42 protein-coding genes and 1 pseudogene (2 of these 43 running past the window's edge) are annotated in these 57,671 nt (G+C 61.8%); 26 read left to right on the top strand and 17 right to left on the bottom strand.

Annotated elements, in window-relative coordinates:
• From ACYU7Q_RS00630 to ACYU7Q_RS00570, 13 genes are all read left to right on the top strand, one after another.
• Positions 1–345 carry the 3' end of a transketolase gene (locus tag ACYU7Q_RS00630; protein ID WP_460607496.1) on the top strand. The gene continues 513 nt to the left of window position 1, outside the view, so 345 of the gene's 858 nt are visible here — the last part of the coding sequence; the start codon falls outside the window, past its left edge; it ends in the stop codon at positions 343–345.
• 74 nt (positions 346–419) lie between these two features.
• Positions 420–1,373, top strand: a complete 954-nt coding sequence (locus ACYU7Q_RS00625; RefSeq protein WP_460607495.1) for a transketolase family protein — start codon at positions 420–422, stop codon at positions 1,371–1,373.
• Positions 1,374–1,511: 138 nt separating this feature from the next.
• Positions 1,512–2,846 (top strand): PLP-dependent aminotransferase family protein, encoded by a 1,335-nt coding sequence (locus ACYU7Q_RS00620; protein ID WP_460607494.1) that lies wholly within the window; start codon positions 1,512–1,514, stop codon positions 2,844–2,846.
• Between the two features lie 5 nt (positions 2,847–2,851).
• A complete protein-coding gene (locus ACYU7Q_RS00615) occupies positions 2,852–3,658 on the top strand; it encodes a Rossmann-fold NAD(P)-binding domain-containing protein (RefSeq protein ID WP_460607493.1) in 807 nt (268 codons plus the stop codon).
• 96 nt (positions 3,659–3,754) lie between these two features.
• On the top strand, positions 3,755–4,645 hold the full coding sequence (locus tag ACYU7Q_RS00610; protein WP_460607492.1) for an N-acetylneuraminate synthase family protein: 891 nt from the start codon (positions 3,755–3,757) through the stop codon (positions 4,643–4,645).
• A 179-nt stretch (positions 4,646–4,824) separates the two neighbouring features.
• Complete coding sequence (locus ACYU7Q_RS00605) at positions 4,825–5,820, top strand: sterol desaturase family protein (protein ID WP_460607491.1); 996 nt, start codon at positions 4,825–4,827, stop codon at positions 5,818–5,820.
• Entirely contained in the window at positions 5,817–6,188 is a 372-nt protein-coding gene (locus ACYU7Q_RS00600) for a DMT family transporter (RefSeq protein ID WP_460607490.1), read from the top strand. The genes ACYU7Q_RS00605 and ACYU7Q_RS00600 overlap by 4 nt, the downstream gene beginning before the upstream one ends.
• A gap of 183 nt (positions 6,189–6,371) precedes the next feature.
• Positions 6,372–7,178, top strand: a complete 807-nt coding sequence (locus tag ACYU7Q_RS00595) for a polysaccharide deacetylase family protein (protein WP_460607489.1) — start codon at positions 6,372–6,374, stop codon at positions 7,176–7,178.
• Between the two features lie 27 nt (positions 7,179–7,205).
• Positions 7,206–8,429 (top strand): oligogalacturonate lyase family protein, encoded by a 1,224-nt coding sequence (locus ACYU7Q_RS00590; RefSeq protein ID WP_460607488.1) that lies wholly within the window; start codon positions 7,206–7,208, stop codon positions 8,427–8,429.
• 78 nt (positions 8,430–8,507) lie between these two features.
• The gene (locus tag ACYU7Q_RS00585; protein WP_460607487.1) at positions 8,508–9,641 is read left to right on the top strand and encodes a glycoside hydrolase family 88/105 protein; all 1,134 of its coding nucleotides are present in this window, start codon (positions 8,508–8,510) and stop codon (positions 9,639–9,641) included.
• 45 nt (positions 9,642–9,686) lie between these two features.
• Entirely contained in the window at positions 9,687–12,539 is a 2,853-nt protein-coding gene (locus ACYU7Q_RS00580; RefSeq protein ID WP_460607486.1) for a glycosyl hydrolase family 2 protein, read from the top strand.
• 12 nt (positions 12,540–12,551) lie between these two features.
• Positions 12,552–12,866 (top strand): L-rhamnose mutarotase, encoded by a 315-nt coding sequence (rhaM, locus tag ACYU7Q_RS00575; RefSeq protein ID WP_460607485.1) that lies wholly within the window; start codon positions 12,552–12,554, stop codon positions 12,864–12,866.
• Between the two features lie 389 nt (positions 12,867–13,255).
• Positions 13,256–13,723: a cupin domain-containing protein gene (locus tag ACYU7Q_RS00570; RefSeq protein WP_460607484.1), complete on the top strand. Its 468-nt coding sequence runs from the start codon at positions 13,256–13,258 to the stop codon at positions 13,721–13,723.
• A gap of 29 nt (positions 13,724–13,752) precedes the next feature.
• Here the strand turns inward: ACYU7Q_RS00570 and ACYU7Q_RS00565 are convergent, their stop codons facing one another.
• The 10 genes from ACYU7Q_RS00565 to ACYU7Q_RS00520 form a co-directional block, all read right to left on the bottom strand.
• Positions 13,753–14,823: a DUF6807 domain-containing protein gene (locus ACYU7Q_RS00565; protein ID WP_460607483.1), complete on the bottom strand. Its 1,071-nt coding sequence runs from the start codon at positions 14,821–14,823 to the stop codon at positions 13,753–13,755.
• 21 nt (positions 14,824–14,844) lie between these two features.
• Positions 14,845–16,215, bottom strand: a complete 1,371-nt coding sequence (locus tag ACYU7Q_RS00560; protein WP_460607482.1) for a Gfo/Idh/MocA family protein — start codon at positions 16,213–16,215, stop codon at positions 14,845–14,847.
• A gap of 27 nt (positions 16,216–16,242) precedes the next feature.
• Positions 16,243–17,625, bottom strand: a complete 1,383-nt coding sequence (locus tag ACYU7Q_RS00555; RefSeq protein WP_460607481.1) for a 3-keto-disaccharide hydrolase — start codon at positions 17,623–17,625, stop codon at positions 16,243–16,245.
• Positions 17,626–17,841: 216 nt separating this feature from the next.
• Entirely contained in the window at positions 17,842–18,411 is a 570-nt protein-coding gene (locus tag ACYU7Q_RS00550; protein WP_460607480.1) for a LutC/YkgG family protein, read from the bottom strand.
• Positions 18,408–19,808 carry a lactate utilization protein B gene (locus ACYU7Q_RS00545; protein ID WP_460607479.1) on the bottom strand — a complete coding sequence of 467 codons (1,401 nt, stop codon included), beginning with the start codon at positions 19,806–19,808 and terminating at the stop codon, positions 18,408–18,410. The genes ACYU7Q_RS00550 and ACYU7Q_RS00545 overlap by 4 nt, the downstream gene beginning before the upstream one ends.
• Entirely contained in the window at positions 19,805–20,545 is a 741-nt protein-coding gene (locus tag ACYU7Q_RS00540) for a (Fe-S)-binding protein (protein ID WP_460607478.1), read from the bottom strand. Before ACYU7Q_RS00540 ends, ACYU7Q_RS00545 begins: the two co-directional genes overlap by 4 nt.
• 127 nt (positions 20,546–20,672) lie before the next feature.
• On the bottom strand, positions 20,673–22,046 hold the full coding sequence (locus ACYU7Q_RS00535; RefSeq protein WP_460607477.1) for an FGGY-family carbohydrate kinase: 1,374 nt from the start codon (positions 22,044–22,046) through the stop codon (positions 20,673–20,675).
• An 8-nt stretch (positions 22,047–22,054) separates the two neighbouring features.
• The gene (locus ACYU7Q_RS00530) at positions 22,055–23,335 is read right to left on the bottom strand and encodes a TIM barrel protein (protein WP_460607476.1); all 1,281 of its coding nucleotides are present in this window, start codon (positions 23,333–23,335) and stop codon (positions 22,055–22,057) included.
• Between the two features lie 225 nt (positions 23,336–23,560).
• Positions 23,561–24,571 carry a GntR family transcriptional regulator gene (locus ACYU7Q_RS00525; RefSeq protein ID WP_460607475.1) on the bottom strand — a complete coding sequence of 337 codons (1,011 nt, stop codon included), beginning with the start codon at positions 24,569–24,571 and terminating at the stop codon, positions 23,561–23,563.
• Positions 24,572–24,864: 293 nt separating this feature from the next.
• Positions 24,865–26,973: a bifunctional aldolase/short-chain dehydrogenase gene (locus ACYU7Q_RS00520; RefSeq protein WP_460607474.1), complete on the bottom strand. Its 2,109-nt coding sequence runs from the start codon at positions 26,971–26,973 to the stop codon at positions 24,865–24,867.
• Positions 26,974–27,216: 243 nt separating this feature from the next.
• On the opposite strand from ACYU7Q_RS00520, the gene rhaT reads away from it, so the two are divergent.
• The 9 genes and pseudogenes from rhaT (at position 27,217) to ACYU7Q_RS00475 (ending at position 41,759) form a co-directional block, all read left to right on the top strand.
• Positions 27,217–28,305: an L-rhamnose/proton symporter RhaT gene (rhaT, locus tag ACYU7Q_RS00515; RefSeq protein WP_460607473.1), complete on the top strand. Its 1,089-nt coding sequence runs from the start codon at positions 27,217–27,219 to the stop codon at positions 28,303–28,305.
• 243 nt (positions 28,306–28,548) lie between these two features.
• Positions 28,549–30,639, top strand: a pseudogene (locus ACYU7Q_RS00510) (SusC/RagA family TonB-linked outer membrane protein); the annotation flags it as partial.
• A gap of 37 nt (positions 30,640–30,676) precedes the next feature.
• Positions 30,677–31,666 carry a hypothetical protein gene (locus ACYU7Q_RS00505; RefSeq protein ID WP_460607472.1) on the top strand — a complete coding sequence of 330 codons (990 nt, stop codon included), beginning with the start codon at positions 30,677–30,679 and terminating at the stop codon, positions 31,664–31,666.
• A 34-nt stretch (positions 31,667–31,700) separates the two neighbouring features.
• Complete coding sequence (locus ACYU7Q_RS00500) at positions 31,701–33,218, top strand: RagB/SusD family nutrient uptake outer membrane protein (RefSeq protein ID WP_460607471.1); 1,518 nt, start codon at positions 31,701–31,703, stop codon at positions 33,216–33,218.
• A gap of 96 nt (positions 33,219–33,314) precedes the next feature.
• Positions 33,315–35,243, top strand: coding sequence for a rhamnogalacturonan lyase (locus ACYU7Q_RS00495; RefSeq protein ID WP_460607470.1), 1,929 nt, complete (start codon positions 33,315–33,317; stop codon positions 35,241–35,243).
• A 143-nt stretch (positions 35,244–35,386) separates the two neighbouring features.
• On the top strand, positions 35,387–36,166 hold the full coding sequence (locus tag ACYU7Q_RS00490; protein ID WP_460607469.1) for a rhamnogalacturonan acetylesterase: 780 nt from the start codon (positions 35,387–35,389) through the stop codon (positions 36,164–36,166).
• Between the two features lie 7 nt (positions 36,167–36,173).
• On the top strand, positions 36,174–36,989 hold the full coding sequence (locus ACYU7Q_RS00485; protein ID WP_460607468.1) for a rhamnogalacturonan acetylesterase: 816 nt from the start codon (positions 36,174–36,176) through the stop codon (positions 36,987–36,989).
• 81 nt (positions 36,990–37,070) lie between these two features.
• Positions 37,071–38,816 (top strand): hypothetical protein, encoded by a 1,746-nt coding sequence (locus ACYU7Q_RS00480; protein WP_460607467.1) that lies wholly within the window; start codon positions 37,071–37,073, stop codon positions 38,814–38,816.
• A gap of 78 nt (positions 38,817–38,894) precedes the next feature.
• Positions 38,895–41,759: a glycoside hydrolase family 2 protein gene (locus ACYU7Q_RS00475; protein WP_460607466.1), complete on the top strand. Its 2,865-nt coding sequence runs from the start codon at positions 38,895–38,897 to the stop codon at positions 41,757–41,759.
• Positions 41,760–41,860: 101 nt separating this feature from the next.
• Here the strand turns inward: ACYU7Q_RS00475 and ACYU7Q_RS00470 are convergent, their stop codons facing one another.
• From ACYU7Q_RS00470 to ACYU7Q_RS00440, 7 genes are all read right to left on the bottom strand, one after another.
• A complete protein-coding gene (locus ACYU7Q_RS00470) occupies positions 41,861–42,592 on the bottom strand; it encodes an SDR family oxidoreductase (protein ID WP_460607465.1) in 732 nt (243 codons plus the stop codon).
• Between the two features lie 128 nt (positions 42,593–42,720).
• On the bottom strand, positions 42,721–43,974 hold the full coding sequence (gene fabF / locus ACYU7Q_RS00465; RefSeq protein WP_460607464.1) for a beta-ketoacyl-[acyl-carrier-protein] synthase family protein: 1,254 nt from the start codon (positions 43,972–43,974) through the stop codon (positions 42,721–42,723).
• Positions 43,975–44,090: 116 nt separating this feature from the next.
• Positions 44,091–45,653: an efflux MFS transporter permease gene (locus ACYU7Q_RS00460; RefSeq protein WP_460607463.1), complete on the bottom strand. Its 1,563-nt coding sequence runs from the start codon at positions 45,651–45,653 to the stop codon at positions 44,091–44,093.
• Positions 45,654–45,703: 50 nt separating this feature from the next.
• Positions 45,704–46,300: a TetR/AcrR family transcriptional regulator gene (locus ACYU7Q_RS00455; protein WP_460607462.1), complete on the bottom strand. Its 597-nt coding sequence runs from the start codon at positions 46,298–46,300 to the stop codon at positions 45,704–45,706.
• An 84-nt stretch (positions 46,301–46,384) separates the two neighbouring features.
• Positions 46,385–47,434 carry a glycosyl hydrolase gene (locus ACYU7Q_RS00450; RefSeq protein WP_460607461.1) on the bottom strand — a complete coding sequence of 350 codons (1,050 nt, stop codon included), beginning with the start codon at positions 47,432–47,434 and terminating at the stop codon, positions 46,385–46,387.
• A 15-nt stretch (positions 47,435–47,449) separates the two neighbouring features.
• On the bottom strand, positions 47,450–48,391 hold the full coding sequence (locus ACYU7Q_RS00445) for a glycoside hydrolase family 43 protein (RefSeq protein WP_460607460.1): 942 nt from the start codon (positions 48,389–48,391) through the stop codon (positions 47,450–47,452).
• Between the two features lie 36 nt (positions 48,392–48,427).
• Positions 48,428–49,756: a rhamnogalacturonan acetylesterase gene (locus ACYU7Q_RS00440; RefSeq protein ID WP_460607459.1), complete on the bottom strand. Its 1,329-nt coding sequence runs from the start codon at positions 49,754–49,756 to the stop codon at positions 48,428–48,430.
• Between the two features lie 155 nt (positions 49,757–49,911).
• On the opposite strand from ACYU7Q_RS00440, the gene ACYU7Q_RS00435 reads away from it, so the two are divergent.
• The 4 genes from ACYU7Q_RS00435 to ACYU7Q_RS00420 all read left to right on the top strand — a co-directional run.
• Positions 49,912–50,991 (top strand): glycoside hydrolase family protein, encoded by a 1,080-nt coding sequence (locus ACYU7Q_RS00435; protein ID WP_460607458.1) that lies wholly within the window; start codon positions 49,912–49,914, stop codon positions 50,989–50,991.
• 73 nt (positions 50,992–51,064) lie between these two features.
• Positions 51,065–52,579, top strand: coding sequence for a sialate O-acetylesterase family protein (locus tag ACYU7Q_RS00430; protein WP_460607457.1), 1,515 nt, complete (start codon positions 51,065–51,067; stop codon positions 52,577–52,579).
• Between the two features lie 421 nt (positions 52,580–53,000).
• Entirely contained in the window at positions 53,001–56,273 is a 3,273-nt protein-coding gene (locus ACYU7Q_RS00425) for a SusC/RagA family TonB-linked outer membrane protein (protein WP_460607456.1), read from the top strand.
• Positions 56,274–56,312: 39 nt separating this feature from the next.
• A protein-coding gene (locus tag ACYU7Q_RS00420; protein WP_460607455.1) for a RagB/SusD family nutrient uptake outer membrane protein crosses the window boundary here: on the top strand, positions 56,313–57,671 show its 5' portion. The gene runs 156 nt beyond the window's last position; the window shows 1,359 of its 1,515 coding nt (coding positions 1–1,359); it begins with the start codon at positions 56,313–56,315; its stop codon lies off the right edge, out of view.

Below are 57,671 nucleotides of genomic sequence, written 5' to 3'. Positions count from 1 at the left end.
CTGGTCGTCGACCGCAACCACTTCCAGGCCAACGTGGCCACCGAAGACCTGATTCCGCTGGAGCCGCTGGCCCCCAAGTTCGAGGCCTTCGGCTGCGAAGTGCGCCGCATTGATGGCCACGATTTCAAGCAGCTGGAAGACGCCTTTTCGGCCCTGCCCTTCTCTGATACCAAGCCCTCGGTCATCATCTGCGACACGGTGCGCGGGCGCGGCCTGCCCAGCATCGAAGCGCGGGCCGACCGCTGGTTCTGCAATTTTTCTGCGGAGGAAGTGGAGGAATTGTTGCGCGAGCTGCACAGTCAGGTAGCCACCACGCTCACCAGCGAGACGCTGACGGTACGGTAAAAACTGTAGCGTGGACTCTGCGAGTCCGCGCCTCACCCCATTCATATGCGGACTCGCAGAGTCCGCGCTACATTATGAACTACGAAGAACTTATCAAAGAAACCGCCCTCGCCGATGAGCGTCTGGTGGTGATGACGGCCGAAAACCGCGCCCTCATCCGCAACCTGCCGGCCGTGCTCGGTCCACGCTTCATCGATACCGGCATCACCGAGCAAACCCTCATCGGGGCGGCTGCCGGACTGGCCCTGCGCGGCCGTGTGCCGGTGGTGCACGCCCTGGCCACCTTCCTCACGCTGCGGGCGTTCGAATTCATCCGCACCGACGTGGGCATCGGTAAGCTGCCGGTGAAGCTGAGCGGCTTCGTGCCCGGCTTCCTCTCCGATGGCAACGGCCCTACCCACCAGGCCATCGAAGACGTGAGCCTGATGCGCGGCATTCCCGGCATGACCGTTTTCGCGCCCGCCGATGAAGCCGACATGCTGGCCATGCTACCCGCCATCTGGGCCTCACCCGCGCCGGCTTACGTGCGCATCAACACCCGCCCCGCCACTTACGAGCACGCCCCGTTCGAGATGGGCAAAGCCGAAATCGTGGCCGAAGGTACCGACATCACCATCCTCACCTACGGCATGCTCTTCGAGCAAACGCTGGTAGCCCGCGAGCTGCTACAGGCCCAGGGCAAATCCGTTGGCCTCATCAACCTGCGCAGCCTCAAGCCAATTGACGAGGCGGCCTTGCTCGACGTAGTGCGCCGCGGGTCGCTCATCGTCACGGTGGAGGACCATTTCATCACCGGAGGCTTGTATTCTATCCTCGCGGAAGTGCTGCTGCGCAACCAGCTCACCGCCCGCGTGCTGCCGCTGGCACTGGAGGAGCGGTGGTACCGCCCCGGCCGCCTCAGCGCCGTGCTGGAGTACGAAGGGTTCACCGGCCACCACATCGCGCGCCGCATCACGGAGTATCTGGGCGAGTCGGGGGCGGCCATTGCCGAAGGCCCGGCGGTGCTCGAGAACGAGTTTGCGGAGTAACAGAACGTCAATTTAATTGAACGTCATGCTGAGCGTAGCGAAGCATCTTTACCTCAATACTAATCTTAATGCTGACTGCAACGAAGCGGTAAAGATGCTTCGCTACGCTCTGCATGACGGTTTTTAACAATCCATCCCATGCCCAACACCGTTTCCTTCAACGAAAACTACCCCGACATCACGAAGTCGGACGAGCTGTACGCCCGCGCTCAGAAAATCATGACGCCGGTTACCCAGACCCTGGCAAAGGGCCCCGGCCAGTACACCAAAGGCGTGAGCCCCAAGTACGTGAAGCGCGCCAAAGGCTCCCACATATGGGACGTGGACGGCAACGAATACATTGATTTTCAGATGGGTATTGGCCCGATTTCGCTCGGCTACGCCTACGAGCGGGTTGACAACGCCATCAAAAAACAGCTCGAAGACGGCATCACCTTCTCCATGATGCACGAGCTGGAAGTAGAGCTGTCGGAGCTGATTCACGAGATTATTCCGAATGCCGAAAGCATCCGCATCAGCAAGACCGGCGCGGATGTGTGCTCGGCGGCCGTGCGGGTTTCACGCGCTTTCACCGGGCGCGACAACGTGTTGTGCTGCGGCTACCACGGCTGGCACGACTGGTACATCGGCACCACCAGCCGCGACAAGGGCATCCCGCAGGAAAGCAAGGACCTGGTAGCCGCATTCGAATACAATAACCTCGATTCGTTGAAGGCGCTGCTCGATGAAAACGTGGCCTGCGTAATTCTGGAGCCATTCATCTTTGATGCGCCCAAGGACAACTTCCTGCACGAAGTGGCCCGGCTGTGCAAGGAAAACGGCACGTTGCTGATTTTCGATGAGATGTGGACGGGCTTCCGCGTGGCCGTGGGCGGCGCGCAGGAGTATTTCGGCATCACGCCCGATTTGGCGGTGTATTCCAAAGCGTTTGCCAACGGCATGCCCATTGCCCTGCTCACCGGTCGGCGCGACGTGATGCAGCTGTTTGAACAGGACGTTTTCTTCTTCACCACCTTCGGGGGCGAGGCGCTGAGCCTGGCCGCTGCCGTGGCCACCATTTCCGAAATGCGGGAGAAGAACGTGCCCGCCCGCCTAGCCGAGCAAGGCAAAAAGCTCAAGGACGGCTACAACGAAATCGCCGCCGAGCTGGGCCTGAGCCAGTACACCAAATGCTACGGCTACGACTGCCGCACCATCGTCACCTTCGACCCCTCGGCCGGCAACGGCATGGAAATAAAGGCTTTCGTGCAGCAGGAGCTGTTCAAGCGCGGCATCATGTGGGGCGGTTTCCACAACATGTGCTTCTCGCACACCGATGCCGACGTGGCCCACACCCTGGCCGCCTACCGCGAGGTGCTGCCGCTGCTAAAGTCCGCCATCGAAGCGGGTGACGTAGCTACCCGCCTGCTGGGCGAGCCGGTAGAAGCTGTGTTCCGGAAGGTAACCAATGCTGCGCCGGTTAAAGCCAAGTAAGCCCGATGAATTTATTCGATTTAGCGGGCAAAACGGCCATCGTCACCGGCGCCTGCGGGCTCATCGGCCAGAAGCACTGTGCGGCTTTGGCTGAGGCCGGAGCCAACGTAGTAGTAGCCGACCTTAATGCCGAAGCCGCTGCGGCAGTGGCTTTTGGGTTGGGTGGCGGGCCGCATCTGTCGTTGGCCGTTGATGTCACCAGCCCTGATTCGCTGGCCGCCGCGCGCGACCAGATTCTGGCTCGCTTCGGCCACATCGACGTGCTGGTGAACAATGCCGCCATCAACGACATGTTTGAGAACCCCGCGCTGGCGGCCGATTTGAGCAAGTTCGAGAACTTCCCGCTCGCTACTTTTCAGAAAGTGCTGGAGGTGAACGTGACAGGCGTATTCCTGGCAGCCCAGGTATTCGGTACGTCCATGGCGCAGCAGGGCCACGGCAGCATCATCAACGTGGCCAGCACCTACGGCATTGTCGGCCCCGACCAGAGCATCTACCGCAACGAGGCCGGCGAGCAAACCTTCTATAAATCACCTTCGTACCCCATGACCAAGGGCGCGGTGGTGAATTTTACGCGCTACCTCGCGGCTTATTGGGGCGCAGCCGGCGTGCGCGTGAACACGCTCTCACCCGGCGGCGTGGAGAACAGCCAGGATGAATTTTTCATCAAGCAATACAGCGCCAAAACGCCACTCGGGCGCATGGCCACGCCGACTGATTATCAGGGTGCAGTCGTGTTCCTGGCTTCGGATGCGTCGGCATACATGACCGGGGCCAACCTGGTAGTAGATGGCGGCTGGACCGCAATCTAAGTTTCCGGAGCGCGCGGTTTGACGCGCGCACACACCACACGGGCACACACCGAAGCATGTGCAACAATCACCTTTTCACCTCTCAACCTTCGCCTCATGCAAGCTGTTGAAATTCGCAAAAACCGATTCATTGGCGCCGGCCACCCGGCCTATATCATTGCCGAAATCGGCATCAACCACAACGGCTCGCTCGACCTGGCCAAGCAGCTCATTTCCGAAGCCGCCAAGGCCGGTTGTGATGCCGTGAAATTTCAAAAGCGCACGCCCGAGCTGTGCGTGCCCAAAGACCAGTGGGAAAAGCAGCGCGATACGCCCTGGGGCCGCATGAGCTACATCGACTACAAACGCAAAACCGAGTTCGGCCAGGCCGAATACACCGCCATCGACGACTACTGCCGCGCCCTGGGCATCGACTGGTTTGCCTCGTGCTGGGACGAGCCGTCGGTGGATTTCATGGAGCAATTCGCGCCCGTGATGTACAAAATGGCCTCGGCCTCCCTCACCGACAAGCCGCTGCTGGACCGCGTGCGTGCCACCGGCCGGCCGCTGATGCTGAGCACCGGCATGAGCACGCTCGACGAAATCAACCAGGCCGTGAAATGGGTGGGCCTGGATAAGCTGATGATTGCGCACTCCACTTCGTCCTACCCCTGCCCGCCCGCCGAGCTGAACCTGCGCATGGTGCCCGTGCTGCAAGGCATGTTCCCGGGCACGCCCATCGGCTACTCGGGCCACGAAACCGGTTTGGCTACTACCGTGGCCGCCGTGACGCTGGGCGCCAGCTTCGTGGAGCGCCACTTCACCCTGGACCGCGCCATGTGGGGCTCCGACCACGCCGCCTCGGTGGAACCCGGCGGCATGGCCAAGCTCGTGCGCGACATCCGCGACGTGGAGGAAGGCCTTGGCGATGGCGTGAAGCGCGTGTACGACTCCGAATTGGAGCCTCGCGCCCGCCTGCGCCGCGAGCTGACGCCGAACCAGGAGTAGCCTGTTCGGGTTGAACTGAAAGGAATCCTCGGACGAATAAACAACGTCATGCAGAGCGTAGCGAAGCATATTGCCCGCCACCACTAATCCTAGTTAAGTGGATTGCGTTGCGAGGTAAAGATGCTTCGCTGCGCTGCTCTGCATGACGTTTTAATTTGCTCAATCCCTACCCTCACACCATGCATCACGTCGAACTCATCACCACGGCTATCCTGCTGATTTGGGTGGCCATCGTGATTACGCTGGAGCGCATCATTCCCTACCGCAAGGGGCTGCCGTTTTTCCGCGAGGGGTTCTGGACCGACCTCGTGCTCTACACCTTCGTGCAGAGCTACGCGCTGAAAATCATCATTTTCGATTACATCATTCAGCCGCTCGACCAGCATTTCGGCTTCTCGAAGCTGCATTTTGTGACGGGCTGGCCCATCTGGGTGCAGGTGCTGTTTTTCGTGATTACGCACGACTTCTACATCTACTGGTTTCACCGCTTCCAGCACAGCAGCCCGCTGTTCTGGCGCACCCACGAGGCGCACCACTCGGGCAAGCAGGTAGACTGGCTGGCCGGCTCCCGCTCGCACGCGCTCGAAATCATCATCAACCAAACCATTGAGTTTGCGCCCATCATCCTGCTCGGGGCCGACCCCATGGTGGTGCCCATCAAGGCCTGCATCGACGCCGTGTGGGGTATTTGGATTCACTGCAACGTGGACGTGCGCTCGGGCCGCCTGCAATACTTCATCAACGGCCCAGAAATGCACCTCTGGCACCACGCCGACCACGAGGAGGTTTTCTACGCCAACTTCTCCACCAAATTCGCTTTCTGGGATTGGATGTTCGGCACCGCCTACCGGCCCGACCACAAGCCGCTGAAATGGGGCCTGCCCTACGCTTTCCCGAAAGATTATTTCAGTCAGCACGTCTTTTCCGTGGTCCGTTTCGATGAAGCAGAGCTGGCCAACCGGTCCCGATTATTTCGCGCCTACCACGGCATCCGGGTGCGCCTGCTCACCAAGCTGACGGACCGCGTGCCGGCCCTAAAACCCTTACACGGCTGGCCCGTGCCCGAGCCGTACACCGAAACCATTCCGGCGCAGCGCCCGGGCGGTAATTTTGGCGCAACTCCGGCCCCGGCCACTCCCTCTCACTCCTCCACTGCTGCTGCTTCGTCCCGTTGATTAATCCCTGGTTTTCCCTGTTTTTGGCCTCGTTCATGGAGGTTTGCTGGACGTATAGCCTCAAGGCACTCAACATGCAGCGCATCAAGGAGGTAGCTTGGTTGCACAGCTTCACGCAGCCGGCGCTGTTGCTGCCGGTGCTGCCGCTGCTGGCCTACGTCGCCTTTGGGCTGGCCAACGTGCTGTTTCTATCGCAGGCCATGCGGGCCATTCCCACCGCCACGGCCTATTCGGCCTGGATGGCACTGGCCGTGGTCGGCATCAAGCTCGTGGATGTATTTTACCTCAAGCAGCCGTTTTCCTGGCAGAGCGTGTTTTATACCAGTCTGATTATCATTGGCGTGCTGGGGCTGCGACGCATCGAATAGCCCATAGCTTTCGCAATTTGCAAGCGGCTCTTTCTATTCAGAAAGAGCCGCTTTTTTGTGCTCTGGAATTGCTATGCGGCCCCGCAGGCCGCTCCAATACCGCCCCACCGAAGAGTACAGGAAGGTTGGCCGCGACGACGCGAAGTTCTTGCGGCATCTTTCACGCAATCCCTCCCGGTACCCGTGGCGCTTCCTGCTCGCTTTCGTCTGGCTTGCTTACTGACTCTGTTAGAGTTAGGCCTGGGGCATACTGCGCTGGCCCAGGTACTGCGGCGGCCGGTGCCGGACAAGCTGGTCGTCCTCACCTTCGACGATGCGGCCGTGAGCCACGCCACTTTCGTGGCCCCGCTGCTGAAGAAATACGGGTTCGGCGGCACGTTTTTCGTGTGCGAATTCCGGGAGCCGCCGTTTTCGGATAAGACCAAATACATGAGTTGGGCGCAGATTCAGGGCCTGCACCGGCAGGGCTTTGAGGTGGCCAGCCACACGCTAACGCACCAGCACGTCAACAAAATGACACGCCCGCAGCTGGGCGCTGAGTTGGATTCCATCGAAGCGCGCTGCCGCGCCTGGCGCATTCCCCGGCCCGTCACCTTCGCCTATCCCGGCTACGATACTGCGCCTACAGCCACGGCGCTGCTGCCCGAGCGCGGCTACCAATTTGCCCGCGCCGGCGGTGGCCGGGCCTACGACCCAACCCAGGACAACCCCATGCTGCTGCCCAGCTTCAGCATTTCGGGCACCGATACGGCCAAGGTATTCAACGCCATCCGGCAGGCGCATTCCGGCCGCATCGTGGTACTAACGGTGCATGGCGTGCCCGACGTGGCCCACGACTGGGTGACAACCCCACCCGCGCTGTTCGAGCAGTACCTGAAGTACCTGCACGACTACCACTACCACGTCATCGCCCTGCGCGACCTGGCCCGCTACGTGAACGTGCCCGAAGCCCTGCGCAACCTCCCGCCCCACTACGAAAACCTGAAATAAGCCCCACTCGCCTCCCAAATCCCACCCATGAAAACCAACTACTTACTCGCATTGAGTGGCTTGCTGCTGAGCTTCGGCGGCCATGCCCAGAGCAAACTGACCACCGGCAGCCAGAAGCCCATGCCTACTGCTGAGTGGATTGACGCCGATACGGGCCACAAGGTGGTGCGCCTCACCCAGCCCGACGGCGACAACGGCAGCTTCTATTTTCACAACAATCCGTTTTTGCAAGGGAAGGGCAGCGAGGGCGACCTGATGGTGATTTACCACACCGATGCCCAGGGCAAACAACTGCGCCTAGTGAACCTGAAAACCCATCATACCGAGCCGCTGACCCGCTATTTCAAGGAAGTGAAGGGCGAAATAGTGGGCCGCAAGCGCCGCGAGGTGTTTTACCAGGTGCAGGACACGGTGTATGCCACCAACGTGGACTCGAAGAAAACGCGCCGCGTGTTCGTGTTTCCGGCCGATTTCAAGGCCGATATTACCTCGCTGAATGCCGATGAAACCAAGCTCGGCGGGGCTTGGGGCAGCGACGCCGAAAAGGAAATTTACCGCCAGTACCCGGCCAAAAGCGACTTTTTCAACCGCATCTACGAGGCCAAGCTGCCGCGCACGCTCTTCGTGGTGAGCACCGACGGCGGCGGAAAGCTCACCAAGCTATTCACGGATAATGCCTGGCTGAACCACGTGCAATTTTCGCCCACCGACCCTGATTTGCTGATGTTCTGCCATGAGGGCCCCTGGGGCAAGGTGGACCGCATCTGGCATATCAACATCAAAACCAAAGCGGTGAAACTCGTGCATAAGCGCACGGTGGACGGCGAAATTGCGGGCCACGAATTCTTTAGCCCCGACGGCAAAACCATCTGGTACGACATGCAGAAGCCCCGCAGCGTGACCTTCTACCTGGGCGGCACCGACGTGAAAACCGGCCAGGAGCGCGCCTACCAGATGGAGCGCAACGACTGGTCCATCCACTTCAACATCTCGCCCGACCAGAAGCTCTTTGCTGGCGATGGCGGCGACGCGGGCCAGGTGGCCAAAGCCCCGGACGGCATGTGGATTAATCTGTTCCATCCCGAAGGCGACAAATTCCGCACCGAGCGCCTGGTGAACATGAAAACCCACGGCTACAAGCTGGAGCCCAACGTCCACTTCTCGCCCGATGGGAAATGGATAATCTTCCGCGCCAATTTTGAAGGCCAGGAGCAAGTGTACGCCGTGGAAATCGCCAAAACGGCGTCGTAGTTGCCACCCAAAGAATAAAGGCCGTCATGCTGAGCGCAGCCAAAGCATGACGTTCAAACAAGACAACACCCTTACCCAATGCACTTCAAAACCCTCCTTCACCCTGTCCTCTGCGCCGCACTACTGCTTACGCTGCCTGCTGCCGCCCAGAAGCTGCCGAAGAAAAAGGCCGTGCTCAAAAGCATGACGCGCGCCAACAACTACTTTATGCGGAAGTGGCCCGACCCGGGCAAGGAAATCGTGACCAACATTGCCCGGCCCAGCCACATCTGGACGCGCGGCGTGTACTACGAAGGCCTGATGGCCCTCTACCAGACCGACAAGCAGAAGCGCTACTACGACTACGCCGTGGACTGGGGCACCAAGCACCAGTGGGGCATCCGCAAGGGCATTACGGACCGCAACGCCGACGACCACTGCGCCGGCCAGACTTACATCGACCTCTACCAAATCGACCCCAAGCCGGAGCGTCTGCACGACATCAAGGCCAGCATCGACCTGATGGTGCAGAGCCCGAAAATTGACGACTGGAACTGGATTGACGCGCTGCAAATGGCCATGCCTGTGTATGCCAAACTGGGCGCCATGACGAAGGATACGGCCTACTACGAGAAGATGTACCGCATCTACAACTACTCGAAAACCCAGCACGGCGGCCATGGCCTCTACAACCCCGAGGATAAGCTGTGGTGGCGTGACAAGGATTTTGTGCCGCCTTACAAGGAGCCCAACGGCGAGGACTGCTACTGGAGCCGCGGCAACGGCTGGGTGGTGGCCGCCATGGTGCGCGTGCTCGACATCATGCCCAAAGATGCCCCCCACCGCGCCGAATACGAGCAGATGTACCTGGCCATGATGCAGGCCCTACCCACCCTGCAACGAACTGATGGCTACTGGAATGTGAGCCTGCACGACCCCACGCATTTCGGCGGCAAGGAGCTTTCGGGCACCGCGCTGTTTGTATACGGCATGGCCTGGGGCCTGAACCACGGGCTGCTCGACAAGCAGAAATACGAGCCCATCATCGCCAAAGCCTGGCAGGCCATGGCCACCGAATGCGTAACGCCCGATGGCTCGCTGGCCTACGTGCAGGGCACCGGCAAAGAGCCCAAAGACGGCCAGCCCGTCAGCTACACTTCCCGCCCCGATTTTGAGGATTACGGCCTGGGCTGCTTCCTGCTGGCCGGCAGCGAGGTGTATAAGTTGAAGTAAATCTCCCAAAGTCCGCCGTCTCCCCTCCCCGCCAGAACGCCCCATATGAAACGACTTCTCGCCCCTCTATTTCTAGCCACGCTGGGCCTCACCGCCCAGGCCCAAGCCCCCAAATGGCCGGCCATCACCCAGCAAACCAAGCCCTGGACGCGCTGGTGGTGGGAAGGCAGCGCCGTGAACAAAGCCGACCTCACCACCGTGCTCACCGAGTACCAGAAAGCCAACCTCGGCGGGCTGGAAATCACCACGATTTACGGCGTGAAGGGTGCGGAAAGCCAGTTCATCGACTTTCTCTCGCCGAAGTGGATGGACATGCTCTCGCACACGCTCACCGAGGCCGGGCGGCTGGGCCTGGGCATTGACATGGCGCAGGCGTCGGGCTGGCCCTTCGGCGGGCCATGGGTGGCCCCGGTGGATGCCTCGAAGTACGTGACCTACAAAACCTACGAGGTAAAAGGCGGCGCGGGCCTGAGTGAGCCGGTCAGCTTCATGCAGAAGCCCATTGCCACGGCCATTGGCCACAAGGTCGACATCAAGCAATTGGCTGACCCGGTGGCCAAAAACAAAAACATGCAAACCCTGGCCCTGGAACAGGTGCGCTTCGAGAAGCCGCTGCCGCTGCAGGCCCTGATGGCGTATTCGGACAAGGGCGAAACGTTGGATTTGACCAGCAAAGTGGGGACTGATGGCAAGCTGAGCTGGACGGCCCCTGCCGGCTCCACGTGGACGCTTTATGCGCTGTTTCAGGGCGGGCACGGCAAGCAGGTGGAGCGCGCCGGCCCCGGCGGCGAGGGCGACGTTATCGACCACTTCTCCAAAACGGCCACCGACCATTACCTGGCCTATTTCGACAAGGCTTTTGCGGGGCACGACGTGAAGCCCATCCGGGCGTTTTTTAACGATTCTTACGAGGTGGATGATGCCCAGGGCGAGGCCAACTGGACGCCCCAGATGTTTGCCGAGTTCCAGAAGCGGCGCGGCTACGACCTGCGCCAGCACCTGCCCGCGCTATTCAACAAGGCCAGCGAGGACGAAAATCAGCGCGTCCTCACCGATTACCGGCAGACGATTTCGGAGCTGCTGCTCGAGAATTACACCCAAACCTGGGGCGCCTGGGCCAAAACCCACGATGCACTGATTCGGAACCAGGCCCACGGCTCGCCGGCCAATATCCTGGATTTGTACGCCGCCACCGACATTCCCGAGACGGAAGGCGAGGATTTGACGCGCATCAAATTCGCATCGTCGGCCGCGCACGTCACGGGCAAGCCGCTGACCTCGGCCGAGACGGCGACCTGGGAGAATGACCATTTCCTGAGCAAGCTCAGCGACGTTAAGAAGGCCATCGACCGGATGCTGCTGGGCGGGGTAAACCACGTTTTCTACCACGGCACAGCCTATTCGCCGCCTTCGGCCAAGTGGCCCGGCTGGCTGTTCTACGCGGCGGTAGAGTTTAACCCACAGAACCCGTTCTGGACGGATTTCGGCAAGCTGAACCTGTACACGGCCCGCGCGCAGTCGTTCCTGCAGGCTGGCCAGCCCAGCAACGACGTGCTGCTGTACCTGCCCATTTCGGATGCCTACACCCGCCCCGGCAAGGTGCTGCTCCAGCACTTTGATGGCATCGAGCACGGCTTCAAAGGCCTGCCCATCGAGGCTACCAGCGAGCTGCTGCTGAGCAAAGGCTACGGCTACGATTTCATCTCCGACAAGCAGGTGCAGGCCATAAAAAATACCGGCAACGCCCTCACCACCAGCGGCGGCGCGGTCTACCAAACCCTGCTCGTGCCCGATGCCCACCTCATGCCCCTGCCCACGCTGGAAAGTCTGCTGAAGCTAGCCCAGAACGGCGCCACCATCGTGCTGCAAAACCAATTGCCCGCCGATGTGCCCGGCCTGGGCAACCTCGAAAACCGCCGCAGCAACTTCCGGAAGCTGCTGGCCCAGCTGAAATTCAAGGCCACTAGCCAGGCCGGCGTGCAACAGGCCAGCCTCGGCAAGGGCCGCGTGCTGCTGGGTAATGACGTGCCGCAGCTGCTGGCGCAGGCCGGCGTGCGCCGCGAAACCCTGGCCGACCAGGGCCTGCAGTTCACGCGCCGCCGCCACACCCAGGGGCATTACTACTTCCTGGCCAACTGGGCCGAAAAGCCCTTCGCCGGCTGGATAACCCTGCAAACGCCCGCCAAATCCGCTGCCTTCTACAACCCCATGACCGAGCAAACGGGCATGGCCCGTATTCGCGCCACGGCCAACGGGATGCCCGAAATCTACGTGCAGCTCAATCCTGGCGAAACCTGCATTCTCGACACCAACGAAGGCGAGCGCACCGGTCCTGCCTACCCCTACCTCACCGTGGCCGCCGCGCCCCAGCCCCTCACCGGCCCCTGGGACCTGAATTTCATCTCGGGTGGCCCCGAACTGCCCGCCAAGCTCCAAACCAAAGAGCTGACCTCCTGGACCACGCTGGCCGGCGACGCGGGCCGAAAGTTTTCGGGCACGGCCACCTACAGCACCACGTTCCCGCTGCCGCAAGGTTCCGCCGACGGTTTCCTGCTCGACCTCGGCCGGGTGGCCCAGAGCGCCCGCGTGCAGGTGAACGGCCAGCCCGCCACCACGCTTCTCGGCCCGGTGTACCAGGTGTATGTACCTAAATACCAGCTCAAAGCCACCAACACCCTCACCGTGACCGTGAGCAACCTGATGGCCAACCGCATCATCGACATGGACCGCAACCACGTCGACTGGAAGATTTTCTACAACACCAACATGCCCGCCAAGCTCAAGGAAAACCGGGGCGCCGACGGCCTGTTCACCACCGAAAATTGGTCGCCGCTGGAATCCGGCTTGCTCGGTCCGGTCACCCTCACGCCGGCCACCACGGGCGCGCCCGCTCAATAATTAATTGCAACCATGGAAGAAGTAGCTTTCACAATGCAGCTGCGGCCCGGCGTGGCCGCCGAATACCAGCGCCGCCACGACGAAATCTGGCCCGAACTGTCGGCTCTGCTGCACGAGGCCGGCATCCGGGATTATTCCATTTACCTCGATGCCGCCAGCGGCCGGCTGTTTGCGGTGCAAAAGCGCCTGCCCGGCCACACCACGGCTGCTTTACCGACCACCGAAATCATGCAGCGCTGGTGGGCCTACATGGGCGATTTGATGGAAACCAACCCGGACAACTCGCCCGTGGTGCAGCCGCTAACCCGGGTCTTCCATCTGGACTAACGCGCTTTTTTTCACGCCACTACAGGAGGGTGCGGGAAGGTTACTGCTGACTCAGTTCCCAGCTTTGTGGCGTGAGTGCAAACAACCTGACGGGCCCGTAGCCTGCCGGAGAAACGATGGGTGGGAGTCCTCTTTCCTCCATACGCCGCTACGGGTCACGTCAGAGTTGTGGCGCTACTTTGCGTGTTTCAACGGTTCGGTTTAATCACCACCATAACGGCCGCTGACGATGCCCCCGCGGCCGTACAAAACAGCCAGAATATCGAGTTTTAGATTTACAATGGACCCCAACGTTGAAGAGGCGGCTTCCTGTGGGGGCCGCTTCTTTTTTGTAGCTTATTGAATGGGCACCAACTAATTCGTTACTTCAAACGCTTATTCCCAATCCAATGCTGACGAAAAGAGAACTAAACTTGGTTGGCCTCACGGCCCTGCTCATGTGCATTCCGCTGGCCATTGTGGCCAGTCAGAACCAGCTGCCTGGCCCGTTGCCATCGTCGGTATTTGAGTGGAACGACTATAAGGCGGTGCCGACCAAAGTGGGCGAGCGGCGGCAGTTTTTCGACTCCCCTACCGAAACGCTCGACAACCTGGAAGTGCACGCCACCACCCTCAACCCCGGCGAATACGCCCACCCCGCCCACCAACACCCCGACGAGGAGCTGATGATAGTGCGCGAAGGCACCGTAGAAGCCCTGGTGAACGGCGAACTGAAACGCGTCGGCCCCGGCTCCCTCATCTTTCAGGCTCCCAACAAGATGCACAGCATCAAAAACGTGGGCATCTCCCGCGCCACCTACCACGTCCTGCGCTGGCGCACGGCCAAAACCGGCCCGGCCGTGGTCAGCAAGCCGTAATCAGAACGCCCATAAACAGAACAGGCAGGCTACTTGTTCAGGCTCGCACTCTTCTTCGCAAAATCAGCCGCCGCGTCATTGAGCTGCTTTGGGGTCGGGGTATGGCTGCCTTCGTCAATCAGCACGCGGTAGCGGAAGGTGACAGATTCACCTTTTTTCAGCTGTAAGTTTTTGGCCGATTTTCCGTTGGTGAAAATCTTTTCACCCAGCGGGTTGGCCGCAAACAGGCCGTAGCCGCGGGCGTGCCAGAAGGTGGGGTAATTGGGGTTTTTCGGGTGGTCGATGATGGCGATGCTGACAGAGTCTGCCCCCATTTTGCCGTAGGCCTTGCACCACACGCCGCGGGTGCTCCAGGCGTCGTTGCCGCGCTTGCCGGCGCTGGTGAGGTAGGTGCCGTTGGCGACGTGGTCGGTGCCGGCTTTCACCACCGTCACGATGCCCTTGCTGTCGGTGAATTTCTGGTCCTGGTCGGCGGGGATTTGCAGCTCGTGGGCCAGGCGCAGGCCCAGCAGGCCGTCTTTGGCATCGGTGAAGGTGACTTCGCGGGCCGCCGTGAGCGTGGTGACGCGGTCAATGGTCCGCGCCCGGGCGGTACCGCTGAACTCGAAGCGCGTGGTTTCTTCCAGCAGCACCTCATTTTGCTGGTTGGTCCAGTTGGCGTGGTAGGCCAGCACGCCGGTGGGGCCGCTGGTGGTGGCGAGAATCTTATCGGTTTTTATCCAGCCGTAGGAGGACTTTTTCTCCTTAGCAATGGCGTAGGAGTTGTTCCAAAAATCCAGCCCGTTCACGTTCTCGAAGTTGAACCACAGCCCGATGTGGTGCGGGTGGTCGGTGGGGTCGCCGGGCTGCGGGTTCAGCGGAAAGCCGCGCGTGACCACGGTGCCGTTGGCGGCGCGCAACGGGTACAGCACCGGCTTTTCCAGCGAATCGGGGTACAGAAAACTCGTAAACAGCTGCGAACCCACAAACACGTCAATCTTCCGGGCTGTGGCGTCTTTGGTCACGCGCACCGGCTCGGCCTTTTGAGCCGTGGCGTCGGAGGCGCAGCAGGCCAGCGCGAGCAGCAGCGCACCGCCACCGGAAAGGGCAGATTTATTCATCAGACTAAACGGAAAATCAGGTTAGTATTTGAATACTTTGCCGCCCACCATCACCTCCTGCGTTTTCTCGTCGAAGGTGGCTTTCATGCCCGAATGCACGGCGGCGTTGGTCATGATGGTGGCGATGGAATGGCTGTAGCCGGCCTCTACGGGGGCGTGGGGCTGCTGGCGGCTGCGCACGCACTCCATCCAGTTGCGCACGTGGTTCGAGGTCAGCTTGTCGCCGCCGGTATTGGCCGAGGCGATGACCGGCTCGACGGCCGACAGGCTCGACTCGGGCAGCAAAAACGGCTGCATGTGCATGTCGGCCGCGAACTTCTGGGTGAGGCCGCCGCGCGGCGACACCATGTTGGTGTTCAGGTTCAGCTCACCCCCGTTGGAGTAATAGATTTCGGACGGGTGCTCGTCGCCGTTGTCCATCCGCGAGCCGAAGGTGACCTGGAAGCCGTTGGTCGGGTCGTTCTGAGGGCCGTAGTCGAACACGGCCGTGAGCGTATCCCAGTTTTTGCGGCCGTCTTTCCACATGTAAATGCCGCCGTTGGCCACCACGCTGCGCGGGTGCTGCAGGCCCGTAAACCAGTGCACGGTGTCAATCTGGTGGCTCATCCACTGGCCCGGCAGGCCCGAAGAATACGGCCAGAACAAGCGGTATTCCAGGTATTTGCGGGCATCAAAAGCCTCGAAGGGCCGGTTCATGATGAAGCGTTTCCAGTCCGTATCGGCTTCTTTCAATTGCGGCACCAAATCCGGGCGGCGCCAGCGGCCGGGCTGGTTCACGTTCCAGGTCAACTCCACCATTTTGATGTCGCCAAACTTGCCCGATTTGATGTAGGCATCGGCGGCATGGTAGTTGGCCCCGCTGCGCCGCTGCGAGCCAATCTGCACAATCTGCTTCGAAGCCTTGATGGCCTTCAGCGCCGCCCGGTTGTCCTCCATCGTCTCAGCGAAGGGCTTTTCGCAATACACGTCGCAGCCGGCCCGCACGGCCTCGATGGCGTGCAGCGCGTGCTGGAAGTCGGCGGTGCTCACAAAAACGGCGTCCACGGCCTTCTTGTCGTACATCTCCTCGTTGTTGCGGTAGGCGGCCACGTCGTGCCCCAGCTTTTCTTTCCAGATGGCCGCGCCTTCCTCCCGCCGCTTTTTCCAGATATCCGACACGCCCACCACGTCGAAATTCAGCTCCTTGTAGTGGTTCAGGAAGCTGGGCAGGTGCGAGCTGCGGTGCCGGTCCGAGAAGCCGACCACGCCCACGCGCACCCGGTCGTTGGCCCCGATGATGCGCTTGTAGCTGCTGGCCGACCAGCCCACCACCGGCGACAGCAGCACCCCGGCGCTGGCTAGTGCCGTTTGCTTGAGAAACAGGCGGCGGGCATTGGATTCTTCGTGCGACATGGGAATTCTGATTGGAATGGAAAGAATTTACTTGAGTGTCTTGATTTTGATGCTGCGAAACGACACCTGATTGCCGTGGTCCTGCAAGAGAATGTGGCCCTGCGGTGCCATCCCGAAATTCGGCCACACCTTGTACTTGCTGAGGCCCACCAGCGCTTCGAACTCCTTCGAGCCGCGCGTGTATTCCAGCACTTTGCTGCCGTTGAGGAAGTGCTCCACGCGGTTGTCGGGGTGCGCCACCACACGGCCCACGTTCCACTCGCCGATGGGATGCACGAAGCGCGGGTTTTTATCGGCCCGAATCAGGTCGTAGAGCGAGGCAAGGGTGCGGTCACCGTCGCGGCCCAGCTTGGCGTCCGGGTGCAGGGCATCGTCGAGCACCTGGTACTCCAGGCCGATGGCCGAGCCCTCCGTTTTCTCGTCCAGCGTCACGAAGTATTTCACGCCGCTGTTGGCCCCCGGCGTCAGCTTGAACTCAAACGACAGGTCGAAGGCTTTGAACTCCTCGTTGGTCACGATGTCGCCGCCGTTGGCCGCCTCCTTGCCTTCGGAGGGCTGCACAGTCATGGTGCCATCGCCCACCTCCCAGCCCTTGGCCGGAAAGGCCGGGCCCTTGGCGCTACGCCAGCCGGCCGAGGTTTTGCCATCGAACAGCAGCCGCCAGCCGTGCGCCTTCTCATAGGCATTAAGGTAGTTAGGCACGAAATTCACCACGTAGATATCGGCCGGAAAAGCGCTGGGCTTCAGACTGGTGGTGTTGATGCGGATGTTTTTGAAGTAGACCTTTTTGCCCGCGTCATCCGGCTTGGTAATGCCGTGCACCTGCAGGCCGATGAAACCGCGCGGGTCTACGGGGTCCACCACGTAGGCCACGGGTAGGTTGTTCACCCAGGTCTTCATCTCGTTGCCGATGCACTCCACTTTGATGTGGTTGTACTGGCCAATTTTAAACGCTGATTTGGCCTGCGGGTGCAGGTCGAGCGGATACAGCCACTGCCGCCGCGCTTCGTCGTAAATCCCGCCCGACCAACTCCGCTCCGAGGGGTCAATCTCGACCTGCCGGCCGTACACTTTACCGGCATGGCCTTCGGTATCAAAATGGCTGCGCGTCTGAATGCCCGAATTGCTCGTCGGGCTGTCAATCATCACGTCCAGTTCCAGCACGAAGTCGCCGTATTCCTTCTCCGTGACTAGAAACGTATTGCCCGAATTCAGCACCGTAGTGCCCACAATCGCGCCGTTTTCCACCTTGTAATCGGCTGTGCCGGCCAGGCGCTTCCAGCCCGCCAGCGTCTTGCCATCGAACAGGTTTTGCCACGCGTTGGGGGCTTGCGCTGAAGCCGGATGGGGCTGCATCAGCGCCCCTATTGTAACTGCGGCACCAGCCGCTATCGACAGAATTTTCTTCAAGGTGGGATTTGGAAATAGAGGTGACTTATTAGAATCTCGACTAGCAAAGAAACGCGCACTCCTCCTTCCACCGCTCAACTACTTACGCGGCGGTAATCTCCAGAAAATAAAGTAGCTGTACAAGCATAAACTTCCGCCAACAGCATTTTTTTATCGATAATCGAATTAACAAAATAGCCGCGAAGCCCAAACGCAGGCAGGCGCAGTTGCATCCTGCTAATACAGCAGCACGACGAGGCTGCGGGCGCCGTGGGCGCCAATCACCAGCGACTGCTCGATGTCGGCCGTTTTGGAGGGGCCGGCCACGAACTTGCCGTAGCCGCCGGTGGTGGGCAGCTGGGCGTAGGCCTGGTGCATGGTGGCCACCAGGCGCCGCTGGTCGAGCACCAGGGCCAGGTGCTGGGTGACGGTGGGCAGCGCCCGGTGCAGCATGTTGGCCTCGGGCAGCCACACGGCCCCGTTCTCGGCCACGCCGATTTCACCCGGCAGCACCGCCAGGTCGATGGCGGCCAATACCGCCGTGGGCGTCTGCGCATCCACCGCCACGGAGGCGGCGAACAAGGGCGAGGCCGTGGCTTGGGCGTCGGGAAACAGCTGCCGGAGCGTGGGCACCAACTCAGCCAGCCCATTCAGGCGCACGACCGTGCCGCCGATGCCGGCCAGCACCGTGGTGAACCGTTCAACGGTGGCCTCGCCGCCGAAGTCGGGCACGGTGGGCAGGGGCAACTCGGCGGGTTTGTTGGCCCTGACGGCGGCTAAAATTCGGTCGCGGGATGCGGTGCTCATGCGGACGGTTTGGGTTGCGGGGGCTGGGCGGCGGGGGTGGGCTGCTGGGCGTACCACTCGCGGAAGCTGTGCTTCGGCGGCTCGGGCAGCTCGCGGGCCACGGCCCAGGCGTTGAAGCCTTTGGCGTGGGTCAGGCCGTGGGGCAGCAGGCGCAGGGCCCGGCGGGCAAACTGCCCGCCCAGGCCGTACACGCGGGTGCTGGCCAGCACGCGGCCCATAAACTTCAGGCCCCACTTCTTGGCGGCTGGAATTTCGTTGGCCTCGCCCAGCACCTGGCGCCACTTGTAGAGCTGGGTATGAATGTCGATTTTCACCGGGCACACGTCGGTGCACGAGCCGCAGAGCGTGCTGGCAAACGGCAGCGAGGCGTGCTTTTTCAGGTCGATGTTGGGCGAGAGGATGGCCCCAATCGGCCCGGGCACGGTGAAGTCGTAGCTGTGGCCGCCGCTGCGCCGGTACACGGGGCAGGTGTTCATGCAGGCCCCGCAGCGGATGCACTTGAGCGACGCGCGGAAATCGGGCCGGCCCAGTTGCTGGGTGCGGCCGTTGTCGACGATGACAACGTGCAGCTCCTTGCCCGCCGCCGGCTGGGCGAAGTGCGAGGTGTAGGTCGTAATCGGCTGGCCGGTGGCGCTCCGGGCCAGCAGCCGCGTGAACACGCCCAGGTCGCTCAGCCGCGGAATAATCTTCTCGATGCCCATGCAGGCGATGTGCACCCGGGCCAGGCTCACGCCCAAATCGGCGTTGCCCTCGTTGGTGCACACCACCACCGCGCCGGTTTCGGCCACGGCGAAGTTGACGCCCGTGATGGCCACCTGCCCGGCCAGGAACTTGCCGCGCAGGTGCTGGCGGGCGGCTTCGGTGAGGCGCTGCGGGTCGCTTTCGCCCTTCTCCGTGCCCAGGTGCGTATGAAAGGTAGCGCCCACGTCCTCCTTTTTCAGGTGGATGGCCGGCAGCACGATGTGGCTCGGCGGCTCGTCCCGGAACTGAATGATGCGCTCGCCCAAATCCGTGTCCACCACCTCAATGCCGTGCTGTATCAGGTAAGGATTCAGGTGACATTCCTCGGTGAGCATCGACTTGCTCTTGACGATGCGCGTAGCGCCCTGCTGCCGGATAATATCCAGAATAATGGCGTTGTGCTCGGCCGCGTCGGCGGCCCAGTGCACGTGCACGCCATTGGCCTTAGCGGCCGCTTCAAACGCCTGCAAATACCGGTCGAGCCGGCTCAGCGTGTGGTCCTTGATATCAGATGCCAGCGCGCGCAACTCTTGAAACTCGGGCACGGCGTACGCGGCGCGGTCGCGCTTCTCGCGCACGAACCACAGGGTTTCGTCGTGCCAGCTGGTGCGGTCGGCATCCAGCAGGAATTTATCGGCGCGGGTGGCGTGGTTCATGCGGTTAGTCCGTTAAGAATTTCGGCGGCGTGCATCACTTTGATGGGCAGCTGGGCGCGGCGCACGATGCCTTCCAGGTGCATCAGGCACGACATGTCGCTGCCGGTGAGCACCTGCGTGCCGTTGCGCACGTGGTCGGCCACGCGGTCCTGGCCCATGCGGGCCGAAATGCCGGCCTCGCTCACGCAGAACGTGCCGCCGAAGCCGCAGCACTCGTCGTTGCGGGTCAGCTGGGTCAATTCAATGCCATCGAGCGAAGCCAGCAGGCGGCGCAGTTGGCCGTCGCGCACCGGGGTCATTTCCGATTCATTAGCTTGGTGCAAGCCGCGCTGGCCGTGGCAGCTCAGGTGCAGGCCCACTTTGTGCGGGAAGGCGCCCGGTAGTTCGGTCACCTTCAGCACGGTACTGATGAAGTCAATCAGGTCGTAGGCCGCGCCGCGCACGTGCTGCACGTCGGCGGTCTGCTCGAGCTTATCGAAGTGCTTGCGCACGTGGTAGACGCAGCTGCCCGAGGGGGCCACCACGTAGTCGTAGTCGCGGAAGGTGTCGACGAAGTGCCGGTAGATGGGCAGGGCCTCGCGCTCGCAGCCGCTGTTGGCCAGCGGCTGGCCGCAGCAGGTTTGCCGGGCCGGGAAGTGCGCCCGCACCCCCAGCTTTTCCAGCAGCTGGAGCGCGGCAATGCCCACCTGCGGGTAGAACTGGTCAATGTAGCACGGGACAAATAGCGCAACTTTCATTCTTATTTTCTAGCGTGTGTAGCGTGGACTCTGCGAGTCCGCGCATATCCGAATTTCTTGAGCGAATTCTGTTTCGTTCATGCAGGCGCGGACTCGCAGAGTCCACGCTACAATTGCCCGGCTTCCGTTAGCTCGCCCGGCTCGGCACCGCCGCCAGCGGCATATCATCCTCATCGGTAAATAGTGGCTGGGTTTTCTTCAGTGCTTCACCCTGCTCCAAGTGCACCAAGGCACCCAGCGCCGTGGCCTGCGGCACTTCCAGCGTGCGGATTTCCGCCTTCGGGAAGTTCCAGCTCAGCGTTTGCATGAAGAGCGGATTGCGGGCAAAGCCACCGTCGACGAAGATGGTTTTTTCGCCCTGCCACACGAGGTGAATCGACTCCAGAAGAATGTTAATCAGCCCGTGCATGAGGTGCTGGTAGGCATCCGAAGCAGTGCGGAAGCCGCTCAGGTCCCACTCCTCGGCCGGCTGGTCGGGAAAGGGGCCGGTGCCAGCCATGCAGGCGGGGCGGAAGCCGGCTGATGCCTCATCATACGGCCGGGCCAGCACGATGGAGCGGTAAAAGTCGGGCTTGACGTGGAAGTGCGCGGCAATGCGCTCAACCTGAAAATCGTGCTCGCGGCCCAGGAAAACACGGGCGGCGCGGGTGGCCTCGCCCCGGGGCGTCATGAAGCTGAGGCAGTCGCGGCGCAGCAGTTCCGGCGTGAGCGGCTGGCTGTTGAACGGGTTGATGGTGACCGACCAGGTGCCCGTAGATACGAGCACGAATGGCTCCTCGTGCTCGGCCAGGTAAGGCATTACGGCCGACGTGCTGTCGTGCAAACCCACGCCTACAAGGATGCCATCGACCACGGAGGCGATGGAGTCGCGGGTGAGGGGCGCGAGTTTCTCATCAATGCCCTCGCGGCGCACCCATTCGTGGTAGTCGTTGCGCTTATAATCCCAAAGGGCCGTGTGGCAGCCGATGGACGTGAAATCGCTGAACTTCTCCCCCGAAATCAAATAGGAGAGATAATTCGGCAGGTGCAACGAGGTGTGAATCCGGGCGTACTGCTCGGGCTTGGCGTATTTCAGCCAATACAGCTGCAAGCCGGAATTGAGCAGGCCCAGACGCGGGGAGCAGGTATCGGCCGCAAATTCCTCCGGCGACTGGCCCAAATCGGCGTAGAACTTCGCCTCAATGTCAGCCGGCATCGGCTTGAGATAGTTGTAGAGCGGCAGCATGGGCTGACCATCGGCCCCGAGATGCACCCAGCTGGCGCCGTAGGCCGTGAAATTCACGCCCTTCACGGTATAGTGCGGGTGGTTGCGGAGCTGGCTCCAGTGCGCCTGCACCCACTCGGTGAGGCGCGGCAGGTGGTCGCAGGGGAAGCCGTCGTCGTCCAGCACGTCGGTGCAGATGTGCAGCTCCTCATCAATAATCTGCTGGTTCTCATCAAAGAGAATCAGCTTTTTATTGGTTTTGCCAATGTCAAAAACGGCGTAGACTGACTTTTTCATCGTCGTGCTCATAGCCCGGTGGATACGCTGTGCTTGCCGCGCTGCTGAATGAGTTTCTCGCGCACACCTTCGGCGCGGAAGGCGGCAAGGGGCCGGATAGCGCCGCCACTGCGCAGGTAGGCTTCCGACACCAGCGGGCGTACGTCGGTGAGGAAGGCGTCGCGCAGGATTTCCTCGGCGCGCACCACGTCGTTGGCGTCCTGGGCTTCGGCGAGGGCGTCGCGGTCCACCAGCAGGGCCTTGGCGTAGGCCGAAAGAATATTTTCGACCGATTGCAGGAGGTCTTCCAGCGGGTCTTTCACGTTGTGGCTGGCGTCAATCATGTAAGCCACGGCTTCAGCGGGTACCGATTTGTCGAGGGCGGCATCCACCAGCTCGTTGAAAATCAGGAACAGCTGGAAGGGCTTGATGCTGCCGGTGGTCAGGTCGTCGTCGCCGTACATCGAGCCGTTGAAGTGGAAGCCCCCGAGGCGGCCAAACTGCCGCAAACGGCCCACAATCTGCTCGATGTTGGTGTTGGGCAAGTGGTGGCCGAGGTCAACCAACACCTGCGCCTGCTGGCCCAGCGCCTGGCACAGCGCCAGCGAAGTGCCCCAGTCCGGAATCACCATCGAGTAGAAGTTGGGCTCGTAAGGCTTGTACTCCACCAGCATGGTCCAGTCGCTCGGCATGGCCTCGTAGATGGAAGCCAGCGACTCCTGCGTGCGCAGAAACGCGCGGCGCAGGTGCGACTGCCCGGGGAAGTTGGAGCCGTCGGCCAGCCACACGGTCAGCGTTTTGGCGTCGAGCTGCCGGCCGTAGCGCACGCAGTCGATGTTGTGCTGGATGGCCTGCTCGCGCACCGCTTTATCGGTGTGGCTGAGCGAGCCGAACTTGTAGGATTGCGGCTGGTCTTTCTGGTCCTGAAAGGTGTTGGAGTTTACCGAATCAATCACCAGACCTTTTTCCTTCAGCAGTTGCTGCAGGCCGGGAATGTCCTGCGGAATATCCCACGGAATGTGCAGCGAGATGGAGTTCGACGAGCGGTTGAGGGCTTGCAGAATGCCTACGTCGCCGATTTTGTCTTCCAGCGTCGCGGGCTCGCCGCCGGCCGCAAAGCGGCCGAAACGCGTGCCGCCCGTGCCCAGCGCCCAGCTCGGAATGGCAACCTGAAAGTCAATCAGCTTTTGCACCACGGCGGCCACATCGGCGTGGCGCAAGCGCGGCGACTCGGCCGTGTACTGAAACTGGGTTTGGTGCTCGGCCAGCAGCGGCTGGTTGAGTTCGGCGAGGCGTTGGTCGGAGAACATAGTTGGCGAGAGAATAATGTCCGGTATTGGTTGGGTAGAACAAATTACCCGTTTCCCTCGGCCGGAACTGTTCTGGGCTCTCCTGTTTTGCGTGGGAAAACCTGAGGCGGGATGTAGCGTGGACGCTACGAGTCCGCGTATGCTCGATACATCTGCTCGCGCCCCTACCCTTCCATTCCTGCCATCGTCCTGCTCCGGCGCGGACTCGCAGCGTCCACGCTACAGTTACAACGACCCTCTACGAATCGTATAGAACGGATTTTTCACCTTCACGCGCTGCTTTTCCAGCAGCAGGGTGGCGGCCGTCCGGCCCATCGCCTCGAAGTCGGTGGTAATCACCGTCATGTTCAGTAGCTCCTTCAGGGGCGTTTCGTTGAAGGAAATGATGCCCACTTCGCGGCCCAGCAGGTAGCTGGTCTGGCGGATTTTCTTCACCAGCTCCACCAGGTCGGTTTCGCGGATTACCACGTAGGCGGTGCCGGCCTGCACTACTTCGTTCATGGCGTTTTCGACCACCGAAAATTCCTTGTTGCGCATCAGGCAGAAGGACCGGAAGCCCCAGGGCAACTCTTCGGGATGGTTGGCGTCGGAGGGCAACACCAGCACGAGGCGGGAGTATTTTTCCAGCAGGTCCTCAGCGTTTTCCAGGGCGTTGAAAATGTCCTTATCAAAGTCTTGGAATACGCGCAGGCAGTCGTGGGTAAGCTCGGGAATGTCCTTGTCGAGCAGCACCAGTTCCTGGCTGGGAATGGTGTTGAGAATGGCCCGCGAAATGGCCTTGTCGGTGTCCAGCGTGAAGTGCGGCATCACCACGTAGTAGTTGTATTTGCCGAGATTCTTCTCGATGATTTCCTGAAACAGGTTCACGTTGTAGTGGTGAATCTGCAGGTCGACGGTGGCGCGGTCGCCGAGGGTTTCGAGGAAGGCGTAGTAGATGATTTTCTTGTAGGAGCTCAGCTTGTTGAACACCAGCAGGATTTTCAGCTTTGAGTTGTCGCTGGTTTCCACGTAATAGCCCTTGCCCTGCACCGACGTGATGAAGCCGCGCTCGCGCAGCTCGCGGTAGGCTTTTTCCACCGTGTCGCGGGCCAGGTAGTGCTCCACGCTCAGCTCGCTGATGCTGGGCAGGTGGTCACCATTTTTCAGCACGCCGCGCTCAATATCCATGATAACCGACTGCACAATCTGCTTGTACTTCGGCGTTTTATCGAGGGGCTTTAGTTGGAGTTGGTACATCCCGGATGGTGGGCAAATCAGGCGATTCCGGCCGCGCTACTCCAGGTAAACCCCGTTGGCGGCGGCAGAATTCAGCAAGGTGGAATAAGGGAGAAAAAAGGCGTTATTCAGGGGTCGTGCCCCAAATGTAGCCTTTTCGGCAATGCCAGTGACAACCGGGCTGGCAATAAAAAAGAACGTCATGCAGAGCGGAGCGAAGCATCTTTACCTCGATAGTAATCAGATTTACTTCCGAGGTAAAGATGCTTCGCTCCGCTCTGCATGACGTTCTACTCACGCGTCATGCGGTTTGGCTAACGCACAAAGGCCATGGCTACGCCACCGTCCACGTTGAGCACGTTGCCGGTCGATTTGCTTAGCGAGCCATCCACGAACACGCGGACTGCTTTGGCAATGTCTTCCGACAGCAGCTCCTCGCCCAGCAGGGTGCGCTTGGCGTAGTGCTGGGGCAGCTCCTCGACCGTGATGCCGTAGGCCTTGGCCCGGCCGGCGGCCCAGTCGCCTTCCCAGATTTTAGAGCCGCGCAGCACGGCGTCGGGGTTCACGGTGTTGACGCGGATTTTGTCGGCCCCGAGCTCGGCGGCCAGTAGGCGGCTCATGTGCAGCTGGGCCGCTTTGGCGGTGCCGTAGGCCACGTTGTTGGGGCCGGCCACGAGGCCGTTTTTGCTGGCGATGTTCACGATATCACCGCCCAGCGCCTGCTGGCGCAGGATGGTGACCGCGGCCTGGCTCACCAGGAACTGGCCTTTCACGAGCACGTCGTTCAGAATGTCCCAGTCGGCCTGGGTAGTGTCGGCCAGCGGCTTGGAAATCGACAGGCCCGCGCAGTTCACGATGATGTCCACGCCGCCGAATTGCAGCACGCCGGCTTTCAGCGACTCGGCAATGCTGTCCGCATTGGTCACTTCAATAGGTGCGGTGATGGTGCTGTCCTTGCCGAATTGCTTGCGCAGGTCGGCCTGGGTTTCTTCGAGGCGGTCACGGTCGACGGCCACCACGCAGGCACCGAATTTCAGCAGTTCCTCGCAGATGGCTTTGCCGATGCCGCCGGTGCCGCCCGTCACGTAGGCCACTTTGCCCGAGAGGGCTTTGGGCGGGGCCATGCGCTGCAGCTTGGCTTCTTCCAGCAGCCAGTACTCGATGTTGAAGGCTTCCTGCTCGGGCAGGCCCTGGTAGGTGCTCACGGCCTCGGCGCCGCGCATCACGTTGATGGCGTTGGTGTAGAACTCGGCGGCCACGCGGGCCGTCTGCTTGTCTTTCGAGAAGGAGAATAAGCCCACGCCGGGCCATAGGATGATGACCGGGTTCGCGTCGCGCATGGCGGGCGAGTTCGGGTGCTTGCTGCGCTCGTAGTAAGCGGCATAGTCGGCGCGGTAGGCCTCAAACTGGCTTTCCAGGTAGGTTTTTACGCTGGCCGCGTCGCCCTGCATCACGTCGGCGTCGAGCACGAGCGGGCGGATTTTGGTGCGCAGGAAGTGGTCGGGGCAGCTGGTGCCTTTGGCGGCGAGGCGGGCCAGGTCGTGCGAGTTCACGAATTCGAGCACGCGGGCGTCGTCGGTGTAGTGGCCCAGCATGCGGCGCTGGCTGCTGGCCAGGCCGCGCAGCACGGGCATCACGGCGGCAGCGGCGTTGCGGCGGCCGGCGGCATCCAAGGTTTGCTCGCGTTTCACCCCGCCGAAAACCGGGGCTTTCTTGCCGTAGTTGGCTTCGAGGTAAGTGGCAGCTTGCTCAATGACTTCGAGCGTATTGAGATACGACTCGTAGCTCGTGTCGCCCCAGGTGAACAGGCCGTGGCCGCCGAGGATGACGCCGCGCAGGCCGGGGTTATCGGCCACAATTTTTTCGAGCTGCAAGCCCAGGTCGAAGCCCGGTTTCTGCCAGGGCAGCCAGCCCATGGTGTCGCCCCAGATGTCGTGCATGATTTGCTCGCCGTCCTTGCTGGCGGCGATGGCAATCAGGGCGTCGGGGTGCAGGTGGTCAATGTGCTTGAAGGGCAGCAGGCCGTGCAGCGGAGTATCAATCGAAGGCGTGGCGCACTTGGGGTCGAAGAGGCAGTACTCGAACAAACCCACCATCTCATCTTCAAATTCGAGGCCACGGTAGCGGTTTTTCAACTGGTGCAGCTTCTCCACGTAGAGGTTGGCGCAGCCCGTGCGGGTCAGGGTGCCGATGTCGCCGCCCGAGCCTTTCACCCACATTACTTCGGCGGCTTCGCCGGTCACGGGGTTGGTTTCCTGGATTTTGCAGCTGGTGTTGCCGCCGGCGTAGTTGGTCAGGCGCAGGTCGGCCCCGAGCAGGTTGGAGCGGTAGAGGAAAAGGGCTACTTCGTCGCCGGCCAGTTCTGCGGCTTTGGCTTCGTCCCAGAGGTAGCTGACGTGCTGGAAAGTGAGGGTTTTTTCCATGAGATAGGTTGCAGATGCGTTAACCAGAATTCGAAATAGGTTTGCGATGGAACAAAGGTGCCGGAAGGGCTTAGGGCCAACATCCTGCACTCTCCTGCTTATGGGTAAAAAAATTATTACCCGCCCGGCCACGCCCCGAAAGGCGCGAGCGAGGCCGTTATTTCGCGTTCAGGAGAGCACAGGAGGGTTTGTCCTCACTTACCCGGCAGCTTTGCCGGAAACCTTACCATACCGTACGTAGCAATGGCTGTAATCTGGGGAGTTATCCTTCACGCGCTGGGCGGCTTTGCCTCCGGCAGTTTTTACCTGCCTTATAAGAAGGTGAACGGCTGGGCCTGGGAAAGCTACTGGCTGGTGGGCGGCATTGTTTCGTGGCTGGTGGCACCGTGGGTGCTGGGCTACCTCACGGTGCCGCATTTGTTCGACGTGCTGCATCAGGCCGATAATTCGACCATTGCGTGGGCGTATTTCTGGGGCATTTTGTGGGGCACGGGCGGACTCACGTTCGGGCTGGCCATGCGGTACCTGGGCCTGAGCCTGGGCATGGCCGTCACGCTGGGCCTGTGCGCGGTGTTCGGCACGCTGGTTCCTCCCATTTACGAAGGCAAGATGGGCGCGCTGCTGGCTACTTCCTCGGGCCGTTACATCATCCTGGGGCTGGGCGTATGTGTGCTGGGCATCTTGATTTGCGGCCGGGCGGGCTTGCTGAAGGAGAAAACCCTGACTCAAGAGCAAAAACAGGAATCCATCGCCGAATTCGACCTGAAAAAAGGGCTGATGGTAGCCGTATTCTCGGGCATCATGAGCGCCTGCTTCTCCTTTGGCCTCACGGCCGGACAGCCCATTGCCAAGCTGGCCGAGGCCAACGGCACCAATCCCCTGTTCGTCAACAACGCCATTCTGGTCATCATCCTGCTGGGCGGCCTCACCACCAACGCCATCTGGTGCCTCTACCTCAACGTTAAAAACAAGACCTACACCGACTACCTGAACCCCTCCTACCCGGCCCTGCGCAACATCATTTTCTGCGCGCTGGCCGGCACCACCTGGTACTTTCAGTTCTTCTTTTATGGCATGGGCGACAGCCAGATGGGCGCCTACCGCTTCTCGGGCTGGACGCTGCACATGGCCTTCATCATTGCCTTCAGCAGCATGTGGGGCCTCGTGCTGCACGAGTGGCGCGGGGCCAACCGCAACACCATGCGGACGGTGACGCTGGGCATTATTGCCGTGGTGCTGTCCACGGTGGTGGTGGGCTACGGCAATTATCTGGGTTCGCCGGAACACGCTCAAGCGGCGCAGGATACGGCCGCCGTCAGCGCTACCGAATAGCTGGCAAGCAACTCTGTACCGGACTGCAAAGCCCGGCTTCGTCAACTGACGGGGCCGGGCTTTTTGCCGCCCTCGTGCTTACGCTATGGTGGAGGTTAGCTAAAAAATAGCATCGATTTATGAAAATTCAGGAGACCACAGGTGAGTCTGCGCAATCGATAATTCTAATTTCAACCCTTGCAAGGTAAGCACTTACTCACGACCAGCTTTCCAAACCTTTCTAACCCACCAACCAGCTTCGCTATGAATAAATTGTACCACTTGGCTCGCCTGCTGCTCCTACTGGTGGCGGGCCTGTATGCACAGAGTGCCTGGGCTCAGACCCGCACCGTGAGCGGCAAGGTATCCACGGCCGACAGCAAGGAAACCCTGCCCGGCGTGACGGTGCTCCTGAAAGGCACCACCGTGGGCACCGGCACCGGCGCCGATGGCAGCTACTCGCTGCAGGTGCCGGCCAGCGGCGGCACCCTGGTGTTTTCCTTCGTGGGCTACGCCACCAAGGAGGTAGCCATTGGCAGCCAGTCGACCATCAACGTGGGCCTCGGCACCGATACCAAGGGCCTCGATGAGGTAGTGGTAGTGGGCTACGGCACCCAAAAGGCCAGCAACGTGACCGGCGCCATTGCCGGCGTCACGGCCCGCGAGATTGAGGAGCGGCCCGTCAACCGCATCGAAAACGCGCTGGCCGGCCAGATGCCGGGCGTTTCGGTACAAACCGTATCGGGCGAGCCGGGTGCGGACCTACAAATCCGGGTGCGCGGCACGGGCTCTATCAATGCCTCGACCGAGCCCTTGTATGTAGTAGACGGCGTGCCGGTGGACAACCTGCGCGGCCTCAACCCGGCCGATGTGGCCAGCCTGGACGTGCTGAAAGATGCCTCAGCCGCCGCCATCTATGGCTCGCGCGGCTCCAACGGGGTGGTGCTCATCACCACCAAGCGGGGCAAGATTGGTAAGGCCCAACTGCAGTTTTCGGGCTATACGGGCCTGCAGGAGCAGGAGCGCCGCATCAACGTGCAAAGCCCCGAGGAGTGGATTCAGATGCGCAAAGACGGTATTGACGAGGATTGGGTGAAGCAAAACGCCATCAACCGCGCCGACGACCCCATGAGTGTGCGTAAGGCCCGCCTGGGCGGCAGCGCCATCAGCTCCACCAACTACTACCGCTACCTCTACGACCCCAAGTGGGCGTACGGCACCGATAGCCTGGCCTACACCGACTGGCAGAAAGCGTTTTTCCGCAAGGCCCTGATGCAGCAGTACACGCTGGGCGTGTCGGGCGGCAGCGAGGATTTCAACTACAGCATCAACGGCTCGTACCTCAACCAGCAGGGCCTGGTGATAAACACGGGCCTGCAGCGCGGCACGCTGCGCGCCAACTTCGACGCCAAGGTGCGCAAGGGCATCCGCCTGAGCCTCACGCTGGCCCCGTCGCTGGAAGACTCGAACCTGGGCCGCGTGGACGGCAAGGACCAGCAGGCCCTCAACGCCATTCAGATGCCGCCCGTGGGGCCGCTGGCCGCCGGCGACCTTGTGGGCGCCAATCCCTACGCGGCCTACCCGTGGTCGGGCCGCTACATCAGCCCGGTGGCGGTGATGCAGCGCACCCAGAACAATACCACCCGCTTCCGCCTGAACACCAACCTGGGTCTGAACGTGGACATTGTGAAGGGCTTGCAACTGCAAACCCTGGCCGGAGTCGACAACCTCTACCTCTTCAACAATTCCTATACGCCCACCAACGCCTCGCGCGACTGGGCCACGGCCGCCAACGACGGCGCCCTGAGCACGGCCTCGCGCAACCAGCAGTACAGCACCCATTACCTGGGCCAGGCCCTGCTGAATTACACCCGGCAGTTTGGCAGCCACTCGCTGAACGTCATCGGCGGCACTTCGATAGAAACCACGCGCCTGGACAACAGCACCCAGGCCGCCAGCAAACTACCCAACGACTGGTCGGGCCTGTTCAACAGCGCCAACTCGGTGACCACCACGTTTACCTCGGTACCCTACAAAACGTCGCTGGTGTCGTTTTTTGGCCGGGCGCAGTACAGCTACAAAGACAAGTACCTGCTGTCGGGCAGCTTGCGCGAGGATGGCTCTTCGAAGTTTGGGGCCAACTCGCACTGGGGCCTGTTTCCGGCCGCTTCGGTGGGCTGGCGCGTGTCGGAAGAGCCGTTCTTGAAGGGCGTGACGGCCATCAGCGACCTGAAGCTGCGCGCCAGCTTCGGCGTGACGGGCAACAACCGCATCCCCGACAACGTGCAGTACGCCCTGCTCAATCCCTCGAACTATTCCTTCAACGGCGCGGCCGTGACCGGCTACTCGCCCGCCAACTTCGCCAACGTAAGACCTGCGCTGGGAACAAACCGTGAGCTACGACGCCGGCCTGGATTTTGGCCTGTTCGGCAACCGCCTGCTGGTGTCGGGCGACGTGTACACCCGCACCACCAACGACCTGCTGCTGAACGCCGTGCAGTCGGCCGTAACGGGCTTCAACAACAGCTACCAGAACGTGGGCAGCGTGCGCAACCGCGGCGTGGAGCTGGGCCTGAACTCGCGCAACATCGTGCATCCAAACCTTACCTGGAGCACGGCCTTCAACGTGAGCTACAACCAGAACGTGGTGCTGAAGCTGGGCGACGCCGACACCCCCATCCAGACGGGTTTCACCAACCTGACGTCCATCATCCAGGTGGGGCAGCCCATCAACTCGTTTCTGCTGTATGACGCCATTGGCGTGTATAAAACCGCCGACGCTGTGGCCGCCAGCCCGCACATGGCCAAGTCGCAGGCAGGCGACTCGCAGTACCGCGACGTGAACGGCGACGGCGTCATCGACAACAACGACCGCACCATCATGGGCAGCCCGCAGCCCAGCTTCGTGTACGGCATCACCAACACGGTCACGTTCAAGAAATTCGACCTAAGCTTGCTGCTGAATGCGCAGACCGGGGGCTACATCTACTCGCTGGTGGGCCGCTCCATCGACCGGCCCGGCATGGGCTACCTCTACAACCACCTCGACAACTGGAACAACCGCTGGCGCTCGGAAACCAACCCCGGCGACGGCATGACGCCGAGCATCAACGCCACCACCGGCGCCTACTACGACACGCGCTGGCTCTACAAGTCGGACTACCTGCGCATCAAGAACATCACGCTGGGCTACAACCTGCCCAATGTGCGCTTCTACAGCCGCGCCCGCGTGTACCTGGCCGTCGAAAATGCCTACCTCTTCACCTACTACAAGGGCGGCTTCACGCCGGAAGCCTCCAACGGTACCGGCCTGGGCAGCTACGACTACGGCGGATACCCGCCCGCCCGCGTCTACACGTTCGGCTTCAACATCACGCTGTAAGTCATTGCCTTCCCACCCGTCAATCCGCTTTTTTATGAATTTCTTCAACCCTTCCCGCTGCCTGGCCCTGCTGGGCCTGAGCGGGGCCCTGCTGCTCTCGGCCTGCGACAAGCAGCTCAACATTGCCCCCGAAGCCCACAACAGCGTAACCGACTTTTATAAGACGGAATCCGACTTCAACCAGGGCGTGGTGGGCGCCTACAACAGCCTGCTGGTTATCCCCGGCGACTCGTACTGGAACATGGCCGAGATGCGCAGCGACAACATCGTGGTGACCGTGGGCCTGAACGTGCAGCGCGACTACGCCGACATCAACGGCTTCGCGGCTACTTCGCAAACCGGCATCCTCGAAACCGTGTGGACGGACTATTACCAGACCATCTACCGGGCCAACGTGATACTTGGCCGCCTGCCGGCCATGTCGTTTGCCCGCGTGCCGCAGTTCACGGCCGAGGCCCGGTTCCTGCGCGCCATGGCCTATTTTGACTTGGTGCGTTACTGGGGCGCGGTGCCTCTCATCACCAAGGAAGTCACCATTTCGGAGGCCAAAAACCTGCCCCGCTCGCCCAGCACCGAAGTCTACAAGCAGATTATCGATGACCTGACCTTTGCCGCCGCCAACCTGCCCAACGCCTACGCCGCCGCCGACAAGGGCCGCGCCACCAAGTGGGCCGCCAAAGCCCTACTCGGCAAGGTGTACCTCACGATGTACGGCTACCCGCTGCGCCAGGCCGACAAGCTGCCGCTGGCCAAGCAGCAGTTCGCCGACCTCATTGCCCAGGAAGGCCAGCCCAACGGCGTGTCCGCCATTTCGCCCACCTACAAGGCCCAGTTCCAGACCATCAACGACAACAAGTACTGGCTGTTTGAGGTGCAGTACATTTCGGGCACGGGCGGCCTGGGCGGCACCGCGCCGTCGGACATGGGCTTTCAGTACCCCTCGCAGTGGGTGACGTATCAGCCCTTCGGCCCCGATGCCAGCGTGAACCCCAACCTGCTGGGCCCCGGCTGGCCCAAGGCAGATACCCGCAAAGCCGCCACCCTGGACTCGGGCTACGTCGACACCAAAACCAACTTCGCCTCGCCCCGCATTCAGTTCACCAAGTTCCTGGAGAAAGGCACCACTGCCCCCACCGGCAACCGCGACTACCCCAACAACTACCCCGTCCTCCGCTACGAAGATGTGCTACTGATGCAGGCCGAAGTGCTGAACGAGGAAGTGGCGGCCGGGGCCCAAGCGCCGACGCTGGCCCTGACGTACCTCAACAAAATCCGCACCCGCGCCGGGGTAGCCGCGCGGCCCGCCATGACTAAAGAGGCCTTCACGCTGGCTCTGGAGCAGGAGCGCCGCTGGGAATTTGCCGCCGAAGGCCAGCGCTGGCACGACCTGGTGCGCACCGGCCGCGCTCTGGCCGTGATGAACCAGTTCATCATCGACAACAAAGTGAAGCACCCCACCCCGCTCGACAACCACGACCTGCTGTTCCCGGTGCCCTTGCAGGAAATGCAAATCAACCCGGGCTTCTGGCAGCAGAACCCCGGCTATAACTAGGCCCTTGATTGGCATTAGCCCCTAAAGCCCGTCATGCTTCGACTACGTTCAGCATGACGGGCTTTTTTACAAAGTGCAGCCCTCACCTTTTTCGCAATGAAAACACGCATTCTGTTTTTAATTCCCGCAACCGTATTGCTAGGTGCTGGTTCATCAGCTGCGCCGCCCACAAGCCCGCAGGCGCAGCCCGAACGACTGGGACGGGGCGTGGTGGCCGTGGCGCAGCCCGATGGCAAGGTGCTGGTGAGTTGGCGGCTGCTGGTGAGTGATGCGTCCGGCGTGGGCTTCGATGTATTCCGGCAAACCGGCGCAACGGCGGTCAAGTTGAACAAACAGCCGCTCACGGCCGGCACCAACTGGCTGGATGAAACCGCTAAGAAGGGCCAGGCAACCACCTATTCCGTGCGAGTTGCCGGAGCTGCGAAAGCGGATGCCTCGGCCACCGCCAAAACCTGGGCCGACGGCTACCTGCGCCTGCCGCTGCAACCGCCACCCGGCGGCACGGTGAGCAGCGGCTCCGAAACCAGCCCGTACACCTACACCGCCAACGACGCCAGCGCGGCCGACCTCGACGGCGACGGCCAGTACGAAATCGTACTGAAGTGGGAGCCCACCAACGCCCGCGACAACGGCTCCAGCGGCATCACTGGCCCGGTCATCCTCGATGCCTATAAGCTGGATGGCACCCGTCTGTGGCGCATCAATCTGGGCCGCAACATCCGAGCCGGGGCGCACTACACGCAGTTCATGGTCTATGATTTGGATGGTGACGGCAAGGCCGAAGTGGCCTGCAAAACCGCCGATGGCACCGTGGACGGCGCGGGCAAAACCCTCGGCGAGGCCAGCAAGGACTACCGCTCCCTTACCGTGCCCACCGACGGCACCAGCGTGCCCGCGGCCCGCGACAGCAAGTACGGCCGCATCCTGGCCGGGCCGGAGTATTTCACGGTGTTCGATGGCCAAACCGGCGCGGCGCTGGCCTCCACGCCCTACCTGCCGGCGCGGGGCGAGCTGGGCGGCTGGGGTGGCATCGGGGGCAATGGCGGCAACGACCAGTACGGCAACCGCGTCGACCGTTTCCTGGCCGCCGTGGCTTACCTCGACGGCCAGCACCCCAGCGTGGTGATGTGCCGCGGCTACTACGGCCGCACCGTGCTCGCGGCCTGGGACTGGCGCGGCGGCAAGCTCACCTCGCGCTGGGTATTCGACTCGAAAGACGCCCAAAACCCCTTCTCCGGCATGGGCAACCACGGCCTGAGCGTGAACGATGTGGACGGCGACGGCCGCGACGAAATCGTATACGGCTCGATGGTGGTCGACGATAACGGCACGGGCCTCTTCAGCACCGGCCTGCGCCACGGCGATGCCCTCCACGTATCGGATTTCGACCCCAGCCTGCCCGGCCTTGAAGCCTGGGGCGTGCACGAGAACGAGGAGAAAGTGGCGGGCCACGAAAACGGCCCCGGCGCGGCCCTCTACGCCGCCGGTACCGGCAAGATTCTCTTCTCGAAGCTGCCCGGCGAGGACGTGGGCCGGGGCATGGCCGCCGACATCGACCCGCGCTACCCCGGCACCGAGTTGTGGGTGAGCAACCCCGAGCTGGGCCTGCTCAATTGCCAGGGCGAACGAATCGGCCCTTCGCCGCGCTCCGTCAACTTCGGCCTCTGGTGGGACGGCGACCTGCTGCGCGAGTTGCTCAACGACACCCGCGTGGAGAAATGGGATTACAAAGCCGGCCAGCTCAACCAGCTGCTCGAAGGCAAGGATTTTGGCGCGGCTTCCTGCAACGGCACCAAAGCCACTCCCTGCCTCAGCGCCGACCTGCTGGGCGACTGGCGCGAGGAAGTAGTGTGGCGCACCGCCGATAACTCGGCCCTGCTCATTTTCAGCACCCCCATTCCCACCACCCATCGCCTCGTCACGCTGATGCAGGACCGCGCCTACCGCCTCGGCGTGGCCCGCGAAAACGTGGGCTACAACCAGCCCCCGCACCCCGGTTTCTTTCTGGGCGAGGGAATGAAATAGGCCGGACGCGCGGCAAATAGTACTCCGGCGGCTCACGCGCTGGTGCCCCCGGTGTGCAGGTAGGTGCAGGATACCGCCGCCCGCATTTTATCCAACATTTGGCTATCGAATACCGCGCTGCTCCTTCTCCCCCAACCCCACCCGTGAAAAAGCCCCTGCTCCCCCGGCATCTGCTGGCCGCTGCCGCCCTGCTGTTGCTGGTTTGCGCCTTCGGCCGGCCTACGCCGCCGCCCACCCTCTACCTCATCGGCGACTCCACGGTGAACAACCCGAACCCGCCCCAGGCGGGCTGGGGCAACGTCATCGCCGCCTACTTCGACACCACCCGCCTCAAGGTGCGCAACAACGCCAAAGCCGGCCGCAGCACCCGCACCTTCATCACCGAAGGCCGCTGGGACAAAACCGTCGCCGCCATCAAGCCCGGCGATTTTCTGCTGATGCAGTTCGGCCACAACGAGGGCAGCCCGCCCGATACCACCAAGGCCGGCCGGCGCGGCGTGCTGCGTGGCACCGGCGAGGAAACCAAGAGCCTCGTGTGGCCCGACGGCCATCCCGAAACGGTGAACACCTACGGTTGGTACCTGCGCAAATTCATCCGCGAAGCCCGCGCCAAAGGGGCCACGCCGGTGGTCTGCTCCATGATTCCGCGCAACGAGTGGAAGGACGGCAAGGTCATCCGGGCCAGCAGTGATTTCGGCAAGTGGGCGCAGGAAGTGGCGCAGCAGGAAGGCGTGGCCTTCATTGATTTGAACGACATCACGGCCCTGAAATACGAGAAACTAGGCCCGGTGGAAGTGAAGAAGTTCTTCCCCGGCGACCATACCCACACCAACGAAGCCGGGGCGATTTTGAATGCTGAATCCGTGGTCGACGGCATCAAAGCCAATAAGAATCTGGCGCTGAACAAGTACCTGAAGAAGTAACCGGCTTATGAAATCCACCAAACCCAACCTGACTCTGCGCGCCAGCCTGGGCTATGGCCTGCTGCTGGTGGCGCTGCTGCTGGCCAGCTTCACGCACCCGCTTGCTAAGCGCAAGCCCACGCTCTTTCTCATTGGCGACTCCACCGTGAAAAACGGCAAGGGCAAGGGCGACGGCGGCCTCTGGGGCTGGGGCAACTTCCTGCCCGCGCACTTCGACACCACCCGCATCCGCATCGAGAACGACGCGCTGGGCGGCACCAGCAGCCGCACCTTCCAAACCAAGGGCCTGTGGGAAGCCGTGCGGGCCAAGCTCCAGCCCGGCGATTTCGTCATCATGCAGTTCGGCCACAACGACGACGGCCCGCTGGCCGACACCGCCCGCGCCCGCGGCACCATCAAAAGCAACGGCGACGAAAGCCAGGACGTCTACAACCCCATCACCAAGCAGCAGGAAGTGGTGCACAGCTACGGCTGGTATTTGCGCAAAGTCATCAGCGAAACCAAGGCCAAAGGGGCCACGCCGGTGGTCTGCTCCCTCATCCCGCGCAACGTGTGGAAGGACGGCAAAGTGAACCGTGCCACCGGTACCTATACCCAATGGGCCGCCGAAGCCGCCAAACAAGGCGGGGCCTATTTTATCGATTTGAACCGGCTGGTGGCCGATAAATACGACCGCGAAGGCGAGGCCAGAGTGGGCACCGTGTATTTCACGTCGAAAGACCACACCCACACCATTGAAGCCGGCGCCATCCTGAACGCGGCCACCGTGGCAGAAGGCATTCGGGCTACCAAGGGGCTGGCCCTGAGCAAGTATTTAAAGTAACGCGGACTTTTAGTCCGCGAGTTGCCCATTTAGAACGCGTTTACGCGCGGACCAAAAGTCCGCGTTACTGCCCTTTCCCGCATGAAAAAACTTGCCGTTGTAGTTATGGCTTGGGGTTGCTTCAGCAGCTTGAGTAGCGCGGCCCAGCCACTCGCCGCCCGGCCCGCGCCGCTACCGGGCACCGTCATCATCCCCGCTTCCGACTTCATCCAGGAAATTCCCAAAGGCGACATCATCGCCGATGCCAACGCCCTGCACGCACCCTGGATTTTTAACAACACCGCGCTGGTGCTGAAGTCCAAAACCAACATGCAGGTGCGCGTGCAGGTGCCGGAAGCGGGCACCTACACGCTGTTTGTGCGCAGCCAGGGCGAAAAAAACACCAGCTTCAAAGTTGCCATCAACGACCAGGTGACGGCCGCCACCTTCGGCCGTGGGCCGCTGAGCTGGCAGGCCGGCGGCACGTTTGAGCTGCCCGCCGGCCTGGCTTACGTGAAGCTCACGCGCATCGAAATGGGCGCAGCCGTGGACGTGCTGGTGCTGAGCAAAAACGCCAACCTGAAAGAGGAAGACGTGCGGCCCTACCAGCTGCCGGAGGAGGTGGCGCTGTTGAAGCAATACACCATTCCACTATCCAACGCCGTGAAATTCGGCGATGTGAACAACGACGGCAAAACCGATTTCATGGTGCTGGAGCCGGACTTTTCGGCCCACGTTTTCGATAATTCCGGCAAGGAATTATGGGCCTACCAAGCGCCTGCCGAGTACGTGAAGGAACGGTCGGAATTTGAAGCGCCCGGCGTGCTCTGGGATTTCGACCACGACGGCCGCGCCGAAGTCGTGCACTGGCGCTTCATCGAGGGCAAGGAGTGGCTGGTGGTGGCCGACGGTCGCACCGGCCGCATTCTGCGCAAAACGCCCTGGCCCACGCAGCCGCTGCCGCACGCCTACAACAACTTCCGGCTGGCCATCGCGCACCTGCACGCCGGCCCGGCCAACGACCTGGTGGCCTACACCGACATGGGCGGCACCGAAAACGTGACCGCCTACAGCGCTGACTTGAAACAGCTCTGGCAGCACACCGAACACCGCAAAAAGGACAACCTCGGCCACTACATCTACCCCACCGACCTCAACAACGACGGCCTCGACGAAGTCCTCGTCGGCTCCCTCCTGCTCGACACCAAGGGCCAGGAAATCTGGAACCGCTTCGACCTGCTGCCCGACAACCACGACCACGCCGACAGCTACAAATTCATCGATATGAACGGCGACGGCAAGCTCGACATCGCCACCGCCAATAGCGAAACCGGCGTGTTCATCTACGAGGCCATGACCGGCAAAATCATCTGGCAAAACACCGCCGAGCACAGCCAGCAGCTCGCCGTGGGCAATTTTCTGAAAAATGTACCCGGCCCGCAGGTCGTCATCGGCGGGCGCACCTATGGCACCCGGGGCACCGACGAGCCCGGCCTCTCCAGCCAGCTCTACTGGTTTGATAACACCGGCAACCTGGTGAAAAAATGGCCCGGCAACCCCCTCAATGGCAACCCCGATTTTGTGCGCGGCAACTGGCGCGGCGACGGCTCCACCTGGTTGTTCTGGCACAAATTCCACCTGAATGATGCCGGCACCGGCGAGTTGTACTTCCCGGACATGGTCTTCCACATGTTCGATTTTACGGGCCAGGGCGCGGAGGAAGTCATCACGCTAAGCCAGGGCCGGCTGAGTGTCTTCGGCAGCCGCCGCGCCGTGCACAGCGGCAAAGACTCGAAGAAGGATTTGGAATACCTGCGGAATTCCGTCGTCAACCACACGCACTACTGAGGTTGAGTGCGGCGATGGCACGGCCCACCGGCCCACACCATTGGCCTATCATTTTGAACGGGCTTCTAACACCCACTTATGAACCTGAAATACTTCTGCTTCCTGCTCCTGCTGCTGGCCCAAACCACCCACGCCCAAACGCCAACGCAGCGCCAAATCCAGTACCTCTCCGGCCGCGACAACCACCCCGCCGTGCAGTGGGATTTCTACTGCACCGGCGGGCGCAAAAGTGGTTTCTGGACCACCATCGCCGTGCCCTCGTGCTGGGAGCAGCAGGGTTTCGGCCTCTACAACTACGGCCGCGACTACAAAACCTACGGGAAAAACTTCCGCTTCGCGGATGAGCAGGGCCTTTACAAACACAGCTTCACGGTGCCCGCCGGCTGGCGAGGGCGGCGCGTCGAAATCGTGTTCGAAGGCTCGATGACAGATACCGAAGTGAAGGTAAACGGGCAGGTAGCCGGCGCAATTCATCAGGGCGCATTCTACCGTTTCAAGTACGACATCACCGACAAGCTAAAGTTTGGCGAGGCGAATTTATTGGAAGTGAAAGTGAGCAAGATGTCGGCCGAGCCCAGCGTGAACAACGCCGAGCGGCTGGCCGACTATTGGGTTTTTGGCGGGATTTTCCGGCCGGTTTACCTGCAATCCTACCCGCAGCAATACGCCGACAACATTGCCATCGACGCCCGCGCCAACGGCGCCTTCAGCCTCCGCGCCAACGTGCGCAACGTGAAGCAGGCGGCCCAGCTGCAAGCCGAAATCCTCGACCAGGCCGGCAAAACCGTGGGCACCGCCAGCACCACCGTTGCCGCTGGCGATACCGTGGCCCGCCTCAGCACCACCATCAAAAACCCGCGCCAGTGGACGGCCGAAACGCCCACCCTCTACCGCGCCCGCCTCACGCTGCGCACCGGCTCCGAAACCCAGTACCAAGCCACCGAAACCTTCGGTTTTCGCACCATTGAAGTGCGGCGCGGCCAGGGCATTTACGTGAACGGCACGCAGGTGAAAATGAAGGGCACCAACCGCCACAGCTGGTGGCCCGAAACCGGCCGCACGCTCAACGATTCCATCCAGCTGATGGACGTGAAGCTGCTGAAGGAGATGAACATGAACGCCGTGCGCATGTCGCACTACCCGCCCGATGCCGAGTTTTTGCACCTCTGCGACTCGCTGGGTCTGTACGTGCTCGATGAGCTGGCCGGCTGGCAGAAATTTTACAGCACCCGGGCCGGCACGCCCCTGGTGCGCGCCATGGTGGAAAAGGACCAGAACCACCCCAGCATCATCTTTTGGGACAACGGCAACGAGGGCGGCACCAACAAGGAGCTCGACGCCATTTTCGCCCAATACGACCTCACCAAACGCCCGGTAATTCACCCGCACCACAAGCCCGGCAACGCCTACAGCGGCATCGACTGCAACCACTACGAGGACTACTACAGCACGCAGAAAATCCTCGCCGATTCGCTCATCTACATGCCCACCGAATTCCTGCACAGCCAGGACGACGGCGGCGGCGGAGCCGGCCTGGCCGACATGTGGGAACTGCACTGGAAATCCCAACGCTCGGGCGGCGGCTTCCTCTGGGCCCTGCTCGACGAGGGCATCGTGCGCACCGACCAGCGCAGCATCATCGACGTGAACGGCGTGAACGCGCCCGATGGCCTGCTGGGCCCGCACCGCGAAAAGGAAGGCAGCTTCTTCGCCATTCGGGAGATTTTCTCGCCCGTGCACATCCCAATGAAAGAGCTGCCGGCCAAATTCGACGGCAAGGTCGAAGTTGAAAACCGCTACCATTTCACCAACCTCAGCCAGTGCTTTTTTCAGTGGGAATTGGTGAATTTCCGCAAGCCGAGCGACCCTTTTGCCGGCAGCATCACGCAGAAGAAAAGCCGCATCAAAAGCCCCAGCCTGGCCCCGCTGGCCGCCGGCAAGCTGAACCTGGAACTGCCCAAAGACTGGAAAAGCTACGACGCCATTGTCCTCTCGGCCTTCGACCCGGCCAAAAACCTGGTCTACAAATGGACCTGGAAAACCGGCGGCAATGCCCGGCTGCTCGACGGCGTGCTGGCCCTGCAAACCACCGAAAAAGCCGCCGTTGAAGTCACTGAAATCGACTCCACGCTCACGCTGAAAGCCAGCAACATCAGCGTCACCTTCAACAAAGCCAACGGCCACCTCAGCGGCATCAAAGGCAACAACGGCGACAAGCTCAGCTTCACCAACGGCCCCGTGCTGGTGGCCGGCACTGCCACCTTCACCGGCCTGAAACACCGCACCGAGCCCGACGGCGAAGTAGTGGAAGCCACCTACTCCGGCGACCTGCGCACCGTGCGCTGGAAGATGCACGCCACCGGCTGGCTGCAAATGGATTACGAGTACGCCCTCACCGGCGACCACGCCTTCACCGGCCTCAGCTTCAGCTACCCCGAAAACTTCGTGATTGGGGCCAAGTGGCTGGGCCAAGGGCCCTACCGCGCCTGGAAAAACCGCCTCGCCGGCACGACGCTAAACGTGTGGGAAAACGCCAACAACAACACCCAAACGGCGGCCGCGCCCTGGATTTACCCCGAGTTCAAAGGCTATTTCGCCGACATCGCCTGGATGGAATTCAATACTGTGGAGGGCAAATTCCTCGTCGCCAGCCCCGACAAAAACCTCTTCGTCCGGCGCTTCAATTTCTACGGCCTCAGCGGCGTCAAGCCCCAGCCCGGCCTGCCCATCGGCGACATTTCCTTTCTCGACGGCATCCCGCCCATCGGCACCAAGCTCGGCCTCAACATCGACCAGCACCCCGAGAAGCTTGGCCCCAACAGCGAGCCGAACCACCTGACTGGTGCCCCCATCAAGCGCACGCTCTACTTCTACTTTGGCCTGCCGCCCACGGATAGCAAGCCCCAGCCCTACATCGCGCCGGTGAAGGACGATTTGTTCTAGCAAACCCGTCGTGCCGAACGCAAGGGAGCCCCTTATCATGCCTGCACTAATTCTAGGCAGACATGATAAGGGGCTCCCTTGCGTTCGGCACCACCGCCGTTTTAGCCATTCATCGAGGCAAACGCCTCGGCGGGCGCAGTGCGGCTGAATTCATAAAAGCCAGCCGTATTGCCCACCCGGATTTCGTCGTCGCCATTGGCTAAGCCAACCAGTAGCTCGTCGGCTACCTGCTGCGGCGGAATGCCGTTTTCACCGCCGATTTCAGTCGAAAACTCGGTGTTGACCAACGGCGGCATCAGCTCAAACACGCGCACGGTCGTCGGCTTAAGCGTGTGGCGCAGCGCTTGCGTATAGGAATGCACCGCCGCCTTGCTGGCCGAATACGTGGGCACGGCCGAGGATGGCGCGTACGCGACGATGGACGACACGTTCACCACTGCCGCCTCCGGCTGGGCACTGAGCACGGGCAGCAGTAACTCGGTCAGATGAATCATGGCCAGGTAGTTGGTTGCAATTTCAGCGCTGGCTTTTTCAAAGGCATTCGCCCCGGCGGTAAGCTGGTAAGCCGAAGCCTGGCCCGCGTTGTTGATAAGCACGCTCAGGTCGCCAAACTCCGTTTGGACCCGTTGCACCAGCCGGGCGATATCAGCGGCGTCGTTGATGTCGGCCGCAATGGCCGTGACGCCGGGCAGTTCGGCCGCCGCTTGCAGCTTGGCCTCGTTGCGGCCCACAATGACGACGCGGTTGCCTTTTTCGGAGAGGGATTTGGCAATGGCCAGGCCGATGCCGGAACCGCCGCCCGTGACGAGGATGGTTTTGTTGATGATGTTCATGATGTTGAAAAGTGGAATTGGTAAAAGCTGCCGGATTTGCAGACGGCTGCCGGCGCAGCTGTTTTGGTTTTAGTTGAGAAAGCGGCTTGGCCGTCATGCCGTGCGCAGCGAAGCATGACGGCCAAAAATCAGGCGGTGAACTTCTTCACAATCAGCGTGGCCGTGTGACCTCCGAAGCCAAAGGAATTGCTCATGGCGTACTCAATAGGGCGGTAGGCAGGCTGGCCCAGCGTGAGCTGGAGGCGGCCGGTTGTTTCCGGGTCAGGCCGGGTGGTGTTGATGGTGGGCGGCACCACGTCCTGCTGCACGGCCTGCACGCAGGCAATGGCTTCGACCGCGCCGGCAGCGCCGAGCAGGTGGCCCGTCATGCTCTTGGTGGCGCTGATGTGCAGGTGCGGCGCCGGCCCAAACACCCGCCCGATGGCCCGCAGCTCGCTGGCATCGCCCAGGCCGGTGGAAGTAGCGTGGGCGTTCAGGTAGTCAATCTGGGCGGCGTGCAGGCCGGCATCGTCCAGCGCGGCCAGCATGCTCAGGTAGGCGCCCTCGCCCTCGGGGTGGGTGCCGGTGAGGTGGTAGGCATCGGCCGCCATGCCCCCGCCCACCACCTCGGCCAGAATGGGGGCCCCGCGCCGCCGGGCATGGTCGTACTCCTCCAGAATCAGTGCCCCGGCGCCTTCGCCCACCACAAATCCGTCGCGGGCTGCATCGAAGGGCCGTGAGGCGGTGGCCGGGTCATCGTTGCGGGTCGAAAGCGCCCGCAAGGCGTTGTAGCTGCCGATGCCGATTTCATTAATGGCCGCTTCCGAGCCGCCCGAAATCAGCACATCGGCCTTGCCCCAGCGGATGTAGTTGAAGGCATCAATAAGCGCCGTGGTGGAGGTGGCGCAGGCCGAAACCGTGGCAAAATTCAGCCCCCGCAGCCCGTACTTGATGGAAATAAGGCCGGCCGCGATGTCAATTATCATCTTCGCGCCCATAAACGGATTGAAGCGCGGCGTGCCATCGCCGTGCGCAAACTCGGTAATTTGCTCCTGCAAGGTGCCCAGCCCGCCCACACCCGAGCCCCAGATAACCCCGATGCGGTTGCGGTTCAACTGGTCAAAATTCAGCTCGGCGTGGCGAATGGCTTCCTCAGCCGCCACCAGCGCATACTGCGTGAACAAGTCGTACTTGCGCACCTCCTGGCGGTCGAGGAAGTTGAGCGGGTCGAACCCTTTCAGCTCGCAGGCGAAGCGGGTTTTGAATTTCGATGCATCGAAATGGGTGATGGGCGCGGCACCGCTCACGCCGGCCAGCAGCGCCCGTCCGAAGCTGGCCGCGTCGTTGCCAATGGGCGTAAGGGCGCCCACACCCGTGATAACCACCCGTTTGTACTCAGGCATAACGAAAGAGTTTTGAGATATAAGTTGTAGGGTGCGGGGCTTGCCCCCGCCCGCCGTCTGTGCCATTTCAAGGACTCCGTGCAACCACGGGCGGGGCTCGCCCCGCACCCTACCCTTTAGTGGTCCGACAAGCTCACCTGCAACGGCCCGCTGCCGGCCTTGCGCTTCAGCACCAGCAGCAGCAGCGGCATGGCGGCCAGGAAAAAGCAGCCCACCAGCAGAAAAGCGTCGTTGTAGCTCATGATGCCCGCCTGCTGGTTCACGGCCGCATCCAGTAACTGATAGGCACGGCGCTGGGCTTCCAGCACCGGCTGGCCGAGGCGCACGGCCACCAGTTGCGCCCCGGCGGCCAGACGCTCGGCTACGCGCAAATCGCCGGCCGTGAGGTGCGTCACCAGCGCCTGCCGGTGCACCGCAAACTGCGTGGCCAGAAAGGTGTTGACGATGGCAATGCCGAACGAGCCGCCCAGCTGGCGCATCATGTTATTGAGGGCCGCGCCCTGGGCGATATCCTTGAGGGCCAAGCCCGATACGGCCAGCGCCGTGAGCGGCACCGTGAGCAGCGCCAGCCCCGCCCCGCGCAAAATCAGCGGCAGGTAAAAATCGCCCTTGCCCGCCGTGCCATTGAGCAGCGCCATGCGCCAGCTAAACGCAAAAAACAGCAGGAACCCCAGCGTGACCACGGCCGGAATGGGCACGCCGCCTTGCAAGGCGCGGGCCGTAAGCATCAGGCAGAAAATGGCCAGCACCGCGCCCGGCAGCAGCAGCAAGCCGGTATCGAGCACCGGAAAATGCAGCAGGCGCTGAGCAAAAACCGGCGTGAGGTACACGGATGTAAACAGCCCCATCCCCGTCACAAACGTGAGGATGGCCGCCACCGCCAGCGTCCGGCTTTTGAGCACGCGCAGGTTCACGATGGGGAATTCCGTGGTCAATTCCCACCAGATGAAGGCCACAATGCCCACCACGGCCGCCACGCTCAGCTGCATGATGTACGTCGTTTGGAACCAGTCTTCTTCCTGCCCGCGCTCCAGCACCACTTGCAGCGCCCCCACGCCCACAATCAGCAGCAACAGGCCTACCCAGTCCATGCGCAGCGTGTTGCGCGCTACCTGCACGGCCGGCTCCTTCACCAGGAAAAACGACGCCAGGGTGACCACCACGCCGATGGGCACATTCACCAAGAATATCCAGTGCCAGGTGCTCACGTCCAGAATGTAGCCGCCCAGCGTCGGCCCAATGGTGGGCCCGGTAAACACGCCGATGCCGAACAGCGCGCTCGCCACCCCGCGCTTGGCCGGCGGGAATGCTTCAAACACAATGGTCTGCGAAGTGGAAAGCAGCGCCCCACCGCCCAGTCCCTGCACGAACCGGAAAGCCACCAGCGTCCAGATATTGCCCGCCGTGCCGCACAGCGCCGACGCCACGGTGAACAAAATAATCGACCCAATGAAGTAGCGCCGCCGCCCAAATCGCGCCGCCAGAAAGCTGGTAATCGGGATGATAATGATGTTGGCAATGGCGTAGGACGTGATAACCCACGAAGTATCGGCCAGCGTGGCGCCCAGGTTGCCGCTCATGTGCGAGAGCGCCACGTTCACAATGCTGGTATCAATCAGCTCCATCACGGCGGCGGCAATGACCGTGCTGCACAGCAGGAAAAGGCGAAGGGGACTCATCAGACGCAGAAATTATTATACCAATCGGTATAATTTTGGGTAAAAAAATATCAGACTACCAATTCGGTTTCAATCAGATGCTCGATGTGGTCGAGGCTGGTGAATAAAGCCGTGGAGCTGCCCGTGGCTTTCGATACCAGAATACCGCCCTCGGTGAGGGTGATGAACAAGTTGGCGTAGCGGCTGGCCTCGGCCGTGGGCTTGATTTCGCCGGTTTGCTGGCCTTTTTCGATGAGGCGCACGAGGTTGCGGTGCCACCTGGCCAGGCTGTCCTGCACGCGCTGGAGCAGGGCGGTGGGCGGGGCGTCGTCGCATTCCACAGCGGCGTTGAGGATGGGGCAGCCACCGCTCTGCTTGAGCTGCGGGTAGCGCTGGCGGTAGAAGCGCGGCATGGCCAGCAACTGTTCGCGCACGGGGGCGGTGCTGTTGGTGCCGGCGCGCAGGCCTTCCAGCACCAGCCCGAGGTTGTGGTCGAAGGCGGCCAGGGCCACTTCCTCCTTGTTCTCGAAGTTGCCGTAGATGGCGCCTTTGGTCAGGCCGGTGGCGGCCGTGAGGTCGTTGAGGGACGTGCCGGCGTAGCCCTGCTTATTGAAAACAGGGGCCGTTTGCTCGATGATGAACTGGCGGGTACGCTCGGCTTTGGACATGATGACGGTGCAAATATACCGTTTGGTATTTAAACTGTATGGGCGCGGAAAAAGTTTTGTGCAAAGGCGCAATACTTCGCGTCTCTACAGGCCTTTCGGTTTCAGCAGCTGCACAACCGTCGGCTTGTCCCGGTCGCAGGTTAGTTTGCCGTCTTTGAATTCCAACTCAGCCACCTGAATTACGCTGCGTTTGGCGGCGATTGAATTTACTGGCGCGGGGGTGGCTTTGCTGCGGCCGGGGTGGGTGAAATAGAACACGTAGGCGCGCTTGCCACTCACCACCACGTCGCAATGGCCGCCAATGGCCTGGTCGTCGCGGCCCTGGCCGGGGAGCTCGAGGATGCGTTCGGGCTGGGGCTGCCAGTGCAGCAGGTCGGTGGAGTGGTACACGGCCATGCCTTTCCACTGGTCGATTATCATCCAGTACTCGTCGTGCCAGCGGAAGACTTTGGGGCCTTCGCCGCGCTCGTTCAGGGCCTGGCCGTGGTCGGTCCAGTGCAGCAGGTCGGGGCTGTCGGCGTAGTAGATGGATTTGTGGTCCCGCTCGTTGTTGTACCACAGCCGCCAGGTGCCATCGGGCAGCTTGAATATGCTGGCGTCGATGACTTTATCGGTGATGAGCGGCAAGGTTTGCACGTACTTCCAGTTGAGCAAATCGGGACTGGTGAGTTGGATGATGACGCGCGGGTGCTGCCAGTCGGTGAAGGTGCCGGGCACGTAGGTCAGGAACATATGGTACTGGCCCCGGTCCTCCACAATGTCGGGCGCCCAGTGGGTGTAGCCGGGGTCGGGGCGGTAGTTGATGTTGGCCGTGTCGCGGTAGGTCCAGGTGGTGCCGCCGTCACTGGATTCGGCGATGCCAATGCGGGTGCCGTGCACCCAGGTGACGCCGCGAGCAGTGGTATCGGTGGCGCGGCGGTTGGTGTAGAACATCCACCATTTTTTAGCCTGCTTGTTCCAGATGAGGACCGGGTCGGCTGCGCCGTCATAAATCGGGTCGTGGAACAGTGGCTTGGGAGCAGGTTTGCCGGCCACTTTTACTGATGGTTTTTGCGCCCGAGCCTGGTCGGGCGCAGTCAGAACCAATGCGGTAGCCAGCAAGGCCCAAGCAACGCGGCAATAGATTTTAGTCATAAAAATCATCGGCTTCTACTGTTGCTCCAGCAGCTTCAGCTCTTTGGCCGAAACGCGGAAAATGGTGCCGTGGCGCAGGCCCGCCGGCAGCTTTATTTGGTCAGAAACATCCGTCCAATGCGTCAAATCAACCGATTTTACGGCGCCGTACTTATGCTCGCGGTACTTGTCGAAATACACCAGCCACTCATTGCCCAGCTTGATGGCCGTGGGGCCCTCGGCCCAATAGTTGCCGGTGATGGGGGCAGAGGCCGGGCAATAGGGGCCGGTCAGCTTATCCGAGAAGGCGACGCGCAGGTTCTTCTGCACGGGCTCGCGGGTTTCGTCCTTGAGGAACATAACGAAGCGCCGGCCATCGGGCTGAATGCTGGCATCAATTACGTTGAAGCCCGGCTCGTAGAGGAGTTTGGTGGGCGTGAAGGCCTGGAAATCCTTCGTGCTGGTGGCGTAGATGCGGTGGTTGTAGCCCTTTTCCTCCTGGCTCTGCGTTTGCGGGAATTTGCCCGTAACGGTGCTGGCCCAATAGATGAGGTAGGTTTTGGTGGCAGGGTCGTAATTGATTTCCGGGGCCCAGGTGTTGCGGGTGTCGGCTTCTTGCGCCATCACGGGCAGGAAGCGCTGCTCGCTCCAATGAATGAGGTCTTTGGAGCTGGCGTAGCCGATGCCTTTGTCCTGCCAGCTCACCGTCCAGACCATGTGAAAGCGGCCATCGGGGCCGTGCAGGATGCAGGGGTCGCGCATCAGGCGGTCCTTGCTCACGGTGGGGCGCAGGAAGGTGCTATCGTGTTTGAGGGCGGTCCAGGTGTAGCCGTCGTGGCTGCTGGCCAGGTGCAGGCCGTCCTGGCCGTTGTTTTTGAAATAGCAGAAGACGAGGGCCTCGTTTTCGGGCAGCCCCGTTTGGGCGGAAGCGAGTCCGGTGCTAAAGGCGAAGAATGCGAGGAGAGCAGGGAGTTTCATTGGGGAAAGAATTGGTTCTTTTCCGAAGCATTCGGCTTAATTCCCGTCCGGCTTGGTCACGGCGCTGCGGGGGCTGTCCATCCAGGCCCAATTCGCCAGCGCATCCGGCCGGGCGGGGTCGAACGTCGGCGTGTCGTTTTTCAGAAATTTCACCAGGCCCAGCTTGTTGGTTTTGATGCCTTCAACCACGCACTTGGCCAGCTCGTAGGCACCGTAGGGGTTGAAATGGGTGTTGTCGGCCAGCGGCTCGGGTTGACCGGGGTAGGTGTTGGCGGGGTAATGCACGAGGGCCTTTTTCGATTCTTCGACGCCCAGGGCTTCGTACAGCTTGGCCGACATGGCGTTGAGGTCAATCAGGGCTACTTTCTCCTCCTCCGCTGCTTTGCGGGCGGCGGCGGGGAAGTCGCCGAGGCTGTTTTCAATCTTGCCATCGGCCCCGAAGGTGCGGCGACTGGTAGAGGTGACGATGACCGGGATGCCGCCTTTTTTGCGGGCCTCCTGCACGAACAGGTGCAGTCGTTCAGAATATGATTTCCAGGCACCGTCGTTTTCGCCCTTGTCTTTCTGGTCGTTGTGGCCGAATTCGATGAATAAATAGTCGCCGGGCTTCATCACGCTCAGCACTTTAGCCAGGCGCTTGGAGCTGAGGAAACTGCCCAGCGTGAGGCCCGATTCGGCGTGGTTGGCCACGGCCACGCCGGGCTTGAGGAAGCGCGGCAGCATCTGGCCCCAGGCGGCCCAGGGCTCGTCGTCCTGGTTCACCACGGTGGAGTTGCCGGCCAGGAAAACCGTCACGGCTTGCGGCGCAGGCGTTATTTCCAGCGCGGCCAGGCAGGGGTTCGCACCGTCAAATTCGAGGGTGAGGCGGTCGTCCCAATCCAGCTTGTGCAGCTCGCGGGGCTTGAGGCTCACCGTTTCGGTGTCGTTGATGCGCCGGCTTTTGACGTTGAGCGTGAAGGTTTGCGTGGTGAACCGGCCGGGTTGGGTGGCGGTGGTTTCGAGCAGCAGCCGGCGCGATTCGGCCTTCAAAAACGTGCTGGATGGGCCTTGGACGTCGCCCAGCGTTATGGTCACGTTGTAGTTGCCCTCGGGCAGCTTCACCGAAAAGTAGAAGGGCTGCTTGCTGGTTACGAAGTCGCTTTTCAGCGCATCCTTGCCGCCGCGGTCCACGCCCGTTACCGTCGTGCCAAAATCGAAGCCATAGCCGGTAGCATCCGAATAAGTGGCCGTGGGCAGCACCTGCTGGTAGCCAGCAGCCGTTTTGCCAGGCCCGAAATCAAATTTGAACGCGGTTTTGGGCGACTCGGCAGCGGCCGATGTGGCCAGCAGCATACCGCATGCAATGGTCAGGAGGGAATTTTTCATGGGCGGGAAGTGACGAATGCGCTAAAAGTACCGGCGGCTCCCGCTGGCGCTTACCTGCACTGTCATGGCTCCGGCAGAGTGCAGGAGAGTGCCATCCGAAAAGCGGCCGTAGTTGCATCATTTCCCACCCGTCTCTCCAATTCCATCCCTCGCTCATGCTGGCTCGTCGCACGTTTCTGACTGGTTTACTCCTGACTCCGCTCACGCGGGCGCTGGCTGGTTTCACGGGCCGGCTGATTGATTATCCCAGGGCCGATTTCGCCAAGTTCAGCAAGCACCTGCGGCCCGTGGGCCGGGCGCTGGAGTTGCCCGACTACTACGTGTGGTGCAACTCGCCCATCTACGGCCCCGATGGGCGGGTGCACGTTTTCTTCTCGCGCTGGGACGCCAAAAAGGGCATGGGCGGCTGGCTCAATGGCTCCGAAATAGCCCACGCCGTGGCCGACAAGCCCGAAGGCCCCTACACGGTGCGCGAAACCGTGCTGGCCCCGCGCGGCCCCGGCCACTGGGATGCCACCACCTGCCACAACCCCAGCATCCAATTCGTGGACGGGCGATACTGCCTTTTTTTCATGGGCAACTCCAACGGCAAAACCGACACCAAGCGCATCGGCCTGGCTACCGCCCCCACCCTCAACGGCCCCTGGACACGGCCCGACGCGCCCCTGCTCCTACCCGGCCCGGCCGGCGCCTGGGACGACCACTGCACCACCAATCCGGCCTTCATCAAGCACCCCAACGGCCAGTATTGGCTCTACTACAAATCGTGGAACACTAAGGAATACGACGAGGCCAAAGGCCAGGAAATTCGCGGCAACCGCAAATACGGCCTTGCCATCTCCGATAAACTGGAAGGGCCTTACGTGAAATTCGAAGGCAACCCGGTCATCGACTTCTCGAAGCAGGGCAATAACAAGCAGTTTGAGGACGCTTTTGTGTGGCGGCAGCACGGCAAATTCTGCCTGCTGGCCCGCGATATGGGCGTGTACAGCCAGGAAGTGGGCCTCTACCTCGAATCCGAGGACGGCAAGGCCTGGACGTTCCCCAAAATCGCCTTCCTACCCCTGCGCGACTACGGCGTGCAGGAGCCGCCCGCGCCGCCCAAGCTCAAGCGCTACGGCCGCCTCGAACGGCCGCAGCTGTTGCTGCGCGATGGCCGGCCCGAATACCTCTTCTGCGCCTCGCAGGGTGGGAAGGAGATGACGGCCTCGGCATTTATTCTGAAGGTGACGTAGCGCGGACTTTTAGCCCGCGCCGGTTCTATCGTTCGTTCAACTCGCGGACTAAACGTCCGCGCTACTTCCACTCATGGCCCGCTACTTCCTGTTTCTGCTGCTGATACTCCCGCGCCTCAGCCGCGCCACTATTACCCTGCCCGCGCTGCTCACCGATAACATGGTGCTTCAGCAAAAAACCACCGTGACGCTGTGGGGCTGGGCCGCCCCCGGCGAGGCCGTGGCCGTAGCCGCCAGCTGGCAAAAAGCCCCCGCCAAAGCCACCGCCGACGCGCAGGGCAACTGGCTGGTGCGCGTGCCCACCGCCAAAGCTGGTGGGCCTTATACCATCATCATCGAAGGCCGAAACAAGCTCACCATCAATAATGTACTGCTGGGCGAAGTGTGGCTGTGCTCGGGGCAGTCCAACATGAAATTCTCGGTGGATAAGGGCTCGGCCAAATGGATGACGGGCGTTAAGAATGCGGCGGAAGTAATTCCGCAGGCCCATTTCCCGGCCATTCGCATGTTCACGGTGGCGGAGCGGGTGGCCGATGCGCCGCAGCGCGATGTGGCCGGCAACTGGGTGGTGTGCAGCCCCAAAACCGTGGGCAAATTCTCGGCCGTGGCTTACTTTTTCGGGCTCGAAATTCACCAGAAGCTGGGCGTCCCGGTGGGGCTCATTCACTCCTCCTGGGGCGGCACGCCGGCCGAGTCGTGGACGCGGCGGGAGGTGCTGAACAGCAACCCCGTACTCCGGCCCATTCTCAGCCGCTACGAAGCTGGCCTGAGCCAGCGCCCCGCCTACGAAACCGCCCTGGCGGCATGGAAACAGGAAAAAGCCACCACTCCGCAGAGCAAAACGCCTAAGCCGGAAGAGCCACTCAGCGCCACCAGCAATAAGTCGCCCGCCAAGCTCTATAATGGCATGATTCGCGGCCTGGAGCCGTACACGTTGCGCGGCGTTATCTGGTACCAGGGCGAGAGCAACGCCGAGCGCGCCTACCAGTACCGCACGCTGTTTCCGGCGATGATTGCGAACTGGCGGCAGGACTGGCAGCAGCCCAGCCTGCCGTTCTACTTCGTGCAAATAGCCCCGCACAAGGGCCAGAATCCCGAAATCCGCGAAGCCCAACTGCTAAGTTGGCAAACCGTGCCGCACACCGGCATGGTGGTGACCACCGACGTGGGCGACTCGCTCGACATCCACCCGCGCGACAAGCAGACCGTGGGCCACCGCCTGGCCCTGTGGGCGCTGGCCAAAACCTACGGCAACAAGTCCCTCCCCTACTCCGGCCCGCTTTATAAGGCCATGCGGGTGCAAAATGGTGAGGTCGTCCTCACCTTCGACTACGCCGAGGGCCTGCTGAGCCGCGACGGAGCGCTGCGCGAGTTCACCATTGCCGGGGCCGACAGCGTGTTCCGGCCCGCCCAGGCGCGCATCGTGGGGCACACGGTGGTGGCGAGCAGCCCGCAGGTGGCGCGGCCGGTGGCGGTGCGCTTTGGGTGGAGTAAATCGCCGATACCCAACCTGTTCAATGCGGCGGGGCTCCCGGCCTCGCCCTTCCGCACCGACCAGTGGCGCACACCCACGCAGGGCAAAGAGTAGCGGCCGATAATTGTTTTTGGGTGCGGGCAGGAGGGTGCGGGAAGGCTATTAATTAGAAAATTTAGTTTTTTGTATAGATGAATGGTGAACCCCGGCAGGTTTCTACCAATTCTACCACAATCCCCCGGGCGAGGCCGGTATGGGCGGCTGCAACTGCCCATGCCGGCTGGGCCACCGCTACGTGAGGGCACTTTGCGCCTGGTAGCGCCGGGGTTGGGCTCCCGCAAAGCGTCGGGCTGGCTTGCCCGACGAGCCCCGGACGGTAGCCTCAACGGTAGTGAGTAAGCAACTACTAAACGAAGTGGCCCTAACCAGTAGTCTACAGGAGAGTACCGGCAAAACGCCCTCATAATATTGGCCTCAAGTTCGGCCTCCACGTCCCTTCTTTCTTCAAAAAAATCTCACCCAAGTTCATACGCTCATGAAGAAGTTTTATCCCTGGCATCGTTTGCGCCTCGCGGCTTGCGTGCCAATGCTCCTGCTGGCGGGGCCGGGAACGGCACTGGCCGCCGCGCACCCCGTGCGCCACGTAGCCGCCGACTGGCAGCTGACCGGCAAAGTGACTTCGCCCACCGGCGAAGGCCTGCCCGGCGTGACCGTGGTGGTGAAAGGCACTACGCTGGGCACCACCAGCAACCCCGACGGTTCGTTCAGCATCTCGGTGCCCGAAAAGGCCGGGACGCTGGTATTCAGCTTTATCGGGTTTCAAACCCAGGAGAAACCCTTCTCCGGCCCTGGCACCTTCAACATCAAGCTGAGCGACGACACCAAGAGCCTCGACGAGGTAGTGGTGGTGGGCTACGGCACCCAGAAGCGGGCCGACGTGACCGGCGCCATTGCCACCCTGGACGCCCGCAAGCTGGAAGAGCGGCCCATTGCCCGCGTCGACCAGGCGCTGGTGGGCCAGCTGGCCGGCGTGCAGGTGAAGCAGGTATCGGGCGTGCCCGGCCGGGCCTTCAGCATTCAGGTGCGAGGGGCGGGCTCCATCTCTGCCGGCAACGAGCCGCTGTATGTAATCGATGGCTTTCCGCTGGAAACGGCGGCGGCCAACGGCGGCGGGCGTTTCAGCGCCGGCAGCCCGCTCGACAACATCAACCCCAACGACATTGAGAAGATTGAGGTGCTGAAGGACGCCGCGGCGGCGGCCATCTACGGCTCGCGGGCGGCCAACGGCGTGGTGCTCATCACCACCAAGCGCGGCCGCTCGGGCAAGCCCCAAATTAGCGTGAATACCTACGTGGGCGGCTCGCAGGCGGCCAAAAAGCTTGACCTGCTGAACGGCGACGAGTGGATTGCGAAGGCCACGGAAATCATCAACACCAACTGGGTGCGCTCGACGCCGACCACGCCCGGCGCCCGGCCCCGCACCGCCGACCAGGACAACGCCACCCGCCGCCAGATTCTGAACACCACGCCCACGGCTACCGGCGCGCTGCCCACGCAGCTGGGCCCCACGCAGTACAACACCGACCTGATGCTGGATGAGCGCTGGGCCTTGCCCGGCCACCCCGGCCTGCAATTCATTGACTGGCAGGACCAGCTCTACCGCACGGGCCTGAGCCAGAGCTACCAGGTGAGCGCCTCCGGGGCTACCGACAACGTAAACTACTTCGTGTCGGGCAACTACAGCGACCAGCAGGGCTTCGCCATCGGCCTCGACTACAAGCGTTACTCGGCCCGCGCCAACGTGGAAGTAAAAGCCAACGACAAGCTGCGCTTTGGCCTGACGGTGAGCCCCTCGTTCTCGATTGCGACCGACCCGGGCATCGAAGGCAAGGACAACCGCTTCCATCAGCTGCTCTCCGAAACCCCGGTGGTGGAAGACACGGCCGGCGTGAACACGGCCTACGGCAAAAACACCAACTACAGCTGGGGCGTGAGCACGGCCAGCCCCATTGCCGTTATCAAAGCCTACCAGGGCGATACCCGCACGTTCCGCACGCTGGGCACCGTATTTGGCGAATACCAGCCCATTGCGGGCCTGCGCCTGCGCTCCTCGCTGAACATGGACAATACCGACGCCACGTCGAAGTCGTTTCAGCCGCCCACGCGCAACCTGGCTACCTCGCTGGCCAGCGGCTCGTACGCCGGCTTCCGCCGCCAGACGTTTGTGAACGAGAACACGGCCACCTACGGCAAGGTCATCGGCAAAAACGACTTTTCCGTGCTGGTGGGCCAGGCATATAACTTCGCCAAGCTCGACAACGTGGCCCTGGCCTCGAACGGCGGCTTCATCAACAACAACCTGACCACGCTCAACGCGGCCACCAACATCACGGGCACGAGCGCCAACTACACCACCGAGACCCAGAGCGTGCTGCTCTCGTACTTCGGCCGCCTGCAGTACGCATACGACGGCAAGTACCTGCTTTCGGCCAGCGTGCGCCGCGATGCTTCGTCGCGCTTCGGGTTTGAGGACCGGGCCGGCGTTTTCCCGGCCGTATCGGCCGGCTGGCGCATCTCGCAGGAGCCGTTTATGGCGGCTACCACCAACGTGCTGAGCGACCTGAAGCTGCGCGGCAGCCTGGGCTACTCCGGCAACAACACCATTGGCGACTACAGCAGCATTGCCACGCTGGGCTTCGCCAACTACGCCCTCGGCGGCACTTCGGCGGTGCAGGTGACGGGCCAGGCCCCGAACAAAGTGGGCAACCCGGCCCTGAAGTGGGAGCGCAACCGCACCCTGGACTTCGGCCTGGACGTGGCGTTCCTCAAAAACCGCATCACGGCCTCGGCCGACTACTACACCAAAACCAGCCAGGACCTGCTCCTGAACGTGCCCGTGGCCAGCGGCTCGGGCTTCACCACCAGCCTGCAGAACATCGGCGAGGTGCGCAACAACGGCTGGGAAGTGGAACTGAACACCCGCAACCTGGAAGGCGCTTTCTCCTGGACCACCTCCTTCAACCTGAGCCACAACGTGAACAAAGTGGTGCACCTGGGCCCCGGCGATGCCACCATCGAAGTGCCCAACGGCCTCGATACGCCCAGCAACATCCTGAAAGTGGGCCTGCCCATCTACAGCATTTTCGTGGTGAAGCAGACCGGCATCCTCACCCAGGCCGACATCGACAGCAAAGTGGCTCAGTTGGGTACGCAGTCGGCCGGCGAGCCCAAGTTTGAGGATTTCAACGGCGACGGCAAAATTGACTTCAACGACCGCCAAGTGGTGGGCAACCCCAACCCCACCTACACCTACGGCATGACCAACACGCTGCGCTACAAGGGCTTCGACCTGAGCTTCCTGGTGCAGGGCCAGGCCGGCGGCTCCATCTACTCCACCCTGGGCCGGGCCATCGACCGGATGGGCGTGGGCTACAAGGAAAACGCCCTGGGCCGCGTGCGCGACCGCTGGCTGTCGGCCGACAACCCCGGCAATGGCATCAAGGGCACGGCCACGCCGCTGAGCACCACCTTCATCCGCAACACCGACTGGCTGTACTCGTCGAACTATTACCGGGTGCGCACCATCACGCTGGGCTACGACCTGGGCCTGGTTATCAACAAGCGCGTGGCACAGGGTGCCCGCATCTATGTGACCGCCGAAAACTGGTTCGGCCACGACAACTACTACGGCGGCCTCAACCCCGACGCCCTGAACACCAACAACGGCAGCACCTTCGTGTCGGGCTCCGACTACGGCGGACTGCCGCTGGCCAAAACCCTGATTCTGGGCCTGAACCTCACTTTTTAATCGGCTGGGTTTGTCCCGCTCACCCTTCTGAAAATTCCCATGAAACGAATCCTCCTCTTCCTAAGCCTGGCCTGCGCCGTGGCCCTGAGCGGCTGCGAAAAAGACCTGGACCAGCTGCCGATTTCGAACGGCTCGGTACCGGACTTCTATAAATCGGCCGGCGACTTTGACCAGGCCATGACCTCGGTGTACAGCACGCTGCGCGGCTACCCCGACCGCGAGGTGTACCTGTCGGAAGTGCGCTCCGACAACATTTACGCCTCCAGCGCCGTGGGCGGGCGCGACTGGGACCCCATCAACAACTTTTCCACCCTGCTCAACATCAACGCCATTGTGGCCGATGCCTGGGCTTCGGACTACGCCGCCATTTACCGGGCCAACGTCATGCTCGACCAGCTGGCCGCCAACGGCTCGGTGGTGCCGGCCGCGCTGCGCACCCGCTACGAGGGCGAAGCCAAGTTCATCCGGGCCTTCATGTACTTCGATTTGGTGCGCAAGTTTGGCAAGGTGCCCGTGATTGAACACGCCATTCTGCCCCGCGAAGTAGCCCAGATTCCGCGCGCCGAGGTAGCCAAAGTGTACGAGCTGATTATTAAAGACCTGGGCACCGCCATCGCCAACCTGCCCACTTCCTACACGGGGGCCAACGTGGGCCGCGTGACGGTGGGCGCCGCCAAGGGCATTCTGGCGCTGGTATACCTGACCCGCTCCGGCCCCGACTACGGCATCAAAGGCCCCGGCCTGAATTCCAACGAGTACGACAAGGCCAACGCCCTCCTCCAAGACATCATTGATGCCAAAGGCACGGCCCGCTACGCCACCCAGGCCACCTACGCCGGCATTTTCTCGCCCACGGCTGAGAACAACTCCGAAGTAATTTTCGACATTCAGTACTTCGCCAACGGCTCGGTGGGTGGCTCGTTCCAGAACATTGTGGCGCCTGATGGCTACTACAGCCAGCTGGGCCTGTCGTTCTCGGCCGGCTCGGTCGAAATCAAGCCCACCTCGAATGACCTGGCCAACGTGTCGTATTCGACCACCGACCTGCGCCGGGCCTTTAACATTCAGTTTGGCTACACCTTCCAGAACACCACCGATACCCGGCCGTTTTTCAAGAAATACATCAACGTGGCCGCCAAAGGCGCCAGCCGCACCGACTGGGGCCTGAACTACATCGTGCTGCGCTACACCGACATCCTGATGATGAAGGCCGAATGCCAGATGCACGGCGTGGGCGGCGGCGTGGCCGATGCCCTGCTGCTGGTGAACCCCATCCGGGTGCGGGCGGGCGTGCCGCCGCTCACCACCCTCACCCTGGAAAGCCTCATGGAGGAACGCCGCCGCGAGTTTGCCGGGGAAAACCTGCGCTGGTACGACCTCATGCGCTCCGGCCTGGCC

Source organism: Hymenobacter terrigena (assembly GCF_054776515.1).
This window is presented reverse-complemented; position numbering and strand designations above follow the sequence as displayed.

Coding starts and splice junctions, on each gene's coding strand:
- ACYU7Q_RS00625 (WP_460607495.1), top strand. CDS start 420: ATGAACTACGAAGAACTTATCAAAGAAACCGCCCTCGCCGATGAGCGT.
- ACYU7Q_RS00620 (WP_460607494.1), top strand. CDS start 1,512: ATGCCCAACACCGTTTCCTTCAACGAAAACTACCCCGACATCACGAAG.
- ACYU7Q_RS00615 (WP_460607493.1), top strand. CDS start 2,852: ATGAATTTATTCGATTTAGCGGGCAAAACGGCCATCGTCACCGGCGCC.
- ACYU7Q_RS00610 (WP_460607492.1), top strand. CDS start 3,755: ATGCAAGCTGTTGAAATTCGCAAAAACCGATTCATTGGCGCCGGCCAC.
- ACYU7Q_RS00605 (WP_460607491.1), top strand. CDS start 4,825: ATGCATCACGTCGAACTCATCACCACGGCTATCCTGCTGATTTGGGTG.
- ACYU7Q_RS00590 (WP_460607488.1), top strand. CDS start 7,206: ATGAAAACCAACTACTTACTCGCATTGAGTGGCTTGCTGCTGAGCTTC.
- ACYU7Q_RS00585 (WP_460607487.1), top strand. CDS start 8,508: ATGCACTTCAAAACCCTCCTTCACCCTGTCCTCTGCGCCGCACTACTG.
- ACYU7Q_RS00580 (WP_460607486.1), top strand. CDS start 9,687: ATGAAACGACTTCTCGCCCCTCTATTTCTAGCCACGCTGGGCCTCACC.
- rhaM (WP_460607485.1), top strand. CDS start 12,552: ATGGAAGAAGTAGCTTTCACAATGCAGCTGCGGCCCGGCGTGGCCGCC.
- ACYU7Q_RS00570 (WP_460607484.1), top strand. CDS start 13,256: ATGCTGACGAAAAGAGAACTAAACTTGGTTGGCCTCACGGCCCTGCTC.
- ACYU7Q_RS00565 (WP_460607483.1), bottom strand. CDS start 14,823: ATGAATAAATCTGCCCTTTCCGGTGGCGGTGCGCTGCTGCTCGCGCTG.
- ACYU7Q_RS00560 (WP_460607482.1), bottom strand. CDS start 16,215: ATGTCGCACGAAGAATCCAATGCCCGCCGCCTGTTTCTCAAGCAAACG.
- ACYU7Q_RS00550 (WP_460607480.1), bottom strand. CDS start 18,411: ATGAGCACCGCATCCCGCGACCGAATTTTAGCCGCCGTCAGGGCCAAC.
- ACYU7Q_RS00545 (WP_460607479.1), bottom strand. CDS start 19,808: ATGAACCACGCCACCCGCGCCGATAAATTCCTGCTGGATGCCGACCGC.
- ACYU7Q_RS00540 (WP_460607478.1), bottom strand. CDS start 20,545: ATGAAAGTTGCGCTATTTGTCCCGTGCTACATTGACCAGTTCTACCCG.
- ACYU7Q_RS00535 (WP_460607477.1), bottom strand. CDS start 22,046: ATGAAAAAGTCAGTCTACGCCGTTTTTGACATTGGCAAAACCAATAAA.
- ACYU7Q_RS00530 (WP_460607476.1), bottom strand. CDS start 23,335: ATGTTCTCCGACCAACGCCTCGCCGAACTCAACCAGCCGCTGCTGGCC.
- ACYU7Q_RS00525 (WP_460607475.1), bottom strand. CDS start 24,571: ATGTACCAACTCCAACTAAAGCCCCTCGATAAAACGCCGAAGTACAAG.
- ACYU7Q_RS00520 (WP_460607474.1), bottom strand. CDS start 26,973: ATGGAAAAAACCCTCACTTTCCAGCACGTCAGCTACCTCTGGGACGAA.
- rhaT (WP_460607473.1), top strand. CDS start 27,217: ATGGCTGTAATCTGGGGAGTTATCCTTCACGCGCTGGGCGGCTTTGCC.
- ACYU7Q_RS00500 (WP_460607471.1), top strand. CDS start 31,701: ATGAATTTCTTCAACCCTTCCCGCTGCCTGGCCCTGCTGGGCCTGAGC.
- ACYU7Q_RS00495 (WP_460607470.1), top strand. CDS start 33,315: ATGAAAACACGCATTCTGTTTTTAATTCCCGCAACCGTATTGCTAGGT.
- ACYU7Q_RS00485 (WP_460607468.1), top strand. CDS start 36,174: ATGAAATCCACCAAACCCAACCTGACTCTGCGCGCCAGCCTGGGCTAT.
- ACYU7Q_RS00480 (WP_460607467.1), top strand. CDS start 37,071: ATGAAAAAACTTGCCGTTGTAGTTATGGCTTGGGGTTGCTTCAGCAGC.
- ACYU7Q_RS00475 (WP_460607466.1), top strand. CDS start 38,895: ATGAACCTGAAATACTTCTGCTTCCTGCTCCTGCTGCTGGCCCAAACC.
- ACYU7Q_RS00470 (WP_460607465.1), bottom strand. CDS start 42,592: ATGAACATCATCAACAAAACCATCCTCGTCACGGGCGGCGGTTCCGGC.
- fabF (WP_460607464.1), bottom strand. CDS start 43,974: ATGCCTGAGTACAAACGGGTGGTTATCACGGGTGTGGGCGCCCTTACG.
- ACYU7Q_RS00460 (WP_460607463.1), bottom strand. CDS start 45,653: ATGAGTCCCCTTCGCCTTTTCCTGCTGTGCAGCACGGTCATTGCCGCC.
- ACYU7Q_RS00455 (WP_460607462.1), bottom strand. CDS start 46,300: ATGTCCAAAGCCGAGCGTACCCGCCAGTTCATCATCGAGCAAACGGCC.
- ACYU7Q_RS00450 (WP_460607461.1), bottom strand. CDS start 47,434: ATGACTAAAATCTATTGCCGCGTTGCTTGGGCCTTGCTGGCTACCGCA.
- ACYU7Q_RS00445 (WP_460607460.1), bottom strand. CDS start 48,391: ATGAAACTCCCTGCTCTCCTCGCATTCTTCGCCTTTAGCACCGGACTC.
- ACYU7Q_RS00440 (WP_460607459.1), bottom strand. CDS start 49,756: ATGAAAAATTCCCTCCTGACCATTGCATGCGGTATGCTGCTGGCCACA.
- ACYU7Q_RS00435 (WP_460607458.1), top strand. CDS start 49,912: ATGCTGGCTCGTCGCACGTTTCTGACTGGTTTACTCCTGACTCCGCTC.
- ACYU7Q_RS00430 (WP_460607457.1), top strand. CDS start 51,065: ATGGCCCGCTACTTCCTGTTTCTGCTGCTGATACTCCCGCGCCTCAGC.
- ACYU7Q_RS00425 (WP_460607456.1), top strand. CDS start 53,001: ATGAAGAAGTTTTATCCCTGGCATCGTTTGCGCCTCGCGGCTTGCGTG.